Source organism: Paraburkholderia saeva (genome assembly GCF_907164555.1).
GTDB lineage: Bacteria > Pseudomonadota > Gammaproteobacteria > Burkholderiales > Burkholderiaceae > Paraburkholderia > Paraburkholderia saeva.
Genome location: NZ_CAJQZC010000002.1, coordinates 170,118 through 226,265, shown reverse-complemented (window position 1 = coordinate 226,265; position 56,148 = coordinate 170,118). Strand labels below are relative to the sequence as shown.

At 63.0% G+C, this 56,148-nt stretch carries 53 protein-coding genes and 2 tRNA genes (2 of these 55 running past the window's edge); 27 read left to right on the top strand and 28 right to left on the bottom strand.

Going from position 1 to position 56,148, the window contains the following annotated elements; translation table 11 throughout:
- Both ileS and LPA36_RS05205 read right to left on the bottom strand, forming a co-directional pair.
- Window positions 1–2,095 carry the 5' portion of an isoleucine--tRNA ligase gene (ileS, locus tag LPA36_RS05210; RefSeq protein ID WP_228875078.1) on the bottom strand. 743 nt of this gene lie to the left of the window's left edge, so the window shows 2,095 of its 2,838 coding nt (coding positions 1–2,095); its start codon is at window positions 2,093–2,095; its stop codon lies off the left edge, out of view.
- A 144-nt stretch (window positions 2,096–2,239) separates the two neighbouring features.
- Entirely contained in the window at window positions 2,240–3,235 is a 996-nt protein-coding gene (locus tag LPA36_RS05205) for a bifunctional riboflavin kinase/FAD synthetase (RefSeq protein WP_228875077.1), read from the bottom strand.
- A 126-nt stretch (window positions 3,236–3,361) separates the two neighbouring features.
- Between LPA36_RS05205 and purN the strand changes: the two genes are divergently transcribed.
- The 6 genes from purN (at window position 3,362) to nadC (ending at window position 10,338) form a co-directional block, all read left to right on the top strand.
- Window positions 3,362–4,018 (top strand): phosphoribosylglycinamide formyltransferase, encoded by a 657-nt coding sequence (gene purN, locus LPA36_RS05200; protein WP_228875076.1) that lies wholly within the window; start codon window positions 3,362–3,364, stop codon window positions 4,016–4,018.
- A complete protein-coding gene (locus LPA36_RS05195; protein WP_228875075.1) occupies window positions 4,015–5,343 on the top strand; it encodes an RsmB/NOP family class I SAM-dependent RNA methyltransferase in 1,329 nt (442 codons plus the stop codon). The genes purN and LPA36_RS05195 overlap by 4 nt, the downstream gene beginning before the upstream one ends.
- Before the next feature lie 57 nt (window positions 5,344–5,400).
- Window positions 5,401–6,753 (top strand): mechanosensitive ion channel family protein, encoded by a 1,353-nt coding sequence (locus LPA36_RS05190; RefSeq protein ID WP_228875074.1) that lies wholly within the window; start codon window positions 5,401–5,403, stop codon window positions 6,751–6,753.
- A gap of 218 nt (window positions 6,754–6,971) precedes the next feature.
- Window positions 6,972–8,168 (top strand): DesA family fatty acid desaturase, encoded by a 1,197-nt coding sequence (locus LPA36_RS05185; RefSeq protein ID WP_228875073.1) that lies wholly within the window; start codon window positions 6,972–6,974, stop codon window positions 8,166–8,168.
- A gap of 134 nt (window positions 8,169–8,302) precedes the next feature.
- A complete protein-coding gene (nadA, locus tag LPA36_RS05180) occupies window positions 8,303–9,439 on the top strand; it encodes a quinolinate synthase NadA (RefSeq protein ID WP_228875072.1) in 1,137 nt (378 codons plus the stop codon).
- A complete protein-coding gene (gene nadC, locus LPA36_RS05175; RefSeq protein ID WP_228875617.1) occupies window positions 9,439–10,338 on the top strand; it encodes a carboxylating nicotinate-nucleotide diphosphorylase in 900 nt (299 codons plus the stop codon). The genes nadA and nadC overlap by 1 nt, the downstream gene beginning before the upstream one ends.
- A 56-nt stretch (window positions 10,339–10,394) precedes the next feature.
- On the opposite strand, the gene nadB is transcribed toward nadC, so the two are convergent.
- The 4 genes from nadB to radC all read right to left on the bottom strand — a co-directional run bounded on the left by nadB (window position 10,395) and on the right by radC (window position 13,616).
- The gene (nadB, locus tag LPA36_RS05170) at window positions 10,395–11,993 is read right to left on the bottom strand and encodes an L-aspartate oxidase (RefSeq protein WP_228875071.1); all 1,599 of its coding nucleotides are present in this window, start codon (window positions 11,991–11,993) and stop codon (window positions 10,395–10,397) included.
- A gap of 231 nt (window positions 11,994–12,224) precedes the next feature.
- The gene (gene rpmG / locus LPA36_RS05165; protein ID WP_121281636.1) at window positions 12,225–12,392 is read right to left on the bottom strand and encodes a 50S ribosomal protein L33; all 168 of its coding nucleotides are present in this window, start codon (window positions 12,390–12,392) and stop codon (window positions 12,225–12,227) included.
- 10 nt (window positions 12,393–12,402) lie between these two features.
- Window positions 12,403–12,636, bottom strand: a complete 234-nt coding sequence (rpmB, locus tag LPA36_RS05160) for a 50S ribosomal protein L28 (RefSeq protein ID WP_007586227.1) — start codon at window positions 12,634–12,636, stop codon at window positions 12,403–12,405.
- 239 nt (window positions 12,637–12,875) lie between these two features.
- Window positions 12,876–13,616 carry a RadC family protein gene (gene radC / locus LPA36_RS05155; RefSeq protein WP_407674234.1) on the bottom strand — a complete coding sequence of 247 codons (741 nt, stop codon included), beginning with the start codon at window positions 13,614–13,616 and terminating at the stop codon, window positions 12,876–12,878.
- A 176-nt stretch (window positions 13,617–13,792) separates the two neighbouring features.
- On the opposite strand from radC, the gene LPA36_RS05150 reads away from it, so the two are divergent.
- From LPA36_RS05150 to LPA36_RS05120, 7 genes are all read left to right on the top strand, one after another.
- Complete coding sequence (locus tag LPA36_RS05150; protein ID WP_228875069.1) at window positions 13,793–14,248, top strand: FKBP-type peptidyl-prolyl cis-trans isomerase; 456 nt, start codon at window positions 13,793–13,795, stop codon at window positions 14,246–14,248.
- Window positions 14,249–14,250: 2 nt separating this feature from the next.
- Entirely contained in the window at window positions 14,251–15,210 is a 960-nt protein-coding gene (gene ispH, locus LPA36_RS05145; RefSeq protein WP_228875068.1) for a 4-hydroxy-3-methylbut-2-enyl diphosphate reductase, read from the top strand.
- A gap of 549 nt (window positions 15,211–15,759) precedes the next feature.
- Window positions 15,760–16,950 carry a branched-chain amino acid ABC transporter substrate-binding protein gene (locus tag LPA36_RS05140; protein ID WP_228875067.1) on the top strand — a complete coding sequence of 397 codons (1,191 nt, stop codon included), beginning with the start codon at window positions 15,760–15,762 and terminating at the stop codon, window positions 16,948–16,950.
- Window positions 16,951–17,176: 226 nt separating this feature from the next.
- Window positions 17,177–18,127 carry a branched-chain amino acid ABC transporter permease gene (locus LPA36_RS05135; protein ID WP_228875066.1) on the top strand — a complete coding sequence of 317 codons (951 nt, stop codon included), beginning with the start codon at window positions 17,177–17,179 and terminating at the stop codon, window positions 18,125–18,127.
- A gap of 13 nt (window positions 18,128–18,140) precedes the next feature.
- Window positions 18,141–19,310: an ABC transporter permease subunit gene (locus tag LPA36_RS05130; protein ID WP_228875065.1), complete on the top strand. Its 1,170-nt coding sequence runs from the start codon at window positions 18,141–18,143 to the stop codon at window positions 19,308–19,310.
- Window positions 19,311–19,332: 22 nt separating this feature from the next.
- Entirely contained in the window at window positions 19,333–20,109 is a 777-nt protein-coding gene (locus LPA36_RS05125; protein ID WP_228875064.1) for an ABC transporter ATP-binding protein, read from the top strand.
- Window positions 20,109–20,825, top strand: a complete 717-nt coding sequence (locus tag LPA36_RS05120; protein ID WP_228875063.1) for an ABC transporter ATP-binding protein — start codon at window positions 20,109–20,111, stop codon at window positions 20,823–20,825. Before LPA36_RS05125 ends, LPA36_RS05120 begins: the two co-directional genes overlap by 1 nt.
- An 86-nt stretch (window positions 20,826–20,911) precedes the next feature.
- On the opposite strand, the gene LPA36_RS05115 is transcribed toward LPA36_RS05120, so the two are convergent.
- The gene (locus LPA36_RS05115) at window positions 20,912–21,370 is read right to left on the bottom strand and encodes a GNAT family acetyltransferase (protein ID WP_228875062.1); all 459 of its coding nucleotides are present in this window, start codon (window positions 21,368–21,370) and stop codon (window positions 20,912–20,914) included.
- A 20-nt stretch (window positions 21,371–21,390) separates the two neighbouring features.
- A complete protein-coding gene (locus tag LPA36_RS05110; RefSeq protein ID WP_228875061.1) occupies window positions 21,391–22,575 on the bottom strand; it encodes an acetylornithine transaminase in 1,185 nt (394 codons plus the stop codon).
- Window positions 22,576–23,100: 525 nt separating this feature from the next.
- Here LPA36_RS05110 and LPA36_RS05105 point away from each other — a divergent pair.
- The gene (locus tag LPA36_RS05105; RefSeq protein WP_228875060.1) at window positions 23,101–23,961 is read left to right on the top strand and encodes an Abi family protein; all 861 of its coding nucleotides are present in this window, start codon (window positions 23,101–23,103) and stop codon (window positions 23,959–23,961) included.
- On the opposite strand, the gene LPA36_RS05100 is transcribed toward LPA36_RS05105, so the two are convergent.
- Window positions 23,913–24,944 carry a CDP-6-deoxy-delta-3,4-glucoseen reductase gene (locus tag LPA36_RS05100; RefSeq protein ID WP_228875059.1) on the bottom strand — a complete coding sequence of 344 codons (1,032 nt, stop codon included), beginning with the start codon at window positions 24,942–24,944 and terminating at the stop codon, window positions 23,913–23,915. The genes LPA36_RS05105 and LPA36_RS05100 overlap by 49 nt on opposite strands.
- A 67-nt stretch (window positions 24,945–25,011) precedes the next feature.
- On the opposite strand from LPA36_RS05100, the gene LPA36_RS05095 reads away from it, so the two are divergent.
- The gene (locus tag LPA36_RS05095; protein ID WP_228875058.1) at window positions 25,012–26,028 is read left to right on the top strand and encodes an NAD-dependent epimerase/dehydratase family protein; all 1,017 of its coding nucleotides are present in this window, start codon (window positions 25,012–25,014) and stop codon (window positions 26,026–26,028) included.
- 31 nt (window positions 26,029–26,059) lie between these two features.
- Here the strand turns inward: LPA36_RS05095 and LPA36_RS05090 are convergent, their stop codons facing one another.
- From LPA36_RS05090 to LPA36_RS05080, 3 genes are all read right to left on the bottom strand, one after another.
- On the bottom strand, window positions 26,060–26,248 hold the full coding sequence (locus LPA36_RS05090) for a hypothetical protein (RefSeq protein WP_228875057.1): 189 nt from the start codon (window positions 26,246–26,248) through the stop codon (window positions 26,060–26,062).
- 167 nt (window positions 26,249–26,415) lie between these two features.
- Window positions 26,416–27,120 (bottom strand): pseudouridine synthase, encoded by a 705-nt coding sequence (locus LPA36_RS05085; RefSeq protein WP_228875056.1) that lies wholly within the window; start codon window positions 27,118–27,120, stop codon window positions 26,416–26,418.
- Window positions 27,121–27,272: 152 nt separating this feature from the next.
- A complete protein-coding gene (locus LPA36_RS05080; RefSeq protein ID WP_228875055.1) occupies window positions 27,273–28,085 on the bottom strand; it encodes an alpha/beta fold hydrolase in 813 nt (270 codons plus the stop codon).
- Window positions 28,086–28,325: 240 nt separating this feature from the next.
- Here LPA36_RS05080 and LPA36_RS05075 point away from each other — a divergent pair, with 240 nt between their 5' ends.
- A complete protein-coding gene (locus tag LPA36_RS05075) occupies window positions 28,326–29,705 on the top strand; it encodes an amino acid permease (RefSeq protein ID WP_228875054.1) in 1,380 nt (459 codons plus the stop codon).
- Between the two features lie 140 nt (window positions 29,706–29,845).
- Here LPA36_RS05075 and LPA36_RS05070 read toward each other — a convergent pair whose 3' ends face one another.
- Window positions 29,846–30,739, bottom strand: coding sequence for an SDR family oxidoreductase (locus tag LPA36_RS05070; protein ID WP_228875053.1), 894 nt, complete (start codon window positions 30,737–30,739; stop codon window positions 29,846–29,848).
- 92 nt (window positions 30,740–30,831) lie between these two features.
- Complete coding sequence (locus LPA36_RS05065) at window positions 30,832–31,563, bottom strand: SDR family oxidoreductase (protein ID WP_228875052.1); 732 nt, start codon at window positions 31,561–31,563, stop codon at window positions 30,832–30,834.
- Window positions 31,564–31,689: 126 nt separating this feature from the next.
- On the opposite strand from LPA36_RS05065, the gene LPA36_RS05060 reads away from it, so the two are divergent.
- Window positions 31,690–32,616 (top strand): LysR family transcriptional regulator, encoded by a 927-nt coding sequence (locus LPA36_RS05060; protein ID WP_228875051.1) that lies wholly within the window; start codon window positions 31,690–31,692, stop codon window positions 32,614–32,616.
- Between the two features lie 101 nt (window positions 32,617–32,717).
- Here LPA36_RS05060 and LPA36_RS05055 read toward each other — a convergent pair.
- Both LPA36_RS05055 and hemN read right to left on the bottom strand, forming a co-directional pair.
- A tRNA-Leu gene (locus LPA36_RS05055) sits at window positions 32,718–32,802 on the bottom strand.
- Window positions 32,803–32,937: 135 nt separating this feature from the next.
- Window positions 32,938–34,329 (bottom strand): oxygen-independent coproporphyrinogen III oxidase, encoded by a 1,392-nt coding sequence (hemN, locus tag LPA36_RS05050; protein WP_228875050.1) that lies wholly within the window; start codon window positions 34,327–34,329, stop codon window positions 32,938–32,940.
- A 234-nt stretch (window positions 34,330–34,563) separates the two neighbouring features.
- Between hemN and LPA36_RS05045 the strand changes: the two genes are divergently transcribed.
- From LPA36_RS05045 to LPA36_RS05035, 3 genes are all read left to right on the top strand, one after another.
- Entirely contained in the window at window positions 34,564–34,890 is a 327-nt protein-coding gene (locus LPA36_RS05045) for a YkgJ family cysteine cluster protein (RefSeq protein ID WP_228875616.1), read from the top strand.
- Window positions 34,891–34,971: 81 nt separating this feature from the next.
- A complete protein-coding gene (locus LPA36_RS05040) occupies window positions 34,972–35,556 on the top strand; it encodes a DUF1439 domain-containing protein (RefSeq protein ID WP_228875049.1) in 585 nt (194 codons plus the stop codon).
- Window positions 35,557–35,628: 72 nt separating this feature from the next.
- The gene (locus LPA36_RS05035; protein WP_228875048.1) at window positions 35,629–36,462 is read left to right on the top strand and encodes an undecaprenyl-diphosphate phosphatase; all 834 of its coding nucleotides are present in this window, start codon (window positions 35,629–35,631) and stop codon (window positions 36,460–36,462) included.
- A gap of 74 nt (window positions 36,463–36,536) precedes the next feature.
- On the opposite strand, the gene trmB is transcribed toward LPA36_RS05035, so the two are convergent.
- From trmB to LPA36_RS05015, 4 genes are all read right to left on the bottom strand, one after another.
- Entirely contained in the window at window positions 36,537–37,325 is a 789-nt protein-coding gene (trmB, locus tag LPA36_RS05030) for a tRNA (guanosine(46)-N7)-methyltransferase TrmB (protein WP_228875047.1), read from the bottom strand.
- Window positions 37,326–37,492: 167 nt separating this feature from the next.
- A tRNA-Gly gene (locus LPA36_RS05025) sits at window positions 37,493–37,567 on the bottom strand.
- Between the two features lie 73 nt (window positions 37,568–37,640).
- Window positions 37,641–38,204, bottom strand: a complete 564-nt coding sequence (locus tag LPA36_RS05020) for a YggT family protein (protein WP_228875046.1) — start codon at window positions 38,202–38,204, stop codon at window positions 37,641–37,643.
- Window positions 38,205–38,348: 144 nt separating this feature from the next.
- A complete protein-coding gene (locus LPA36_RS05015; protein WP_228875045.1) occupies window positions 38,349–39,296 on the bottom strand; it encodes a Rossmann-like and DUF2520 domain-containing protein in 948 nt (315 codons plus the stop codon).
- Window positions 39,297–40,139: 843 nt separating this feature from the next.
- Here LPA36_RS05015 and LPA36_RS05010 point away from each other — a divergent pair.
- Entirely contained in the window at window positions 40,140–40,430 is a 291-nt protein-coding gene (locus tag LPA36_RS05010; protein ID WP_228875044.1) for a hypothetical protein, read from the top strand.
- A gap of 106 nt (window positions 40,431–40,536) precedes the next feature.
- Here the strand turns inward: LPA36_RS05010 and LPA36_RS05005 are convergent, their stop codons facing one another.
- The gene (locus LPA36_RS05005) at window positions 40,537–41,217 is read right to left on the bottom strand and encodes a LysE family translocator (RefSeq protein WP_228875043.1); all 681 of its coding nucleotides are present in this window, start codon (window positions 41,215–41,217) and stop codon (window positions 40,537–40,539) included.
- Between the two features lie 103 nt (window positions 41,218–41,320).
- Entirely contained in the window at window positions 41,321–42,889 is a 1,569-nt protein-coding gene (locus LPA36_RS05000; RefSeq protein ID WP_228875042.1) for a UbiD family decarboxylase, read from the bottom strand.
- A gap of 574 nt (window positions 42,890–43,463) precedes the next feature.
- On the opposite strand from LPA36_RS05000, the gene LPA36_RS04995 reads away from it, so the two are divergent.
- On the top strand, window positions 43,464–44,639 hold the full coding sequence (locus tag LPA36_RS04995; RefSeq protein WP_228875041.1) for a transglycosylase SLT domain-containing protein: 1,176 nt from the start codon (window positions 43,464–43,466) through the stop codon (window positions 44,637–44,639).
- Window positions 44,640–44,767: 128 nt separating this feature from the next.
- Here LPA36_RS04995 and LPA36_RS04990 read toward each other — a convergent pair whose 3' ends face one another.
- The 6 genes from LPA36_RS04990 to LPA36_RS04965 form a co-directional block, all read right to left on the bottom strand.
- Entirely contained in the window at window positions 44,768–45,961 is a 1,194-nt protein-coding gene (locus LPA36_RS04990) for a pyridoxal phosphate-dependent aminotransferase (protein WP_228875040.1), read from the bottom strand.
- A gap of 83 nt (window positions 45,962–46,044) precedes the next feature.
- Window positions 46,045–46,479 carry a transcription antitermination factor NusB gene (gene nusB / locus LPA36_RS04985; RefSeq protein WP_228875039.1) on the bottom strand — a complete coding sequence of 145 codons (435 nt, stop codon included), beginning with the start codon at window positions 46,477–46,479 and terminating at the stop codon, window positions 46,045–46,047.
- The gene (ribH, locus tag LPA36_RS04980; RefSeq protein ID WP_228875038.1) at window positions 46,476–46,991 is read right to left on the bottom strand and encodes a 6,7-dimethyl-8-ribityllumazine synthase; all 516 of its coding nucleotides are present in this window, start codon (window positions 46,989–46,991) and stop codon (window positions 46,476–46,478) included. Before ribH ends, nusB begins: the two co-directional genes overlap by 4 nt.
- Window positions 46,992–47,043: 52 nt before the next feature.
- The gene (gene ribBA / locus LPA36_RS04975; RefSeq protein ID WP_228875037.1) at window positions 47,044–48,192 is read right to left on the bottom strand and encodes a bifunctional 3,4-dihydroxy-2-butanone-4-phosphate synthase/GTP cyclohydrolase II; all 1,149 of its coding nucleotides are present in this window, start codon (window positions 48,190–48,192) and stop codon (window positions 47,044–47,046) included.
- Window positions 48,193–48,363: 171 nt separating this feature from the next.
- Window positions 48,364–48,978 (bottom strand): hypothetical protein, encoded by a 615-nt coding sequence (locus LPA36_RS04970; protein ID WP_228875036.1) that lies wholly within the window; start codon window positions 48,976–48,978, stop codon window positions 48,364–48,366.
- Between the two features lie 42 nt (window positions 48,979–49,020).
- Window positions 49,021–49,878, bottom strand: a complete 858-nt coding sequence (locus LPA36_RS04965) for a hypothetical protein (RefSeq protein WP_228875035.1) — start codon at window positions 49,876–49,878, stop codon at window positions 49,021–49,023.
- An 86-nt stretch (window positions 49,879–49,964) separates the two neighbouring features.
- On the opposite strand from LPA36_RS04965, the gene LPA36_RS04960 reads away from it, so the two are divergent.
- From LPA36_RS04960 to LPA36_RS04940, 5 genes are all read left to right on the top strand, one after another.
- A complete protein-coding gene (locus LPA36_RS04960; RefSeq protein WP_228875034.1) occupies window positions 49,965–50,963 on the top strand; it encodes a sugar-binding transcriptional regulator in 999 nt (332 codons plus the stop codon).
- Window positions 50,964–51,481: 518 nt separating this feature from the next.
- Window positions 51,482–52,813: an NAD(P)H-dependent oxidoreductase gene (locus tag LPA36_RS04955; protein WP_228875033.1), complete on the top strand. Its 1,332-nt coding sequence runs from the start codon at window positions 51,482–51,484 to the stop codon at window positions 52,811–52,813.
- Window positions 52,814–53,051: 238 nt separating this feature from the next.
- The gene (locus LPA36_RS04950) at window positions 53,052–54,113 is read left to right on the top strand and encodes a thiamine pyrophosphate-dependent dehydrogenase E1 component subunit alpha (RefSeq protein WP_228875032.1); all 1,062 of its coding nucleotides are present in this window, start codon (window positions 53,052–53,054) and stop codon (window positions 54,111–54,113) included.
- Window positions 54,110–55,120, top strand: a complete 1,011-nt coding sequence (locus tag LPA36_RS04945; protein ID WP_324250882.1) for an alpha-ketoacid dehydrogenase subunit beta — start codon at window positions 54,110–54,112, stop codon at window positions 55,118–55,120. The genes LPA36_RS04950 and LPA36_RS04945 overlap by 4 nt, the downstream gene beginning before the upstream one ends.
- A gap of 1 nt (window position 55,121) precedes the next feature.
- Window positions 55,122–56,148: the 5' portion of an acetoin dehydrogenase dihydrolipoyllysine-residue acetyltransferase subunit gene (locus tag LPA36_RS04940; RefSeq protein WP_228875031.1), read on the top strand. 314 nt of this gene lie beyond the right edge of the window; the window shows 1,027 of its 1,341 coding nt (coding positions 1–1,027); its start codon is at window positions 55,122–55,124; the stop codon falls past the right edge of the window.

Sequence of the window (56,148 nt, the reverse complement as noted above, 5' to 3'; positions counted from 1 at the left end):
CGACCGGGCGCGCATCTTTCGCGAAGTCGAAATCCGACAGGTTCGCGAGCAGGAAGCGCAGCGTGTTGCGGATGCGACGATAGCCTTCCGTCACACGCTTCAGGATTTCCTCGGAGATCGCGAGTTCGCCCGAATAGTCGGTCGAGGCGATCCACAGGCGGATGATTTCCGCGCCGAGACGGTTCGCCACTTCGTGCGGATCGATACCGTTGCCGAGCGACTTGCTCATCTTGCGGCCTTCGCCGTCGACGGTGAAGCCATGCGTCAAGAGCGCGTTGTACGGCGGACGGCCGTCGAGCATCGAAGCCGTCAGCAGCGACGAGTGGAACCAGCCGCGATGCTGGTCCGAACCTTCGAGATACAGGTCGGCCGGGAACTGCAGTTCGTCCTTGTGCGAGCCGCGCAGCACATGCCAGTGCGTCGTGCCCGAATCGAACCAGACGTCGAGCGTGTCGCGGTTCTTTTCGTACAGGTTCGCGTCGTCGCCGAGCAGCTCGCGCGGATCGAGCGACTGCCACGTTTCGATGCCGCCCTGCTCGACGCGCTTCGCGACTTCTTCGAGCAGTTCCAGCGTGCGCGGATGCAGTTCGCCCGTTTCCTTGTGCACGAAGAACGCCATCGGCACGCCCCACTGACGTTGACGCGACAGCGTCCAGTCAGGGCGGTTCGCGATCATGCTGAAGAGGCGCTGCTTGCCCCACGAAGGATAAAACGCGGTGTTTTCGATGCCTTCGAGCGCGGTTTCGCGCAGCGTCCTGTCCGTGTCGTTCGGCTTGACGTCCATCCCGGCAAACCACTGTGACGTTGCGCGATAGATGATCGGCGTCTTGTGGCGCCAGCAATGCATGTAGCTGTGCGTGTACTTTTCGGTGCGTAGTAGCGTCCCGGCTGCTTCGAGCGCCTCGACGATCTTCGGATTCGCCGCCCAGATCGACAGCCCGCCGAAGAGCGCGAGCGATTCGATGTAGCGGCCATCGCCCATCACCGGACCGATGATGTCGGAGTCCGCCATGCCATGCGCCTTGCTCGACACGAAGTCTTCCACGCCGTACGCCGGCGACGAGTGCACGATGCCCGTACCCGTTTCGGTCGTCACGTAGTCGCCGAGATAGACCGGCGACGTGCGGCGATAGTCCGGATGGGCGGACGCGAGCGGATGACGGAAACGCACGTTCGCGAGGTTCGCACCCGGTGCGGTCGCGATCACGTGGCCTTCCAGACCGTATTGCTTCAGGCACGCCTCGACGCGCTCCTCAGCGAGAATCAGCAGGCCACGCGGCGTATCGACGAGCGCGTACGTGATCTCCGGATGGACGTTCAGCGCCTGGTTGGCGGGAATCGTCCACGGCGTCGTGGTCCAGATGACGATGCCGCCTTCGCTGCGCGGCAGCGCCGCAAGGCCGAACGCCTGCGCGGTTTTTTCCGGTTCGGCGAAGCTGAACAGCACGTCGATCGTCGGATCGGTCTTGTCCTTGTATTCGACTTCCGCTTCGGCTAGCGCCGAACCGCAGTCGAAGCACCAGTTCACCGGCTTCAGGCCGCGGAACACGTAGCCTTTTTCGATAATCTTCGCGAGCGCGCGGATTTCGCCGGCTTCATTCGCGAAGTTCATCGTCCTGTACGGATTGTCCCAGTCGCCGAGCACACCGAGACGGCGGAACCCGACCTTCTGCTTTTCGATCTGCTCGCTCGCGTAGGCGCGCGCCTTCTGCATCACTTCGATGGCCGGAAGCGACTTGCCGAACTGTTTTTCGATCTGGATTTCGATCGGCATGCCGTGGCAATCCCAGCCCGGCACATAGACCGCGTCGAAGCCCGCGAGATTGCGCGCCTTGACGATCATGTCCTTCAGGATCTTGTTCACCGCGTGGCCGAGGTGGATGTCGCCGTTCGCATACGGCGGGCCGTCGTGCAGGATGAACTTCTTGCGGCCCTTTGAGGCGGCGCGGATCTTTTCGTAGATCTTGCGTTCCTGCCACTCCTTCACCCATTGCGGTTCGCGCTTCGGCAGGTCGCCGCGCATCGGGAACGGGGTGTCGAGCAGGTTGACCGGGTAGCGGGACTGCGGTTTCGAATCGGCTTTCTTGTTGCTCATGATCAGGTCGCGGTGAATGCTGTGTGTCGCGGAGTACGCGGGGCGTGGCGCGCATCAGGCAGGCTGGTCGCGTGGGCGACTGGCGCTGTCCGCTGCGCGCGGCGAGGGTACGTGCTGCGCTTGCAGCCGCACGTACCGCGGCGGTTATCTAATTCGGTCGGTGGCCGAGGTGGCGAAGCCGGTCGAGCGGCTACCCGGCGCATGCGCGCCGACGGCGGCAAACCACGCGCGCGCGTTCGCGACGTCGCGCGAGATTGCGGCGGTCAGCGTTTCGAGGTCGACGTATTTTTCCTCGTCGCGCAGCTTCTTCAGGAATTCGACGCGCACGAGTTTGCCATACGCGTCGCCGTGCCAGTCGAGCAGGTGCACTTCGAGCAGCACACGGCCGGAATCGTCGACGGTCGGACGCAGCCCGAGGCTCGCGACGCCCGGCAGCGGCTCGTCCGCCACGCCGTGCACGCGCACCACGAAAATGCCCGCGAGCGCCGGCCGCTTGTGCGCAATCGGCAGGTTCAGGGTGGGAAAACCGAGATCGCGGCCGAGCTTCATGCCGTGCACGACGTGGCCGCTGATCAGGTAGTCGCGGCCCAGCGCGGCACGTGCCGAATCGAGATCGCCCGCGACCAGCGCCGCACGCACGCCGGAGCTGGAAATCCGCGCGCCCGACGGATCGGCGACGGTCGCCATCTGCTCGACTTCGAAGCCGTGCTGTTCGCCCGCCGCCTTCAGCGAATTGAAGTCGCCGGCGCGCTTCGCGCCGTAGCGGAAGTCGTCGCCAATCATCACCCAGCGCGCGTGCAGGCCGTTCACGATGATCCGCTCGACGAACGAATCCGGTGACTGGCCGGCAAATGTCTGGTTGAAATGCTCGACGACGACCCGGTCGACACCGTTCATGCGTAGCGCTTCGAGCTTGTCGCGCAGCATCGCGATGCGCGGCGGTGCGCCGGCCGGATTGAAGAATTCGCGTGGGTGCGGCTCGAAGGTCATCACGCAGACGGGCAGGCCCCGCGCATCGGCGGCCGCGCGGACGTGCGCGAGCAAAGCCTGATGGCCGCGGTGGACACCGTCGAAGTTGCCGATGGTCAGTGCGCACGGCGCACGGCTTTCAGCATTGGGAAGACCGCGGAAGACTCTCACGATAGCGGGTGTGGCGAGTTTGAGTAGAGTGGGCCAGATGCCGCAAAACACACGATTATAAACGCTCAGGGCTCAGCACGGCGCCGCGGCCCGGTTTGCAGGCCCCCTGAATGTTAAAATCCGCGGATGAAAAAACTCGTCATCCTGATTTCCGGACGGGGAAGCAACATGGAAGCCATTGTCCGCGCCTGTTCGCGCGAGCGCTGGCCGGCCGAGGTCGCCGCCGTGATTGCCAACCGTCCAGACGCCGCGGGTCTTGCTTTCGCGGCGTCGCAAGGCATTGCCACGGTGGTCGTCGACCACCGCCAGTTTCCTGACCGCGAGGCGTTCGACGCCGCGCTCGCTGCTGAAATCGACCGCTTTTCGCCCGATCTGCTGGCGCTTGCCGGCTTCATGCGCGTGCTCACGCCGGGTTTCGTCGACCATTACGCTGGACGGATGCTCAACGTGCATCCGTCGCTGTTGCCGAGCTTTGCCGGCCTGAAAACCCATCAGCAGGCGCTCGACGCAGGCGTACGCCTGCACGGCGCGTCTGTGCATTTTGTCACGTCGCAGCTGGATCATGGGCCGATCGTGATCCAGTCGGCCGTGCCGGTGCTGGCCGGCGACGACGCTACGGCGCTGGCCGCGCGCGTGCTTTCCGCCGAACATGTCATTTATCCGCGTGCCGTGCGCTGGTTCGTCGAAGGGCGTCTTGCGCTCGACGGGCTGCGCGTCACGCTTACGCCGCCGGAAGAGCCCCAATGGCTCTTCGCCGGTCAAACCGCCGGGGAGGGCGTATGAGGCTTCATGGTTTTCTGATTGGACAAACTGAAACACTGCTTGCGGACGTTCTGAAGTTCGCGGGTCCCGCCGACGCCGCCACGAGCCGCTTTTTCCGCGCGCATCCGAAGCTCGGCCATAGCGAGCGCGGTGTGATCGCCGAAGCGGTGTTCGCGGTACTGCGTCGCCGGATGGAGTTCGCGCATCTGGCCGAAAGCGGCACGGGCAGCCCGGCGCGGCGTCTTGCGCTGCTTGGGCTGATGCAGACGGCAGGGCGCTCGGCGATCAGGCCGTTTGTCTCCGAAGCCGAATCGACGTGGCTCGAGCACGTCTCGAAGATCGATCCGGAAAGCCTGCCGCTGCGGATTCGCCTGAATCTGCCCGACTGGATCTATCAGGCGCTGTCGAAGCGCTTCGAACCCGCGGAACTGGCGCAGCTCGCCGCGGCGCTGAACTATCCGGCGCCGCTCGATCTGCGCGCCAACCCGATCAAGGCGAGCCGCGACGACCTCCTCGAAGCGCTCGGCACGGCCGGCATCGAAGCCGGCGGTACGCCGTTCGCGCCGTTCGGCGTGCGCGTGGTCGGCAAGCCGCCGCTTACGAAGCTCGATGCGTTCCAGAACGGCTGGGTCGAAGTGCAGGATGAGGGCAGCCAGCTGCTGTGTTCGCTCGTCGCGCCGAAGCGTGGCGAGATGATCGTCGACTTCTGCGCGGGCGCGGGCGGCAAGACGCTCGCACTCGGCGCCGCGATGCGCTCGACGGGCCGTCTTTACGCGTTCGACATCTCGGAGCGGCGTCTCGCGAAGCTGAAACCGCGCCTTGCACGCAGCGGTCTGTCGAACGTGAATCCGGTGCTGATCGACAGTGAACACGACGCGAAGATCAAGCGCCTCGCGGGCAAGATCGACCGCGTGCTGGTGGACGCGCCGTGCAGCGGCCTTGGCACGCTGCGTCGCAATCCGGACCTGAAGTGGCGCCAGTCGCCGGAGTCGGTCGCCGAACTGGCGCCGAAGCAGGCGTCGATTCTGGCGAGCGCGGCACGTCTCGTGAAGAAGGGCGGCCGGCTCGTGTACGCGACGTGCAGCATTCTCGAAGCCGAGAACGAGGCGGTCGTGAAGCAGTTCCTCGCCGATCATCCGGACTTCGTGCTGATCCCGGCCGGCGAGGTGCTCGCCGAACAGCGTATCGATCTGCCGATGGGCGACTACCTGTCTCTCTGGCCGCATCTGCACGCGACCGACGGGTTCTTTGCCGCCGTGATGGAACGCCGGGCGACGGCTGCTGCTGCCGCACCTGCTGCCCCCGCATCTGTCGAAGCGACCGACGCCACCGACGCGACGGAGTAACCCCGGGAGCGCCCGCCGCGTCACACGCGGCCGGGCGCCGCAAGGGCACGGACAATCATGGAAGAACATCTCTTCTCTCACATGCCCGCCGACATCGTGCGCGACCTGGGTCAGCCGGTGATCCTGTGGCAGGCGGCGATCCTGCTCTCCACGCTGGCCGTTGCGTGGATCGTCTCGCGGCTCCTGCGCCGCACGCTCGACCTGCGGCGCCAGACGCGTTACCAGAAGCTGCATTTCGGCGCGGAAAGCCTCAACAAGGCCTTCTTTCCGCTCGTCGGCGGCGTGTTCGTGTGGCTCGCGAGCACGATCGCCGCGCATTTCATGCACACGTCGCTGCTCGATCTCGCGCTCGTGCCGCTCTTCGGTATCAGCCTGATCTACATCGCGTTCTATTTCGCGCGTCGCGTCTTCAGCACCGACGGCGAGGCGCACGGCCTGCTGTTCCTCGTCGAGAAGGTTGTCTCGGTGGTCGTCTGGATCGGCATGGTGCTGACGGTGATGGGCATCCAGGACAGCGTGCTCGCGTGGATGGGCAGCGTGAAATTCCGCGTCGCGAACGCGCACATGACGCTGTTGTCGCTGTCGACGGGCCTTCTGTGGGTCTGCGTCACGATGATGGTGGCAATGTGGCTCGGCTCGGCGTTCGAAGACCGCGTGACGCGCTCGACCACGCTCGATGCGAACCTCAAGGTCGTGCTCGCGCGCGTCGGACGAGCGCTCCTGATGTTGGCCGCGATCCTCATCAGTCTGTCGCTCGTGGGTATCGACGTAACGGTCCTCGGCGTGTTCGGTGGCGCGCTCGGTGTCGGGCTGGGGTTTGGTCTGCAGAAGATTGCGAGCAATTACGTGTCAGGCTTCATCATCCTGATCGACCGGTCGCTGCGCATCGGCGACACAATCAACGTGACAGGCCTGCAGGGCATGGTGACGCAGATCCGCACACGTTATACGGTCGTGCGCGGACTCGACGGGATCGAAGCGTTGATCCCGAACGAGAAACTCATCACCGACGTCGTGCAGAACCAGTCGTCCTATCTGACGCGCGGTTATGCGAAGGCCGCAGTGCAGATCGCCTACACGTCTGATCTCGATCAGGCGATGGCGCTGCTCGCCGAAGCCGCCAAAGACGTACCGCGCGTGCTGCAGGAGCCGGCACCGACGCCGTACCTGACCGGCTTCGGCCCGGATGGCGTCAACCTCGAACTCGGATACTGGATCGAGAACGCCGCGCAGGGCACTTCAGGCGTGCGCTCGGCAATCAATCTGAATATCTGGCGGCTCTTCGCGGCCAACGGTATCTCCATCCCGTTCGCGCAACGCGAAGTGCGGATCGTTGGGGGCAGCGACATGCTGTCGCAGGCGGTAACTCTGACCGGGCGAGCCGCAGACAATGCGGACAACGGCGCCTGATATGGCGGGGCGGTGTTGCCGCCCCTGATTCACTGCCCGAATTGCCTGGAATCTGGACTTTCGGCATGCATATTTTTTGCCTTGCTACAAAAAAATCCTCATTTGTTACAAACACTTGGAACGGTTCTAGTAAAATGCCGTCGAATCCTGATGCATGCTTTCACTTTCTTGACATCGGCCTTCTCGGTGGATGTCGCACGTCACACAGGTAAACTGACTTGTTGAATTCCCTGCTCGACTTTCTTGCCCACGGCCTGCTTCGCCTCTCGTGGTGGCAACTCGTGCTTTATACGCTGGCGGTGACGCACGTCACGATCGTCGGCGTGACGGTCTATCTGCATCGCTGCCAGGCGCATCGTGCGCTGGATCTGCATCCTGTCGTCAGTCACTTTTTCCGTTTCTGGCTGTGGATGACTACAGGCATGCTGACGGCGCAATGGGCTGCGATTCACCGCAAGCATCACGCGAAGTGCGAGACCGAAGAAGATCCGCACAGCCCGCAGACTCGCGGCATCTGGAAGGTGCTGCTTGAAGGCGCGGAGCTGTATCGCGTTGAAGCGAAGAACGAAGAAACGCTGCGCAAGTTCAGCCACGGCACGCCGAACGACTGGATCGAACGCAACGTCTACACGAAGTATCCGATCCTCGGCATCAGTGTGTTGATGGTGATCGACGTTGCGTTGTTCGGCATCGTCGGCCTGAGCGTGTGGGCCGTGCAAATGATCTGGATTCCGTTCTGGGCGGCTGGCGTCGTGAACGGTCTGGCGCACTGGTGGGGTTACCGTAACTTCAACTCGTCGGATGCGAGCACGAACATCTTCCCGTGGGGCATCCTGATCGGCGGCGAAGAACTGCATAACAACCATCACACGTATGCCACGTCGGCGAAGCTGTCGAACAAATGGTACGAGTTCGACATCGGCTGGATGTATATCCGCATCATGTCGGCGTTCAGGCTGGCCAAGGTGAAGAAGATCGCGCCGACCCCGCGTCTCACGTCGGGCAAGCTGGTGCTCGATCAGGACACGCTGCAGGCTGTGCTCGCGAACCGCTACGAAGTGATGGCACGTTACGGCAAGGCCCTCAAGCGCGCGTATCGGCAGGAACTGGCTCACCTGAAAGAAGTAGGGGCACGCGAGAAGTATCAATTGATGCGCGGTGCACGCAAGTGGGTCCACAAGGAAGAAGACGGCCTCGACGAACCGCAGAAGCGTCAGTTGCCGCAGCTTTTCGCAAACAGCCAGAAACTGCGCACGTACATCGAACTGCGTAGCGAGCTTGCGGCGATGTGGGAGCGCTCCAACGCATCGCGCGAACAGTTGCTGGTGCAGCTGCAGGACTGGTGTCATCGTGCCGAACAAAGCGGTATCAAGGCGCTGCAGGAATTTGCGCTGCGACTTCGTCGTTATGCCTGATCCCGGCTAATCCCGAAATACTTTAAAATTTGGGAACGTCACAAAACCCCGCGTTGGCGGGGTTTTGCTTTTTGGGCTGCGGAAAAGGTGCGCAAAGTGCGTACTCGCAGATCAGCAGGGGTAGAGAGGAGATCATGAATCAGGCGATCAGGAGCGTCGAATACGACCGGCCGCAGACACAGGGTTTGACGTGCGGCGTCGGTCAGGCGTGGGCGAAGGTGCCCGAAGTGCCCTCGGCGCAGGAAAAGGTTGCGTTGAAAGAGCGCATTCGCGCGCTCCTTGCACGCGAGAAGGCGGTGCTTGTCGCGCATTACTACGTGGACGCCGAATTGCAGGAACTGGCCGACGAGACGGGCGGCTGCGTCGCCGATTCGCTGGAAATGGCGCGTTTCGGTCGCGATCACGAGGCGCAGACGCTGGTTGTGGCCGGCGTGCGTTTCATGGGCGAGACGGCGAAGATTCTGAGTCCGGACAAACGCATTCTGATGCCGGATCTCGACGCGACCTGTTCGCTCGACCTCGGCTGCCCCGTCGATGAGTTCTCCGCCTTCTGCGATGCGCATCCGGATCGCACCGTCGTTGTCTACGCGAACACCAGCGCGGCCGTGAAGGCGCGCGCGGACTGGATGGTGACTTCGTCGATCGGGCTCGAGATCGTCGCCGATCTTCACGCGCGCGGCGAGAAGATCATCTGGGCTCCCGATCGCCACCTCGGCGGCTACATTCAGAAGAAGACGGGTGCCGACATGCTGTTGTGGCAGGGCTCGTGTCTCGTGCACGATGAATTCAAGGGCATCGAACTCGATCTGCTGCGTGCGGAATATCCCGGTGCGAAGGTGCTGGTGCATCCGGAATCGCCGGAAGGCGTGGTCGCGCAGGCCGATGTCGTCGGCTCGACGACGCAGTTGATCGACGCCGCCCAGCGTCTCGACGCAACGCACTTCATTGTCGCAACCGATCTCGGGATTCTTCACAAGATGCGTCTGGCCGCGCCCGGCAAGACGTTCATCGAAGCGCCGACTGCCGGCAACAGTGCCACGTGCAAGAGTTGCGCACACTGCCCGTGGATGGCGATGAACGGCCTCGGCAATCTTGCCGGCGTGCTGGAGCACGGACACAACGAAATTTTCGTCGATCGCGCGATTGGTGAGCGCGCGCGTCTGCCGATCGACCGGATGCTCGCATTCGCCGCGGAACACAAGAAGCGCGTCCAGGCGAGCGGCGATCTCGCACGGGATACGACGTTGTTCAAGAACGTGGGGGCGGCATGATGGGGGCGTCCGAAGTTGTCCGCACGGAAGCGGTCTCTCCGCTCTACGTTGAAATCCGCGCGCAATACGGCGACGCCTTCGACGCGGCGATTGCCCGCAACGTTGCGGACGCACTTGCCGAGGATATCGGCAGCGGTGACCTCACCGGTCTGCTGGTGCCCGCGGACGAGCTCCGCGACGCACGGATCATCGTGCGAGAAGAAGCCGTGTTGTGCGGCGTGTCGTGGTTCGATGAAGTCATGCGTCGCCTCGATCCGCGGATTGAGGTGAAGTGGCGTTATCGCGAAGGCGAGCGCATGACGGCTGACACCACGGTGTGCGAAATGCGCGGCCCGGCACGCGCACTGCTGACCGCCGAGCGTAATGCGATGAACTTCCTGCAACTGCTGTCGGGCGTGGCCACCACGACGCGGCGCTACGTCGACGCGATCGCGCATACACAGGCGCGCATTCTCGACACGCGCAAGACGTTGCCGGGCCTGCGGCTTGCGCAGAAATATGCAGTGCGCGTCGGGGGCGGCGTCAATCAGCGGATCGCGTTATACGACGGCATTCTCATCAAGGAAAATCACATCGCGGCCGCTGCCGGCGTTGGGGCGGCGATGGATGCGGCGCTGGCGCTCAACGCGGGTGTGTCGATTCAGATCGAAGTCGAGACACTTGCGCAGCTCGAGACCGCGCTCGCCCATCGCGCGCAGTCGATCCTGCTCGACAACTTCACGTTTGACGCGATGCGCGATGCCGTTCGTGTCACGGCTGGAAGGGCGGTGCTGGAAGTGTCGGGCGGCGTGAACTTCGACACGGTACGGACGATCGCTGAAACGGGCGTCGATCGTATATCGATTGGTGCCCTCACGAAGGACGTGCGCGCGACGGACTATTCGATGCGATTGATCTGATCGCAGCGCGGTTCGGCATGGCAAAAAACCCGCAGTGATGCGGGTTTTTTTGCGCCTCAGATCGTACGGTTGGGCACGCGTTCCGGTGAAAGCACGGTCGGGAGCGCTTTCGGCAGAGCCGCCGGCCAGTCGCGGCTGAAATGCAGGCCGCGGCTTTCGCGGCGCGAGCGGGCGCTTTCGACGATCAACGAAGCCACGTCGACCAGATTGCGTAACTCCAGAAGGTCGCGACTGACCTTGAAGTTCGCGTAGTACTCGTGGATCTCGTCGCGCAACAGGGCAAGCCGATGCTTTGCGCGCGCGAGTCGCTTGTCGGTGCGCACGATGCCGACGTAGTTCCACATGAGTCGGCGCAGTTCGTCCCAGTTATGCGCGACGACTACTTCCTCGTCGGGATCGGACACACGGCTCTCGTCCCAGTCAGGCAATGGCGCATAGACGGCTGCGCCAAATCCTTCTTCCTCGATGGCAGCGGCCGCGGACCTGCCCACAACGAGGCATTCCAGCAATGAATTGCTCGCAAGCCGGTTCGCGCCATGCAGACCCGTACAGGACGTCTCGCCGACCGCGTACAGGCCCGCCAGATCGGTGCGCCCGGCGAGGTCAGTGACGACGCCGCCACAGGTGTAGTGTGCCGCGGGCACAACCGGAATGGGTTCTTTCGTGATGTCGATGCCGAACTCGAGGCATCGCGCGAGGATGGTCGGAAAGTGTTCCTGCAGGAACGCGGCCGGCTGATGGCTGATGTCGAGATAGACGCAATCGATGCCGCGCTTCTTGATTTCGAAGTCGATCGCACGCGCGACGATATCGCGTGGCGCGAGCTCGGCGCGCGGATCGTGATTCGGCATGAAACGGGTGCCGTCGGGCAACCTCAGGACGCCGCCTTCGCCGCGCACGGCCTCGGATATCAGAAATGATTTCGCGTACGGATGGAAAAGGCACGTAGGGTGGAACTGGATGAATTCCATGTTCGACACGCGGCATCCCGCGCGCCAGGCCATCGCTGTGCCGTCTCCCGTCGCCGTGTCGGGGTTCGTTGTGTACAGGTAGACCTTGCCTGCGCCGCCCGTCGCGAGGACCGTGTGGGGCGCCTCAATGGTCACAGTGCGACCACTGGCGATATCGAGGGCATAGAGGCCGTGACAGCGCCGGCCGGGCAGGCCGAGCCGGTCCGATGTGATCAGGTCGATCGCGCAATGGTCTTCGAACAGCGTGATGTTCGGATGGAGGCGCAAGCGTTCGCTGAGGGTCGTGACGACCGCGTGGCCGGTGGCATCGGCGGCGTGAATGATGCGACGATGACTATGGCCGCCTTCGCGCGTGAGGTGAAAGCCCAGTTCCGCTGCGTCGTCTTTGGTGAACGGCACGCCCTGGGCAATCAGCCACTCGATGGCGGCGCGCCCGTGTTCGACGATATGTCGCGTAGCCGCTTCGTCGCACAGGCCGCCGCCGGCAATCAGCGTGTCGCTGACGTGATTCTCGATGCTATCCGCAGAATCGAGCACTGCGGCGATGCCGCCTTGCGCCCAGTCGCTGGCTCCCTCGGTCATCGAGCGTTTGGCGATGACCGCAACGCGCCGCGTCTCCGCCAGATTCAGCGCGACGCTCAAACCGGCCAGCCCGCTGCCGACAATCGCTACATCGAAATTCATGTCCCTGCCTCTCCGTGTTTCTCTGTCTCTGGCTTCTATTAACTGGACGCACTGTGTACGTCGATCAGGCCGTAGAGGATACCGCGCTCGTGACAGGAGCGAAACCTGGCCGGAAAGCTAATGAAGATCGCGGCAGGGCGGGGCCGAACCCGGGCCGCGAAAAACAAAAAGCCCCGCACGAATGCGGGGCTTTTTGTCGTCAAACTTTTCGTCGAACAACGGAAATCAAGATTACTTGATCTTGGTTTCCTTGTACTCAACGTGCTTGCGGACGACGGGATCGAACTTCATGATCGCCATCTTTTCCGGCATGTTGCGCTTGTTCTTCGTGGTGGTGTAGAAGTGACCCGTACCAGCGGTCGATTCCAGCTTGATTTTGTCGCGTGCGCCCTTTGCCATGATCTACTCCTTAGGCTTCGCCGCGTGCGCGCAGATCTGCGAGCACGGTGTCGATACCGTTCTTGTCAATCAGGCGCAGACCGGCGTTCGAGACGCGCAGACGCACCCAACGGTTTTCGCTTTCGACCCAGAAACGGCGGTTTTGCAGATTCGGGAGAAAACGACGCTTGGTCTTGTTGTTCGCGTGGGAAACGTTGTTGCCGCTCATCGGCGCTTTCCCAGTTACTTGGCATACGCGTGCCATGAGAGCACTCCTAATACGCTAATTCTGAGTTCGAACGCCGTGAAAGAATCCAGGAAAGAAGAGCGATGCTTGAGATCGTTCAATATTTCCCTGAAGGCCTTGGTGGCTTCGGAACAGGGTTGGAAACAGGCAAACCGTGATTCTAGCAGGAAAAAACCCGATAAATCAAACGTTATTTGCGTCTGGCGAAGGGGCGTGATGCCTGTCCGCGACGCCTGAGGCGCGTCGCAAACTGGCCCTCAGGCCCACCCGGCGCGGGCGAACGAGAACGTTTCGTGCGCGCCGATCACGAGGTGATCGATCAGTTGCACGTCGACGAGAGCCAGCGTGTTGCGTAGCACCCGTGTGAGGCGGCGGTCGCTGGCGCTCGGGTTGACGGCGCCGGACGGGTGATTATGCGCCACGATCAGGCTCGCCGCATTCAAAATCAGCGCCCGCCGCACAATTTCTCGCGGATAGACCGCCATGCGGGTGAGCGTGCCGCGCGAGTTCTCCTCAGAGCGGATCAGCCGGTGTCGCGCGTCCAGGAAGAGGCAAACGAACACTTCGTACGGGCGCGCGCCGATCAGGAGGCGCAGGTAATCCTCGACCGCCCCGGGTGAATCGATCAGCGGCCGCTCGCGCATCTTTTCCGCCAGCCCGCGGCGCGCCATTTCGACGATGGCGAGCAGCTGCGCTGTCCGCGCCGGGCCGATGCCGCGCAGCCCGTCGAAATCGTCGGGTGTGGCGTCGAGCATCGCCCGTATCGAGCCGAAGCGGGCGAGGAGCGCCCGCGCCACGTCGAAAACGTTGTGGCCAGGGAGCCCGGAGCCGAGCATCAGCACAATCAGTTCCGTATCGGATAGCGCGCCGGGGCCTGCTTCCAGAAGACGTTCCCGGGGCATGTCGTGCGCCGGCCAGTCGCGGCAACGCCCGGGTGAGCCGCGTAAAGTGTCGATCGCGATGTCGTCGGGCAGCGCGGGGCAATCGGTGTCATGCATGATCTCGTCCTTCACGAAAGGTTGCCGCTATGCGACTGGCGCAGGCGCGCGGGGAAGCGCGCCACCGCGACTGGATATGTGGCTTACAATAGAGCCTTTGCGCACGGCACTTCCGTTGCCACCGCGCGCATCGCGCCCCGGGCGCACGCGCAGCGCTTCGACCGAACGAGTACTGCATGAGCATCATCGACATTTCCGAAGTGAAGCCGGGTTCGCACGTCACGCTTCACTACCGGCTTTCGCTCGCCGATGGCGCCGATATCATCAATACCTTTACCGAGAAGCCCGCCACGCTGCTGCTGGGCGCCGGCCAGCTGGCGCCGCCACTGGAAGATATTCTGCTGGGATTGAAGGTCGGCCACCATTCGACCTTTCAGCTAGCGGCCGGCCAGGCCTTTGGGCCGCGCAACCCGGAGTTGATCCAGCGCGTGTCGCTTGCCACGCTGCGCGAAAACAGCATGATCGGCGAGGATTTTTCACCCGGCGATCTCGTCGAATTCAATGCACCTGGCGGCGGACGCTACGCGGGCGTGCTGAAGGAAGTTGGCGAAACGTCCGCCCTGTTCGATTTCAATCACCCGCTCGCCGGCCAGCCGCTGGCGTTCGAAGTGAAAATCATCGGAATCCTGTAAACATGAGCATCACGGATACGACTCTGGCCGAAGCCGAAATCCTGCTGGCGCAGCCGCGCGGGTTTTGCGCAGGCGTCGATCGTGCGATCGAGATCGTCGAACGCGCTATCAAGCTGCATGGCTCGCCGATCTACGTGCGTCACGAAATTGTCCACAACGCCTATGTCGTCGAGGATCTGCGCAAGAAAGGCGCAATCTTTATCGAGCAGCTCGAGGAAGTGCCGGCCGGCAATACGGTGATCTTCAGTGCACACGGCGTCTCGAAGGCGGTGCGCACTGAAGCCGAATCGCGCGGGCTACGCGTGTACGACGCAACCTGTCCGCTCGTCACCAAGGTGCATATCGAAGTCGCGAAGATGCGCGCCGACGGCTTCGACATCGTGATGATCGGCCACAAGGGCCATCCGGAAGTCGAGGGCACGATGGGGCAGGCCGGCGAAGGCATGCATCTCGTCGAAGACATCGAAGACGTGCAGGCACTGACGCTGCCGGATGCTGAACGTATTGCGTTCGTCACGCAAACCACGCTGTCGGTCGACGATGCAGCCGAAATCATCGCCGCGTTGAAGGCGAAATACCCGGCGATCCGAGAGCCGAAGAAGCAGGACATCTGCTATGCGACACAGAACCGTCAGGACGCGGTCAAGTTCATGGCGCCGCAGTGCGATGTGGTGATCGTGGTCGGCAGCCCGAACAGCTCGAACTCGAACCGGTTGCGCGAAGTCGCGGAAAAGCGCGGCATCCCTTCCTATATGGTGGATTCGCCCACGCAGATCGACCCGGCCTGGATCGAAGGCAAGCGCCGCATTGGCGTGACCGCGGGCGCGTCGGCGCCCGAGGCGCTGGCGCAGGCTGTCATCGCCCGTCTGCATGAACTGGGCGTGCGCAACGTGCGCGCACTCGAAGGCATCGAGGAAAACATCGCGTTTCCGTTGCCGCGCGGGTTGGGGCTGCCCGCCTGACGCGATTTTCAGACGGCAGCACGCATAGGAGACGCGCCCGCCTGGGCGCGTTTTTTTTCGTCCGTCGCGTGTCTGCCGCGCACCTTGAATAAGTGCCACATCGTGTGAAATGGCGTCTTCCAGTGCGCTCGCACTCAAATTTGCGCATAATTTTCGATAAATTTTTTAACTCCTTTTATTGATCGAGCCCCTTTATTTCCCGCAGACTCAATAAAACGTCAGATTATTCGCACCAAAAAAGTGCATCAGCAATTGCCTTACAGGTAAATCACACAATCAGGAGAAGGGCGCTCCCATCGGGCGTCAGAAAAGATTGCTGCAACACTTGATGCCCGGGGCGGCGATGGTGGTGCAACTGATGCACGTATAACGAGCGCAACCAGGTTGCGCCGATTCACCGGGATTGATCTCAATATACGGTTGCAATGCAGGAAAACCCTGCCGGTTCAACAATATTGCCTATCGCATAATTGGAGTTACAATGCGCGCGTTCTCAGGGCCAGAGGGTCTTGAGACATCGGATTTTGCAAGGCGCAGGAGACCTGTTTAATGCGAGTCAAGTTTGCTCACGCCGTGACCATCGCGGCCGCGGTTGCGCTGCTGGCCGCGTGCAGCAAGAAGAGTGATGGTGAGGCGGGCAACGGTGCTCCGGCAGCGGCTGCGCCGGCCAGCAACGCGACAGTCGTCCGGATCGGTCATGCCGCGCCGTTGACGGGGGGCATTGCGCACCTCGGCAAGGACAATGAGAACGGCGCGCGCCTCGCCGTCGAAGAGATCAACGCGCAGGGTCTGACCATCGACGGCCGTCGTATCCAGCTCGAACTCGACGCGCAGGACGACGCCGCCGACCCGAAAACGGGCACGCAGGTCGCGCAGAAACTGGTCGATGACCATGTGGTGGGTGTGGTCGGTCACCTGAATTCAGGCGTGTCGATTCCGGCATCGAAGATTTATAGCGACGCGGGGATCGTGCAGATTTCGCCGTCCTCGACGAATCCGTCGTATACGCAGCAAGGTTTCAAGACGACGTATCGCGTCGTCGCGACCGACGCCCAGCAGGGCCCGGCGCTCGCCAACTATGCGACCGGCGCGCTTCATGCGAAGCGCATCGCCGTAGTGGACGACGCGACGGCCTACGGCAAGGGTCTCGCCGACGAGTTCGCGAAGACGGTCGAGGCAAGCGGTGCAAAGGTCGTGGCGCGTGAGGCGACGACCGACAAGGCTACGGATTTCCGGGCCATTCTCACGAAGATCAAGAGTGTTCAGCCGGACGTGATCATGTACGGCGGCATGGACGCAACGGGCGGGCCGTTCACGAAGCAGGCGGCGGCGCTCGGAATCCGGGCAAAAATCCTTGGCGGCGACGGTGTGTGTACCGACAAGGTAGGGGAGCTGGCGGGAGCCGCCGTGCAGAACCTGGTCTGTTCGGAAGCGGGACTGGCGCTTTCGAAGATGGACAAGGGAGCGGACTTCGAAAAGAAGTACGACGACCGTTTCCACACACCGGTGCAGATTTACGCACCGTTCACGTATGACGCTGTATACGTGATCGTCGATGCAATGAAGCGCGCCAATTCGATCGACGCGCCCAAGGTGCTGGCTGCGATGCCCTCTACCGATTACAACGGTGTAATTGGCCACATCGCATTCGACGACAAGGGTGATTTGAAAGAGGGCGCCATTACGCTGTACGACTTCAAGGACGGCAAGAAAGCAGTTCTCGACGTCGTAAAGATGTGATGACGGGATAGTCTGGCCTGACGGCACCGAACCACCTGACGGTGCCGTTTTTGCATCCGCATCGGACAAGCCGGCTGCTGCAACACAGCAGCCACGCGAATCCGGAGCGGATAACCCTTACCGGTCTTTTATCAGTACCCGCAGTGCCGTTGCGATTCCGTGATTCATCCCGGCTACCCGCCGGATGACGAGCGCGAATCCAGTCGCACGGGCTAAGGAGCATTAAATGGATATCTTCATCCAGCAGATCCTCAACGGACTGGTGCTTGGCAGCGTCTACGCCATCATCGCACTGGGCTATACGATGGTTTACGGCATTCTGGGCATCATCAACTTCGCGCACGGCGATGTGTTGATGGTGGGCGCGATGGTTGCGCTCTCAGCCATTGGCGTGCTGCAGAACCACTTCCCCGGCCTCGGCAACGTGGCCACGCTTTGTATCGCGCTGATCATTGCCGCCGTCGTGTGCGCGGTCGTCGGCTACACGATCGAGCGGGTCGCTTACCGGCCGTTGCGCCGCGCACCGCGCCTCGCACCGCTGATCACCGCGATCGGCGTGTCGATCCTGCTGCAGACGCTGGCCATGATGATCTGGTCGCGTAACCCGCTGCCGTTCCCGCAACTGCTGCCGACCGACCCGATCAACGTGATCAAGGCCACCGATACGACGCCTGGCGCCGTGATTTCGGTGACTGAAATCGTGATCATCGTCGTCGCGTTCCTCGTGATGGGCGGCCTGCTGTTGCTCGTGCACAAGACGAAGCTTGGCCGCGCCATGCGCTCGATCGCTGAAAACCCGGGCGTCGCAAGCCTGATGGGCGTGAACCCGAACTTCGTGATTTCGGCGACGTTCATGATCGGTTCGGCACTGGCTGCGCTGGCCGGCGTGATGATCGCGTCCGAATATGGCAACGCGCACTTCTACATGGGCTTCATCCCCGGCCTGAAGGCCTTTACCGCGGCGGTGCTGGGCGGTATCGGGAACCTCGGCGGCGCGATGGTCGGTGGCGTGCTGCTCGGGCTGATCGAACAGCTCGGCGCGGGCTATATCGGCAACCTGACCGGTGGTGTATTCGGCAGTAACTACCAGGACGTGTTCGCATTCATCGTGCTGATCATCGTGCTGGTGTTCCGTCCGTCGGGCCTGCTGGGCGAACGTGTCGCGGATCGAGCATAAGGAGTAGAAGAACATGACCTCAATTCAACCGATCGAGCCGTCGACGACGCTCATCCCCGAGAAGAACCTGACGAAGACGCTGACCGTCGGCATCATCACCGCGATCTTCGTGATCGCGGCACCGATGATCATCGGCGCGGCCGGCGGCAACTACTGGGTTCGCGTGCTCGACTTCGCGATGCTGTACGTGATGCTCGCGCTGGGCCTTAACGTGGTGGTCGGCTTCGCCGGCCTGCTTGACCTGGGCTACATCGCGTTCTACGCGATCGGCGCCTACGTCGCGGCGCTCTTGAGTTCGCCGCACCTGACCTCGCAGTTCGAGTGGATCGCGCATCTGTTCCCGAACGGCCTGCATACGCCGATCTGGATCATCGTGCCGCTCGCGATGGCGCTCGCCGCGATCTTCGGGATTCTGCTCGGTGCACCGACGCTGCGTCTGCGGGGCGATTACCTCGCCATCGTGACGTTGGGCTTCGGGGAAATCGTGCGGATCTTCATGAACAACCTCGACCGTCCGGTGAACATCACGAACGGCCCGAAGGGGATCACGGGGATCGATCCGGTGTCGGTAGGCGGCTTCAGTCTGGCGCAGACGCACACGTTCTTCGGGTTCTCGTTTCCAAGCGTGTACATGTACTACTACCTGTTCGTGCTGTGTTCGCTGCTCGTGATCTGGGTGTGTACGCGCCTGCAGCATTCGCGTATCGGCCGCGCGTGGGCCGCAATCCGTGAAGACGAAATCGCCGCCAAGGCAATGGGCATCAACACCCGCAACGTAAAGCTGCTGGCTTTCGCGATGGGCGCGTCGTTCGGCGGCCTGTCGGGCGCGATGTTCGGTTCGTTCCAGGGCTTCGTTTCGCCGGAATCGTTCACGTTCTGGGAATCGGTGGTCGTGCTGGCGTGCGTGGTGCTGGGCGGCATGGGCCACATCCCGGGCGTGATTCTCGGCGCGGTGCTTCTCGCCGTGTTCCCGGAATTCCTGCGCTCGACGATGGGTCCGCTGCAGAACTGGATCTTCGGTCACGAAATCGTCGACACGGAAGTGATCCGTCAGCTGCTGTACGGTCTCGCGATGGTGCTCATCATGCTGTACCGCTCGGAAGGCTTGTGGCCGTCGCCGAAGCACGAGGACAAGATTGCGAAACTGGCAAAGCGTAACGGCAAGAAGCCGGTGCGCGCGTAACGGACCAACGGAGAAACCCAACATGAGCGATAAAAAAATCCGTTTGTCCGTCAAGGGCGTGAACAAGCGCTTTGGCGGCCTGCAGGCCCTCTCGGACGTCGGTCTGCAGATCGAGGAAGGCACGATCTATGGCCTGATCGGCCCGAACGGCGCCGGCAAGACAACGTTCTTCAACGTGATCACGGGCCTGTACACGCCGGATTCGGGCGACTTCAAGCTCGACGGCACGAACTACACGCCGACCGCGGTGTATCAGGTTGCGAAGGCGGGCATTGCACGTACGTTCCAGAACATTCGTCTGTTCGGCGGCATGACCGCGCTGGAAAACGTGATGGTCGGGCGCCACGTGCGCACGAAGCACGGCCTGATCGGCGCGGTGCTGCAAACGCCCGCGGAGCGCAAGGAAGAGCGCGAGATCAAGGAACGTGCGCTGGAACTGCTGGAGTACGTGGGCGTGCTGCAGTACGCGGACTACACGTCGCGCAATCTGTCGTACGGTCACCAGCGACGTCTGGAAATCGCCCGCGCGCTCGCGACCGATCCAAAGTTGCTCGCGCTCGACGAGCCGGCGGCCGGCATGAATGCAACGGAAAAGGTCGAGCTGACGAAGCTGCTCGACAAGATCCGCGCGGACGGCAAGACGATCCTCCTGATCGAACACGATGTGAAGCTGGTGATGGGCCTGTGCAATCGCATGACAGTGCTCGATTACGGCAAGGTGATTGCTGAGGGTCTGCCGCAGGACGTGCAGAAAGACCCGAAGGTGATCGAGGCTTATCTCGGTGCGGGGGTCCACTGATGGCTACGGCAATGTTGAAAATCAAGGGCCTTCAGGTCAATTACGGCGGCATTCAGGCAGTCAAGGGCATCGATCTCGAAGTCGCGCAGGGCGAGCTGGTCACGCTGATCGGCGCGAACGGCGCGGGCAAGACGACGACGATGAAGGCGATCACCGGCCTGAAAGCGTATTCGGCCGGCGACATCGAGTACATGGGGCAGTCGATCAAGGGCTTGCCGGCGCATGAGCTGCTTAAGCGCGGCCTCGCGATGGTGCCGGAAGGCCGGGGCATTTTCGCGCGCATGTCGATCATCGAAAACATGCAGATGGGCGCGTATCTGCGCAACGACAAGGACGGCATCGCGAAGGACGTCGAACGTATGTTCGGCTTCTTCCCGCGCCTGAAGGAACGTGCGACGCAGTATGCGGGCACGCTCTCGGGCGGCGAGCAGCAGATGCTGGCGATGGCGCGCGCGATCATCAGCAAGCCGAAGCTGCTGTTGCTCGACGAACCGTCGATGGGTCTGTCGCCGATCATGGTCGAGAAGATCTTCGAAGTGGTGCGCGAAATCTCGAAGGAAGGCATCACGGTGATGCTGGTCGAGCAGAACGCGCGTCTCGCGTTGCAGGCTGCGAATCGCGGCTATGTGATGGACTCAGGTCTTGTCACGATGTCGGGCGACGCGAAGCAGATGCTGGATGATCCGAAGGTGCGTGCAGCGTATCTCGGCGAGTAAGCTGGCCGCGTCATCTGGCGCGGTATGAAAAAGCCGCATGCGTGAGAGCGCATGCGGCTTTTTTGTTGGGCGATTGCCTGGCCTGCCTATGCCTGCGCGGTTTCGCCCAGACGCTTGCCGAGACTGACTACCTCGTCCATGCGATAACCCAGCGCTTCATAGAAGCCGCGCACGTCGGCTTTCGCTGACAGCACCTGCAGGTTCACCTTCGGACAGCCAAGCGCAGTCAACGCGCGCTCCGCATGCGCGACGAGTTGCGTGCCGATGCCGCGCCGTCGCAGCGACGTATCGACGGCAAGCGAGTACAGCCATCCGCGATGCCCGTCGTATCCGGCCATGATCGTGCCGACGATCCCGTCGTCAGCTTCCGCGACGAAGAACAGTTCAGGCTGCGTCGCGAGCTTGTTCGCGATCGACAGACGCGGATTGCGCTGCGGCCGGGTGACGTCCCGATACTCCGGGAACGCATCCTGCCACAGCGCGACGACGGCATCGGTATCGGCCGCATCGAAGCAGCGGATCGACGGCGTGGCGTGCGATGTCATGTAACGGCGCGTGTCGGCGCTTACAGCGAATCGAGAATCGAACGCAGCATCGACATCATCTGGTCGATCTCTTCGTTCGTGACGTTGAGCGCCGGCATGAAGCGCAGCAGGTTCGGGCGCGCGGCGTTCAGCAGCAGGCCGTCGGGTTGCATCAGACGCGCCTTCTCGACGATCTGGTTGCCGATGTCCTTGCCGAGCAGCAGCGCGCGCAGCAGTCCCTCGCCGCGTTCGCCGAGAAAGCCGCGCTCTTCCGACAGCGCCAGCAGTTGCGCGCGCAGATATTCACCGCGTGCCCGGACGCCTTCGAGAAAACCCGGCGCGGTCAGCTGCGAGATCACCGAATAGCCGACAGCCGTCATCAGCGGATTGCCGTTGTACGTGCCGCCCTGATCGCCTGCTTCGAACACCTGGACTTCGGCTTTTGCGAGCAGCGCAGCGAGCGGTACGCCGCCGCCGATGCCTTTGCCGAGCGTCATCACGTCCGGCTCGATGCCTGCGAGTTCATAGGCGAAGAGCGTCCCGGCGCGGCCGCAGCCGCTTTGCACTTCGTCGACGATCAGAAGCAGGTTGTGCTGTTTTGTGAGCGCACGCAGTTGCTGCATGAATTCGCGCGTGGCCGGAATCACGCCGCCTTCGCCCTGGATCGGCTCGAGCATCACGGCGACGGTCTTTTTCGTGATCAGCTTTTCGACCGAAGCAATGTCGTTCAGATCGGCCTTCGGGAAACCCGGCACCTGCGGCGCGTAGATCGTGTCCCAGCCGGGCTTGCCGCTCGCGGACATCGTCGCGAGCGTGCGGCCGTGGAAGCTGTGATCGAACGTGATGATTTCGTAGGCGCCGTCCTTGTGTTTCCTGCCCCATTTGCGCGCGAGCTTGATCGCGCCTTCGTTCGCTTCGGCGCCGCTGTTCGCGAAGAAGACCTTGTCGAAGCAGCTGTGTTGCGTGAGCAGACCCGCGAGCTTCGCCATCGGCTCGTTATAGAACGCCGGCGACGGATTGATCAGCGTGCGCGCCTGCTTTTCGAGCGCCTCGATCATGCCCTCGTTGCAGTGACCGAGACTGTTGACCGCCCAGCCCTGGATGAAGTCGAGGTAACGCTTGCCTTCGTTGTCGTAGATCCACGAACCCTTGCCGTGCGTGAAAACGATTTCGGGCCGGTTGGTGATGTACATCAGCGACTCGATCGGATACTCAGTGAATTTCATGACGGCGGGCTCCATCCGAAGCAGGGGGTTAAAGAAGGGACCGGAAAAACAAAAAGCCACGGAGGTCCGTGGCTTTCATGATTCGAACAGCGTGCACCCTGTTGAGGCGCGAATCCGTGACGAAGCCAGCGGCGCCCCTAAGGGAGCGACGAGCGGCGACGTCGAAGTTCGGACTGGATGCGGTTCATGCGCGAAAGAATACGACAACGGAGAGGGCGGTGTAAACCGGGAATTTTGAGGCAGCGAGATTTTTTGCTGGATGAGTCCGAGGATGGGCAGGCCTGGATTTGTCATTTTTGATTGCAGCACGGTTTGTGATGCGTCCAGTGACGCGCGCGCGAATAGACTGGGTTCCCATGCAAAAACGTCGCGTGAAATCTGGAAACGTGAGTCGCAAAAGGAAAGGGGCGCTCGATTGAGCGCCCCTTTGTGCAGGAAGCCGGGGGTCCGCCCATCCGAAGATAGCTGCCGACGCTGATCCCGACTTTTCGCTGCTGATTCTAAAAGAAGGGGAAGTTACGGTCAATGGATCATCTCGACGACAAAGAACTCGAAACAATCGCGCTGTTGCTTTCAGGCGACCGCCTGCACAGGTTCCTTGCATTGACCGGGTCGACACGCGCGGCCATTGCGCTTCATCAGCAGACGTTGCGACTGGGCGGGAGTTTAATGAGCGTCACGGCGGTACTGGAAATCGCACTGCGCAACGCGGTGTGTGATCGACTCGCCTTGTATTTTCAGACCGAAAACTGGCTCCTGAAACCTCCGACCGTTTTCGCATGGCGCGACGAGGAGCGCGGAAGAATTGAGATGGCCATACGTGCCGCGCAGCGTGCGCATTACGCAAAGCTGGACGCGTCGCAGAAGCGCCAGCTTGACGAAGTCGCCTTCCGGCGCGGTGCGCCCGCGGGCATCAGTCACGAGCATCGTAGCAACGCCCGGCAGAAGGCGATCCGTGTTCCGGCCGGACAGGTAATCGCGCAACTTACCCTGTACTTCTGGAAGCGTCTTTTTTCACCGGATTACGATCACACACTGTGGAAACCAGCGTTAAAACGTCTGTTCCCAGGGAAGGAGGTGACACGCGCGGCGGTCGCGTCAAACCTCGAAAGCATTTATCAAACGCGTAACCGTATCGCGCACCATGAGCCTGTCTACGGAAACAGGCTTGACGATGCGCTCGGCGCGATTGATTTTATCGCGGCACAACTCGGCACTGCTCGAAGCGACGGACGTACGCCGCTTGGCAAGATGCTGGAGAAGGAACGAAGCGTGCTGGGTGATCAGGCGGCAGCATTGCGTGGCCGTATCGACGCGCTTCGTTCGTCAGGCGGGACTCAAACCGGATTGGCCAGATCCGCCGCGCTGGTGAACGAATCCGCATAGAACTCGTCTTCCGGCAGCTTGTGATGCGCGGTGAAATCGCGCTGCGCCGATTCGACCATCACCGGCGCCCCACATGCGTACACCTGATAACCCGACAGGTCCGGCAGATCCTCGATCACCGCGCGGTGCACGAAGCCCGTGCGGCCCGTCCACGCATCGTCGGCGTCGGGCTCGGAAAGCACCGGCACGAACTTGAAGTTCGGCACGTCTTGCGCCCATTGCTCGGCGAGTTCCAGCAGGTACAGATCCTTCTTGCGACGCGCGCCCCAGTAGAGCGTCATCGGCCGTTCGATGTTCTTGAAGATTGCGTGCTCGACAATGGCCTTCAACGGCGCGAAGCCCGTGCCCGATGCCAGCAATACGATCGGCTTGTCGGAATCTTCGCGCAGGAAGAACGTGCCGAGCGGCGCTTCGAAGCGCAGGATGTCGCGCTCCTTCAACGTGTTGAACACGTGATCCGTGAACACGCCACCGGGCATGTGACGGATATGCAGCTCGATCGGGCCTTCGGCATGCGGCGCGCTCGCCATCGAATAGCTGCGGCGCTTGCCGTCTTTCAGAATGAATTCGAGGTACTGGCCAGCGAGATACTGCAGGCGTTCGTTGGCCGGCAGCTGAAGCTTCAGCACGACCACGTCGTCGGCCTTGCGCTCGACCGCGTTGACGCGGCACGGCAGCTTCTTGACCTGCACGTCGCCGACGCCCGCCACTTCGCGGATATCGACTTCGAGATCGGAGCACGCCGTTGCGCAGCAGAGCAGCGCCATGCCGCGCGTTTTTTCATCGTTCGACAGAGCCGACGACGAATGGGGCCGCTGTTCGACTTCGCCGGCGAGGACCGTGCCCTTGCACGAGCCACACGCGCCGTTCTTGCAGCCATACGGCAGACCCACGCCCTGGCGCAGGGCCGCGATCAGCACGGGTTCATCGGGTTCTACCTGAAACTGCCGGCCGCTTTGCCGGAGCGTTACGTTAAATGCCATATATCGATCGAAAACGAAAAGTCGGGAATCGGTGCCTGCCGCGCTTGACGGCTACAATGCGTCCACCATGAAAGCGACACGAAATCTGCGCCGGCCGCGCGTGCTGATCGTCGGTTGCGGCGATGTCGGCATGCGCTGCGTCGAGCTTCTGCATCCGCGTGCCCACATCTTTGCCCTGACGAGCCATGAAGCGCGCCGCGCTGAATTGCGCGCGGCAGGTACGTCGCCACTCGTCGGCGACCTGGACGTGCGCAGCAGCCTGAGGCGTCTGGCGGGCCTTGCGCCTGTGGTGCTGCATCTGGCGCCACCGCAGAAGACCGGCGACGACGATCGCCGTACACGTGCGCTCGTCGCCGCGCTCACTTCGCGCCGCATGCAGCCGGCGCGCGCCGCGGTTACGCCGGTCGCGCGGATGCGGCGTTCGCGCCCCGCATGGATGGATCGCGAAACAGCCAATATTGTACCTGACCGGGGTGTCTGGCTCGCGCGGTCAGCCGCGCCGCTGCGCCTCGTCTACGCGAGTACGACGGGCGTGTATGGCGACTGCGGCGGCGCGCTGATCGACGAAACGCGTTGTGTACAGCCGGCCAACGAGCGCGCGAAGCGCCGGGTCTCGGCGGAGCAGCAGTTGCGCCGGGCCACGGCGCGCGGGACGGTCGCGGCCACCGTCGCACGGATTCCGGGTATCTACGCCGGTAACCGCCTGCCGCTTGCGCGCCTTGCAAAGGGCACGCCCGCGCTGACCGAGGCCGACGATGTGTACACCAGTCATATCCACGCGGACGATCTGGCGGCGATCCTCGTGCGGATGTCGACGCATGGCAAGCCGGGACGTGTCGTTCACGCCTCGGACGATTCGACGCTGAAAATGGCGGCCTGGTTCGATGCGGTTGCCGATGCGTATGGTCTGCCGCGTCCTCCGCGCGTCACGCGCGAAGAGGCGGAGACCCAGATCGAGCCGATGCTGTTGTCGTTCATGCGCGAATCGCGCCGGCTCCTGAATACGAGGATGAAGCGGGAACTGCGCATGCGCCTTCGTTATCCGACGGTGCAGGATTTCCTGCAGGCAGACGCGGACAAGTAGTCGTTCATCACACGCGTGATGCGATCCAGACTCACGTGATCGAAGGGAGCGCCTCGAGCAGCACGAAGCACAGAAGTGCGCCGACCAGCGCACCGATGAGGCTCGGAGGATAGCGGTGCCGCAGACGCATCATCGTGAGCGCACCGACAACGAGGACGATCCCGACACACACGAGCGCGATCGTCAAAGTTGAAATTTCATAACCATCGTTGATGATCATGGCGTCCTCCTTGCTTACTTTTTAATCATTGTTTAATTGAGTATAGGGCGAGATGTAAGGAAGGGCATGCTGCGGCGCAGCGCAACGGGCCCCTTTTTGTGCGGCAGTGTGAGATGGCTAACGCATGCGCCCCGCGACCACGGGATGTGCGCCGCGATTTTCGGTGTTTACCCCGCCCGCAGCGCCGCGAGACCGGCTTCGTCGAGCCATTGCCATTCGCCTTCAGCGAGGTTCGCGGGCAATTCGAGGCCGCCAATGCGCTCCCGGTGCAGCGCCTCGACGCGGTTCCCTGCCGCCGCGACCATCCGCTTCACCTGGTGATACTTGCCTTCCAGCACAGTGAGTTCGAGCGCATGCGTGTCGCGTGCGCGGGCTGCGACCGCAGCGATCGGTGCCGGCTCGCCATGCAGGAGCACGCCGGCGCGCAATGCGTCGAGCTGCGCATCGTCGAGCGGGTGACGCGTGGTGGCGAGATAGACCTTCGGCACCTTGCGTTTCGGCGACGTGAACGCGTGGACGAACTGCCCGTCGTCGGAGAGGAGCAGCAGGCCTGTCGTGTCCTGATCGAGGCGTCCGACGCATTGCACGCCACGCGTCGCGAACTGCGGCGGCAGCAGGTTGAACACGCTCAAGTGATGTTGCGGATCGCGCGAGCACTCGTAACCCGCGGGCTTGTTCAGCAGGATGTACGCGTGCTCGTGATAACGCCACGCGATTTCATCGACGACGAACGTCAGCGTGTGGGTGGGGAAGTCGGCATCGGCATTGGCGCAGACCACACCATCGATCGAGACGTGCCCGCCCGTGACGAGCGCGCGGCACTGGCGTCGTGAGCCGAAACCCTGGGAAAACAACACGCGTTCGAGATTCATGGACGAGCAGAAAGGCGCAAAGGCAGAAGGCGGCGGTGTCGCACGCGGTGAAGGGCTGCGGACGAATCCGCGTGCATCCCGCGACGGGCCGCAGCCCGTCGCATCGCGTGCATTTTACCCGGCAGCCCGGCGCCCCGGTTTCGCCGCTCGCGCTACTTGCTCTGTGCCTTCGCGGCCCGCTCGATCAGCGCGGCGACTTCAGCGGGATGCGACACCGGCGCGAGATGGCTCGACGCCACCGGGACCATCGTCGCGCCCATGCGTTTTGCCATCCATTGCTGCACCTCGGGCGCCACGGCGCGATCCTTCGTCGTCACCATGTACCAGGACGGTTTTGTCTTCCACGCCGCTTGTGTCACGGCTTCGCCAAACGCCTTGCCGGAGATGGGCTGCTCGGCGGCAGCGAGGATGCGCGTCTGGGTTTCGGGGACGTCGGCGGCGAAGTCCGCGTGGTATTTCGCTGGATCGAACCACAGAAAGCCCGTGTCGTCGGGCTTGATGCTTTCGCCGGCGGGTGCAGCGGGGCCATGCCTGAACATGTCCATCGTCGATTCGCCCACGTCCGGCGCAATCGCCGTGATGTAGACGAGGCCGACGACGTTCGGCGCGTCGGCACCCGCTTCGGTGATGACGGTGCCGCCCCACGAATGGCCGACAAGAATCGTCGGGCCGTTCTGCCGTGCGAGTACGCGCTTTGTGGCGGCGACGTCGTCGGCGAGCGAACTCAGCGGATTCTGCACTGCCGAGACGTGATAACCCCGTCGTTGCAGCAGATCGATGACGCGGTTCCAGCTCGAACCGTCGACGAACGCGCCATGCACCAGCACGACGTTGCGCACCGGACCGGAAGCGACCGCGGAAGGCGCAGCGGAGGCGCCGGCTGGCGCTTCGGTCTGCGCGCCGACGCCCGTGCAGACACAGAACGCGGACAACACGACAAGGCGAATCAGGTGTTTCGGCGACATGGCATCCCTCACGCTGAACCGGAATGACGACCTTAGCGAACAGTTCAGACGGACGCAAGGGGCGTCTTCCGGCACACGCGGAAATCGCGGCGAACGACGCGCGCTGGCTATCGCCGCCCGCAAGGCGCAGGACGCGGCCGCGTTAGAATCGAGGGCTTGGCCGGGCACGCACAGAGAATCTGCCGCAATGCATGGCGACGCCGCCCGGCATCCGGTTTTCTGACAGGAAGGCGCAACACCTTGAATAGTCCACAACATCACGACGGCCTGAAACGCGGGCTGAAGAATCGTCATATCCAGCTGATCGCGCTGGGCGGCGCGATTGGCACCGGCCTTTTTCTCGGCTCGGCGAGCGTATTGCAGGCGGCGGGTCCGTCGATGATTCTCGGTTACGCGATCGGCGGCATCATCGCGTTTTTCATCATGCGCCAACTGGGCGAAATGGTCGCGCAGGAACCCGTCGCGGGATCGTTCAGCCACTTCGCCTACAAGTACTGGGGCGACTTCCCGGGCTTCCTGTCAGGCTGGAATTACTGGGTGCTGTACGTGCTCGTGAGCATGGCTGAGTTGACGGCGGTCGGAACGTATGTGCATTACTGGTGGCCCGGCGTGCCGACGTGGGTGTCGGCGCTCGTGTGTTTTGTCGTCATCAATGCCATCAATCTGGCGAACGTGAAGGCGTATGGCGAGACCGAGTTCTGGTTTGCGATCATCAAGGTCGTCGCGGTGATCGGCATGATCCTGTTTGGCGGCTGGTTGCTCGTGAGTGGGCATGGCGGACCGCAGGCGTCGGTCACGAACCTGTGGCGCGAAGGCGGTTTCTTCCCGCATGGCGTTCGTGGGCTCTTCATGATGCTCGCGGTCATCATGTTTTCGTTCGGCGGGCTGGAGCTGATCGGCATCACTGCCGCCGAGGCCGATAACCCGCAAAAAAGCATTCCCAAAGCCGTGAATCAGGTCATCTACCGGATCCTGATTTTTTACATCTGCTCGCTGGCGGTGCTGCTTTCGCTGTATCCGTGGAATCAGGTCGCGTCGGGCGGCAGCCCGTTCGTGATGATCTTCTCGCAGATCGGCGCGGGCCTGACGGCACACATTCTTAACATCGTCGTGCTGACGGCGGCGCTCTCGGTCTACAACAGCGGCGTGTATGCGAACAGCCGCATGCTGTACGGTCTCGCGGAGCAGGGCAACGCGCCGCGCGCGCTGCTGAAGGTCGATCGCCGTGGCGTGCCGTATATGGCGATCGGACTTTCCGCGCTCGCGACGTTCGCCTGCGTGATCATCAATTATCTGATTCCGGCGGAAGCGCTCGGCGTGTTGATGGCGCTCGTCGTCGCAGCGCTCGTGATCAACTGGTCGCTGATCAGTCTCACGCATCTGAAGTCGCGCAAGGCGATGGTGCAGGCAGGCGAAACGCTGGTCTTCAAATCGCTGCTGTATCCGCTCAGCAACTGGATCTGCCTTGCGTTCATGGCGATGATCCTCGTGATTCTCGTGATGACGCCCGGGCTCGCCGTCTCCGTTCTGCTCGTGCCCGTGTGGTTGATCCTGATGTGGGGGGGTTACGTCGCGAAACGCCGCTCGGCTGCGAAGCTGGCGCGGACCCGTAACGCCTGAGCGTGTCATCGTGCAGGCGTGCGATGACGTCACGGTTTTCGGACTCGATGCGGCCATTGCCGCGCGGGGACTGAAAGCCGTTTCGGCGAGAAAGCGCGAGCGTGCTTCGGCCGTGACGTCGCCTTCGGCAACAATGAAACTCACGCCCGCACGTTCGGCGTCAGCAGATCCGCGATGCCGATGCGGCCCGCGAACTCGATGCGCTTTGTTTCACCGAGCGCGATGACATCGGCGGCGCCGTCGTCGATAAAGTCGATCACGGTGCGTGCGGGGCGTGTGCCCGCCGGCAGATCGACGACGCGGGCAATTTCGTCGGCGACCGCAACGGGGTCCGCATCTGCAGGCGACAACGCCGCGAGCCGTACGCCCACCTGGTCGAGCAGGCCGTCGTAGCGCGCGTATTGCGCGGCGGTCGCCGCATCGGCCGGTTTGCCGGCGTTCGGGAAGTGCGCCGTGCCACTCGTGAATGCGCCGGGTACGACGATCGATGTCTCCACGCCGAAGCGCGCGAGTTCATACGACATTGTCACGGCGAATGAATCCATCGCGGCCTTCGCGGCGGCGTACGGGCCCATGAACGGCGGGTAGCCGCCGCGCGTCGTCGTACTGCTTACCCACACCAGCAAACCCGACTGCTGTGCCCGAAGATGCGGCAGGGCGGCACGGTTGACACGTTGCGCGCCAAGCACGTTGGTATCGAACACACGGACGATCTCTTCCGGCGAGAACGCCTCGGTCGGGCCGATCACGAGATGGCCGGCGTTATGCACGATCACGTCGAGCCGGCCGCTGGCCTGCATGATGTCAGCAATCGCGCTATCGGCCGATTCCTGCGACAGCACATCGAGTTCCAAAGCGCGGATATCGAAGCCGCCGGCGAATGCGTAATCGCGCAATTCGCGCACGCGGCTGGCGTTGCGGCCAGTGATGTCGCGCATGCTGGCGTACACCGTGTGACCGTGCGCGGCGAGCGCGCGAACGGTGAGGTTGCCGATGCCGGTCGACGCGCCGGTGACGAGAATGATCTGTTTCACGTTTCTGCTCCTGTTCCTTTGGCTGCGTAGGGGTTGGGCGCGGCGTTGAACCGCGGGTCCTTCGATCCGCCCGCGGCTCGCGCACGTTCGCGTCAAACGATTCCGCCATTGGCGCGCAGCGTCTGGCCGTTGATCCAGGCGCCATCCGGGCCCGCGAGGAAGGCGACGGCGGCCGCGATATCGTCCGGCGTGCCGAGGCGTTCGAGCGGTGCGGCCTTCGCGAGCTTGTCGATGGTTTCCGGCGACTTGCCCGTGAGGAACAGGTCGGTGGCCGTCGGTCCCGGCGCGACGGCGTTGACCGTGATGTTGCGGCCGCGCATTTCCTTCGCGAGGATGTTCGTCATTGTTTCGATCGCTGCCTTCGTCGCGCCGTAGACCGCGTAGCCCGGAAAGCCAAGACCGATCACGCTGGTCGAAAAGTTGACGATCCGCCCGCCATCGTTCAGGCGTGTTGCGGCTTCGCGCATCGTGTTGAAGCTGCCCTTCAGGTTGATCGCGAAAACGCGGTCGAATGTGTCGTCGTCGTGTTCGGCGAGCGGCTTCACCGCGGGCATGATGCCGGCGTTGTTCACGAGCACGTCGATCTTGCCGAGTTGCGCTTCGATCGCGTCGAACATCTCGCGCACCGACTTCGCGCTCGACACATCTGCCTTCATCGCGAGCGCCTTGCCGCCGACAGCGGCGATTTCAGCGACGACCGCGTCGGCTTCCTCGACGCGATTCGAGTAGTTCACGACGACGGTCATGCCGTCGCGGGCCAGACGTTTCGCGATGCTGGCGCCGATGCCGCGGGATGCGCCGGTAACGAGTGCGATTTTGCTCATGGTGCTGCTCCTTGAAGAGGTTCGAAAGGGTGGTTCAGTGATGCCGTGAACGCATTCTGTTCCCTCTTTCCAGTTGAATAAATACGGTAGGATTGCCATAACTATGCAATCTGGATCAACAATCGTATGGACCGTTTTCGTTCGATGCAGGTGTTCACGCGGATCGTCGAGCTGGGCAGCTTCACGGGCGCGGCCGACGCGCTGGGCCTGCCGCGCGCCACCGTGACGCACACGATCAAGCAGCTGGAAGCGCGACTCGGCGTGCGTCTGCTCCAGCGCACGACGCGCAGCGTCAGCGCGACGCTCGACGGCGACGCCTACTACCGGCGCTGCGTGCGGCTGCTGGCCGATCTGGAGGAAACGGAGTCGGTATTCACGGAGGCTTCGGTAAAGCCGAAAGGCAAGCTGCGGGTGGACATGCAGGCTACGCTCGCGCATGAAATCGTGCTGCCCGAACTGGCCGCATTCTGCGAACGGTATCCGGAGCTGGATCTGGACATCGGCTTTGGCGATCGCACCGTCGACATGGTGCGTGAGGGGTTCGACTGTGTGCTGCGCGCCGGCACGCAGAAGGATTCGACGATGGTGGCGCGCCGGCTCGCCGAAATGGCGCAGGTGACGTGCGCGAGCACCGCGTATCTCGAGCGTCACGGTGAACCGCAGACACTCGACGATCTGAAAGACCACTGGGCGGTGAATTACACGCTGGCCGCGACAGGGCGCGCGTGGCCGTTCGAATTCGTGATTGACGGCGCGAGGCGCGAGATCGACGTGCCGGGGCGTGTCTCGGTATCGAACGCGGATGCGTACTTCTCGTGCTGTGTCGCGGGAATGGGGCTCGTGCAGGTGCCGCGCTATCACGCGATGCGGGCCATCGCGAACGGCACGGTGCGCGAAGTCCTGAAGGACTACCCGTTGCCGACGATGCCCGTATCGGTGATGTATCCGCATCACCGGCAGTTGTCGCCGCGTGTGCGGGTGTTCGTCGACTGGCTGGCGGGGCTTTTCAGCCGGTGGGACGCGGGCGTGGCGGGCGGCGGGCGCGTGGGCTGAGCGGCGACAGCCGGAGGGGTTTGCAGGCGTCAAGAAAACAAAACCCGCGACATCGTCATGATGGGCGCGGGTTTTTCGTTGCTGCTTTTGTTGCAATGTTCTGGTGCCCAGGGCCGGACTCGAACCGGCACGCCTTGCGGCGGGGGATTTTGAGTCCCCTGCGTCTACCTGTTTCACCACCTGGGCTTGTGGGTATTGCCTTAGTGCTGCCTTGAACTTCCCTCGCGAGCAGGCGAACCAGCGCTGCGGGAAACGCGGATTATGGCTGAAAACGCGTCTCCGGGCAAGTTGCGGGCGGCTCTGCTGTCGGCGCGACGGCGCTCAAAGCGTGCGCGAAAACCGCTCCAGCGTCTGCTGGCCGAGGTAGCGGTCGAACACCATGGCGATATTGCGCACCAGCATCCGGCCGGCGGCCAGCACGCCCAGACGTCGCGCGCCGATCGACACCAGCCCGTCGTCGGCGAACGATTGCAGTCGCGCGAGTTCCGGCGCGAATACTTCGGTGAAGGCGATGCCGTACGTCGCGTCGAATTCGTCGAAACGCAGTTCGAGATTGCACATCAACTGCGTGATGACGTCGCGACGCAACCGGTCGTCATGTGTCAGGCGCACGCCGCGCGTGATCGCGAGGCGACCCGCATCGATTGCGTCGCTCCATGCGGGAAGGTCTTTTTCGTTCTGCGCGTAGACATCGCCGACCTTGCCGATCGACGACGCGCCGAAGCCGATCAGATCGCATTCCGCCCGTGTGCTGTAGCCCTGGAAATTGCGATGCAGCGTGCGCTGCGCCTGGGCGCGTGCGAGTTCGTCGGTGGGCAGCGCGAAGTGATCCATGCCGATGTACACGTAACCCGCGTCGGTCAGACGCTCGATCACACGACGCAGGATTGCGAGGCGCACTTCCGGCGAGGGCAGCGTTGCCGGATCCATCTGGCGCTGCATCTTGAAGAGGCGCGGCATGTGCGCATAGCCGAATACCGACAGACGGTCGGGCGCGAGCGCGAGCATCGTGTCGAGCGTGCGGCTGAAGCTCTCGACGGTTTGATGTGGCAGACCGTAGATGAGATCGACGCCGATCGAATGAAAACCATGCGCGCGCGCCGCGCGCATGACGCTGCGAGTCATTTCCAGCGGCTGGATGCGGTTGATTGCCTGCTGCACGCGCGGGTCGAAATCCTGCACACCGAGACTCAGACGGTTAAAGCCCAGCGCCCGCAGATGTGCGATGGTTTCCGGTGAAGCTTCACGCGGGTCGACCTCGATCGAATATTCACCGTATGAGTCGGGCGCGAGCCGGAAGTGTTCGCGCGTGGCTGCCATCAGTTCGCCTATCTCATCGTGCGAGAGGAACGTCGGTGTGCCGCCGCCCCAATGTAGTTGCGACACCACGCGCGTCGTATCGAACAATGCTGCCTGCAACGCGATCTCGCCTTTCAACCGGTCGAGATAGGGACGCGCATGCGCACGGTTCTTCGTCACGACCTTGTTGCAGCCGCAATAGAAGCAGACGGTGTCGCAAAAGGGAATGTGGAAATACAGCGAGAGGTCGGTGCGTGCCGCGCGAGGATCGGCGGCGGCACGCGTGTAATCGGCCAGATCGAAATCGTCGCGGAACTGAAGTGCGGTTGGATAGGACGTATACCGAGGGCCGTTTGCGTTGTATTTCGCGAGGAGGTCGGGGCGAAAGAGCGTGTCGGTGTCGGTAGTGTTCATGGCGTTGTGTGCCGGCGCGGCGCTGAACGAACCACGAGCCATCGGCATCCGGTGATCGAGGCGCGTCGGGCCGTGCGGGCGCCTTGTGGGCGAGGGGTTTCGAACCCGACGAGTGTACGTGAGCGCTTTGGGCGAACATTGTGTAAAAAGGTCGCACGCGCGGCAATGGCACAATGCGGGACGGGCGGATGCTCGCCCTTGTCAGATGGTTGCGTTTCAGGAATTTTCGCTTTGATGGTTGCTTCCCTGCAGGTTTCTCCGTTTGCTGTGCCGGATCACGCGTGCCGCCCCGATTGCGGCGCGTGCTGCATCGCGCCTTCGATTTCGAGCCCGATTCCCGGCATGCCGGACGGCAAGCCCGCAGGCGTGCGATGCGTGCAGCTCGGCGCCGATCTGCGCTGCGCGATTTTCGGTGCGCCGGAGCGTCCCGCGTGCTGTTCCGGGCTGCAACCGCAAACGGACATGTGCGGTACGACGCGCACTGAAGCCCTTGCGTGGCTCACGCAGCTCGAAGCCGATACCGAGCCTTCGCGGCCAGTCCATTCGTTATCGTTATCGTGAGCGTGTGCGAGGCATGATGGTCGCGATGTCGTTCATCCCGGCGTATTGCACGTTCGACGTGGTTTCAACAGGAGGTTTCGCATGACTCAAGCCGCTGCGCCAGCGAGGCGCCGGTTCCTGCTTGCCGCGTGCGCTGCGGCTGGCGTCAGCGTTTCGCTGGCGGCGTGTGCCGCTTCGACGTTTCCGTTCATTCCGGACCACTACACGTTCTCTCCACAGCAGGTGCAGGAGGCGGTGCAGCGCAAGTTTCCGTATCAGCGGACGGTCTCGCAGGTGTTCGACGTCGCGTTGACGAATCCCGTCGTCGGCTTCCTGCCGGATACAAACCGCGTGTCCGTGAAGCTCGATGCCCGGCTGGCGAGTCCGTTCATGCCGCAACCGGTGAACGGCGTCTTCACGCTCTCGAGCCAGCTTGCGTATGACGCGACCACGCGGGCTGTCGTGCTGAAGCAGCCTACCGTCGATAACGTGGCGGTCAGCGGCGATGTGCAGGCCTACACACAGCAGATCAATGCGGCCGCGGCAGTGCTCGCGACGCAGTTGCTGACCAACTATCCGATCTACACCTTCAAGCCCGAGCAGCTTCAATTTGCCGGAGTTAACTACGAACCCGGTACAATCACCATTCTTACAAACGGCATACGTGTGCAGATCGTCGAGAAATGACGGATGCGCGGCCGGCTGGGCCGCGCGATTCCGGCTGGCCCAATCAGAACACTTTCAGAAAAAAGGCCCCGGATGGACTGGATATTGATCTGCAAGGCGCTGATTCTCGGCGTCGTCGAAGGCTTGACGGAGTTTTTGCCGGTGTCGAGCACCGGACATCTGATCGTTGCGGGCAGTCTGCTCAACTTCAATCCCCCCCACGCGAAGACGTTCGACGTCGTGATCCAGCTCGGCGCGATTTTCGCCGTGTGCTGGGAGTACCGTCGCAAGATCGGCAGCGTGGTGACCGGCTTGCCGACGCAACCTGCGGCGCGCCGTTTCACGCTGAACGTGATCATCGCGACGATTCCCGCGATCGTGCTCGGTCTGCTGTTCGAAAAAGCGATCAAGGCCGTGCTGTTCTCGCCGGTGCCGGTTGCGCTGGCGCTCGTGATCGGCGGCCTCGTGATCCTGTGGGTCGAAGCGCGTCAGCGTGACCGGGGCGCGGCACCGCGCGTGCATTCAGTCGACGATCTCACGCCGCTCGACGCGCTCAAGGTCGGTGTCGCGCAGTGCTTCGCGCTGGTGCCCGGCATGTCGCGCTCGGGCTCGACGATCATCGGCGGGATGCTGTTTGGTCTTGACCGGCGCGTTGCCACCGAGTTCTCGTTTTTCCTCGCGATTCCGATCATCTTCGGCGCAACGCTCTATGAGATGGTCAAAAGCTGGCACACGCTGACCACCGACGCACTGGGCCTCTTTGCGATCGGCCTGATCGCCGCGTTCGTGAGCGCGTTTGCGTGCGTACGCTGGTTGTTGCGGTACATCGCCGCGCACGATTTCACGGCGTTCGCCTGGTACCGGATCGGATTTGGCCTGCTGATCCTGCTGATCGGTTATAGCGGCGGGTTGAGCTGGGCCGATTGAAAGCGCGCAGTCGACGTCGAATGAAAAAAGGACCGTGCGGTCCTTTTTTCTTGTTCACGGAAATGTGGCTGCGTTCAGCTAACCGCGCGGCGGCGAAAAACGAGATCCCACACGCCGTGTCCGAGTCGCAACCCGCGACGTTCGAATTTGGTCACAGGACGATATTCCGGACGCGGCGCGTATCCGTCTGCGGTGTTCTCGAGCGCGGGTTCGGCACCGAGCACTTCGAGCATCTGTTCGGCGTAGTTCTGCCAGTCGGTCGCGCAGTGCAGATAGGCGCCCGGCTTGAGTCGCGACACGAGCAGCGCGACGAACTTCGGCTGGATCAGGCGGCGCTTGTGATGGCGCGCCTTGTGCCATGGATCGGGGAAGAAGATGTGCACGCCGTCGAGGCTTTCCGGCGCGATCATCTGTTCGAGCACTTCGACCGCATCGTGCTGGATGATGCGGATATTCGTGAGCGACTGTTCGCCCATCAGCTTTAGCAGCGCACCGACGCCAGGCTCATGCACTTCGACGCCGAGGAAGTCGTCGCCGGCGCGATGCGCGGCAATTTCCGCGGTCGTCGCGCCCATGCCGAATCCGATCTCCAGCACGCGCGGCGCCTCGCGACCGAACACGGCACTCCAGTCGAGCGCTTCGCCGGAAAACGGCACGACGAAGCGCGGACCGAGTTCGTCCATCGCGCGACGCTGTCCCGTCGACACGCGCCCCGCACGGGTGACGAAGCTGCGGATGCGGCGCAGATGCAGCGCTTCGGGCGCCTGTTGGCCGCCAGTTGCGCTGGCTTCGCCGGTTTCGCTGGAGAGGTCGTCGGCGGCTTCGGAGGCGGGCGGACGGGATTCGTTTGGGTCGTGGATCATCGTCGATGACTGCAAGGGTGAGGGCGCCGGGCGCAATGTCAGCAAACGCCGCGCCCTGATACGTCAGCGGGAATAGTGACGGCGGCGCGATTGCCGTCGCCCTGACGAAAAAGCCGCCTTCGATGAGGCGGCCTCGTGCTGGATTTCCGCTGGAGATCAGCTGAATGTGGAGCGGGCGATGGGAATCGAACCCACGTCTTCAGCTTGGGAAGCTGAGGTAATGGCCATTATACGACGCCCGCAGAGCGCGCCATTTTACGCGGTTTCGCGCGATTTGCGCAAACGGCGCGCCGCAAGTGCGCGCCGCTATTGCAATCAGATCCCGAACAGCGTCAACGAAACGGCCGCGCGCGTGACCACCATCAACAACACCTGCACGATCACGAACAGCAGGATCGGCGAGAGATCGATGCCGCCGAGTTGCGGCACGAAGCGGCGCAGCGGATTCAGAAACGGCGCGGTCAGCTGATACAGGATCGGCATGGCCGGCGAACGTGGATTGAGCCACGACAGCAGCGCCATCAGGATCGTCAGCCAGATAATCAGGTTGAGCGCCCACTTGATCACCGTGAGTAACGCGACGATCAGTAGCGTCGGCATCAGGCTGAGCGGATCGACGCCAGCGAGCCACACCATCGCGACAACGTAGATGACCGCCGCGATGATGGCCGCGACGATGCTGGCCCAGTCGATGTTGCGTGTGCTGGGAAGAATCCGCCGCAACGGCAGCACGATCCAGTTCGTGGCCTGCAGCACGGCGTTCGACACCGGGTTGTACGGCGGCATGCGGACGACCTGCAGCCAGGCGCGCAACAGCAGCGCCGCGCCGAACAGGGTGAAAACCGTATTGAGCAGAAAACGGGCGATATCGCCGACCATCTCGTGTCCTTTCCTTCTTTAGTTATTCGTAGCGGCCGCGCGTGGCGAGCCGGCTTCGTCAGGCAAGCGGTACAACCGGTGCGTGCAGAGGGTGCGCCTTGACGCGCACCTCGTCCCGCTGCGTTCGCGCCGGTCGTCACATTATCACGGCTTACGGGCCGCCTGCGATCCCTCGCCTGTCAGCCGGTCGAGCGAGCGGGCGAGCGCGTCTTCGACGACTGTATCGATCGCGTCGATCGCGGCTGGCGGCACCGGCCGACGCCGCGCCAGCGCGACCGCGCGGCGCGTCATCAGCGCGTAGAGCGCGGCGTGGTCGCCGCCCATCCCTTCGAGGAGCGCAAGCTGCTTTTCGACGACCCCGGCATCGCCTCGCGAAACCGGTCCGGCCAGCGCACCCGGCAAGCCTTTGTCGCCGGCAGTCTGGATCGTGCCGGCGAGCATCGGCAGCACTGCACGCAACGCGTCGTCTTCGTCGAAACCGAGCGTGCGCCAGAGTCCGACGCACTCCGCGAGGCCACACAGCGCGAAACTCGCCGCGTAGTGCGCGGCCGCGTGATAGAGCATGCGGCCGCCCGGCGGAATCGACAGTGGATGGCAGCGCAGTGCGCCCGCCAGCGCGACGAGCGCATCCTTCAGCGCGCCGTCGGCCTCGATCGAGACGGAGCAACCCGCGATGCGTTCGATATCTGCGAGATTCCCGCCGAACAGGTAGAGTGGATGAAAGCCACCGATCGAGGCGCCCTGGTCACGCGCCGGCGCGAGCAGATCCACCGGCGACGCGCCACTGCAATGCACGAGCGCCCATGCACCGGAGCCCCGCGCGCCGGAATCGAAGCGCACTGTGTGGGCTGTCGTACCGATACTGTCATCGGGGACGGCTAAAAAGACGATATCGGCTGCGTCGACAACCTGTTGCGGGAGGTCGTACGCGGTGCAATGCCCGATCTGACCTGCGAGCGCCTGCGCGGATTCCCGCGAGCGGCTCGCAATCGCTGTGACCGGATAGCCGGCGCGCGAGAAGCCGTGCGCGAGACAGTGGGCGAGCCGGCCCGCGCCGACGAAACCCAGACGCGGCATTGGGGACAGGGACATGGTTTTCAGCTCCGGGCAGAACAATGACGGAACGGCGAGTATCGCGCATTCAAATTAACGCCGGTTGGTGTCGGCGCCTTGCCAGCAAAGGAGGTGAACCGGTTTCAGAGGCATCGGGGCATTCTTCAGAAGGTTACGTGACGGATATGACGGGCCGTCGTATGTATCTGACAGGGGATTGCCCCCGGGTCCGAAAACTGCTCACAATGAATCCCCACTTCAGATTTCCGGCAGTCCCAGTTGTTGTTTCTTCTGTAGCGCAGCCAGATTTTCGGGAGGTACACGATGAGCATTTTTTCTTACCGAAAGCACTTGCGGTTTCTGACACACTCACAGCGGCGCCGCTGGTGGGATCAAAAGAAGCGGCTGTCTCCACGCGTACAGATTAGCGGTGCCTATGTGCCACCCAGCGTCTCTCGGGAATTTACGTATGTGAAGGTCGGGTGACGTAAGCTGACCTCCAGAAGTGCCCGGCGGTTTCGCCGGGCACTTTGCGTTTACGGCTGCCGTAAGCGGATAAATCGACGTGTGGAGACAACGAAATCGCGTGGACCCTGCAGCGAATTTGTAATGAAACATTACCGATGTGACCGGTAATCATGCGGTGCAACCGGTAAAAATGTCATCGATCGCGAATGACCTGCCGCAAACCCTTGATTTTCGAAAGGGAAGCGGCCACTTGAGAGACGTGAGGCGCGTACGCGTTTTCCGCGTTTGAAGCAGTCATTGCAATTTGCAACAAATGCCATCGACGCTGCGAAGTCTTTTTCGATACATTGGATCGTAAGGGCTTGGCCCGTCATGCGACCTCGCCATCGGGGCGGGCCGCCAGGAGAAATAGAAGTGAAAAAGATCGTCCCGTTTATCGCTGCTGCCGCGCTTGGCGCGGGGCTTACCACTGCCGCTCAGGCGCACGTGTCGATCGGTGTCGGTATCGGCATTCCAGTTGCCCCGGCGTATCCGGTCTACGCTGCGCCGCCGCCTGCGTACTATGCGCCGCCGCCGGTCGTGTACGCAGCGCCGCCTGTGGTCTACGCGCCGCCGCCGGTGGTCGTCGGCGGCTACTACGGATATGGTCGGCCGTACTACCATCACGGCTATTACGGTCGCGGTTACTACGGTCCGCGTTACTGATCCTGTAGCAAGCCGCGTGTTCGCGAATGATGTGAGCGCGGCTCGGCCTTGAGAATTTGTAAACGGCGCAACGCCGGCTTGAACGCCGCGTTGCGCCGTTTTTCTATTAGCCAGCTACCACGCTGCTCGTGTGTACGATCAGGTCGCGATAGCCGTCAACGATCACGCTGTACGAGAAGTACGCGAACAGCAGCGCCGACAGCACATGACACGCGCGCAGCAGACCTGTGCCTGCGCGTTTGCGTCCGTGACTTGCCAGTCCGCAGATGAACACGTTCCAGCACAGTCCGCCGAGAAAGAACCCGCCAAGAAAAACCGGCGCCGTCGTCACCGTCGTTGCACCGGCTTTGGCAATGAGCGCGCCACCGACAGCCGCAAACCACAGGATCGCCGATGGCGACGAGATTGCGAGCAACGTGCCGCGCATGAATCCGCGCCACGCGCTGAGATGCGGTGCGTTCGCATCCGCCTCGCCTTCAACGGGAGGCGCCGAAGCAGGGAAGAGTGCCTCGCGCGCCATCTTCCACGTGAGGAGCAGCAGGATGGCCGCGCCGCCGATCCACACGATCCATCGTACCGGTTCGAATTGAAGCAGCGCGGCCATGCCGGCAAGCGCAAGCGCTGCATAGATCAGATCACCGAAACACGAGCCGAGACCGAGCCAGAAGCCGGGTTTGAATCCGTGCGACAACGTCAGCGAAATGATCGCGACGTTGACGAGACCGATATCGAGGCACAGCGAAAGCGACAGAAAGAAACCATCCGACAACATTGATAAACCGTGCATCCCAGCCCATTCCCCGTTTTGTTCTTCATGCTCCAGCGGCGCTTGCCATACATCGCGTCCGCCGCAGGAAAAATCATGTCCTGTTGCTCGCCACGCGACGGCTTTAAAGGCCGAGTTCCTGCCACATCGCGTCGATGCGCTTTTTGACTGCTTCATCCATCACGATGGGGCGGCCCCATTCGCGACCGGTTTCGCCGGGCCATTTGTTGGTCGCGTCGAGTCCCATCTTGGAGCCGAGCCCTGCAACCGGCGAGGCAAAATCCAGATAGTCGATCGGCGTGCGGTCGACGAGCACCGTATCGCGTGAAGGGTCGATGCGCGTGGTGATCGCCCAGATCACTTCTTTCCAGTCGCGAATGTTCACGTCTTCATCCACCACCACGATGAACTTCGTATACATGAACTGTCGCAGGAAGCTCCACACACCGAACATCACCCGTTTGGCATGTCCCGGATAGCTCTTCTTCATCTGGACGATGGCCATCCGGTAGCTGCATCCTTCGGGCGGCAGATAGAAGTCGGTGATCTCGGTGAACTGCTTCTGCAGCAGCGGCACGAACACTTCGTTGAGCGCGACGCCGAGCACAGCGGGCTCGTCGGGCGGCTTGCCGGTATAGGTCGAATGGTAGATGGCGTCGCGCCGCATCGTGATGCGCTCGACAGTGAATACGGGGAACCACTCCTGTTCGTTGTAGTAGCCCGTGTGATCGCCGTACGGACCTTCAAGCGCATGTTCGTATGCCGCCGAAGCACCCTTCGACGGACGCGGCGGCGCGCCGGCCGGCGCCGCTTCGGGCGTGCCGGACTGCGGGTAGATAAACCCTTCGAGCACGATCTCGGCGCGTGCCGGCACCTGCAGCGTATCGACGCCCGGCGTGATGCACTTCGCGAGTTCCGTGCGACCGCCGCGCAACAGGCCGGCAAACTGGTATTCGGAGAGCGTGTCCGGTACCGGCGTCACCGCGCCGAGCACCGTCGCCGGGTCGGCGCCGAGCACGACCGCGACCGGATACGGCTTGCCCGGGTTCTGCAGCGCGAACTCGCGGAAATCGAGCGCGCCGCCCCGGTGCGCAAGCCAGCGCATGATGAGCCTGTTGCGGCCGATCAACTGCTGCCGGTAAATGCCAAGGTTCTGCCGGGTCTTGTTCGGGCCCCGCGTGACGGTCAGTCCCCACGTGATGAGCGGACCGGCGTCGCCGGGCCAGCAGGTCTGGATCGGCAGCTTCGCCAGATCGACGTCGTCGCCTTCCCAGACGATTTCCTGGCAGGGCGGCGAACTCACGGTCTTCGGCGACATGTCCCAGACGGCCTTCGCGAGCGAAAACAGCTTGCCGGCGTCTTTCAGGCCCTTGGGCGGCTCCGGCTCCTTGAGGGCGGACAGAAGGCGTCCGACGTCGCGCAATGACTCCAGGGCGGCGCTATCGCCGTTTTCCGCGCCTGCATCGATACCCATGCCGAGCGCCACGCGTCGCGGCGTGCCGAACAGGTTGCCGAGAACCGGGAACGCGTGCTGCTGTGTGCTTTCAAACAGCAACGCAGGCCCGCCGGCGCGCAGCACGCGATCGCAGATTTCCGTCATTTCGAGGACAGGTGAGACGTGTTGCGGAACGCGGCGAAGCTCGCCCAGCGTCTCGAGGCGACCGACGAAGTCGCGCAGGTCTTTGTATTTCATCGGGTCCTGATCGGGGCGGCAGCACGCCGCAAAGTGAGGGCGCGGTAGACAATCGCCGCGCCAGATCGATTGTCGATTTTACCTGCGTTGGCTAGCGCACGTTAAAGGGCAAAAGTGTGACTGCCCGGAAACGCGCGCAGTGCGCGGTTTAGAGGTCGCTGAACACTGTTCATTATTACAATTAGTTATAGATTTGCTTATTCATAGTGTTGACGATCTATAAAACCCTGCTAGAATCCGTCCACATTGGTTGCAGGGTTTGCACGTTTTAACCACTACCCCCGGTCTTCTGACGCAACGCGTCGCCGTTTGCCGATCCCTGCTCGGTACTTCACGGTCTTGCCTGTTTTCCTCGCCGGCGCCTTTTTCGCGCTGGTTTTTTCGTGTGGGAGCCTCCGCCCGCGTGCTGCAAACAGCATGCCGCCGGAACTTTAGATGGGCTCCCCGAACGGTGTATGCCGTTTTCCCGACGCCGCTGTCGCCCCGACCAGAGCGCGCGACGTCTTGATTCTGCGAATGGCTGTACGTCGGCTTGCCGACGCGTTCGCCGCTTCATGCAAATTGGGAGATCTGAATGAACGCCTGGTTATCGTGGCGTCCCGACGAGCGTCTCGCGCAGGTTATGCGCGGTGCATTGCGACGTGGGACCCGTATGAGTCATCACCTGTTCAGCATCGTCGGCGGTTTTGCCGTCGTGCTGGCCCTTGCCCTGTGGCTGATGCCCACCTGGCGCGGCACCCTCGCCGCAAAGCTGATGCCGGTTATCTCGGCCGCAGTGAAGGCGGGTCCGGCCCGTCTGCTGCAAGGCAACCCGCTGCCGTCGTTCGGGCCTGCAACGGCCCAGCCTGACGACACGTTGTCGTCGAATCAGGCAGTCAGCGTCGATACCGGCAGCAACGGTACGACCGCCAATACCAGCTATGACGGCGCCTTCGATGGCAGCGGCACGGCTGGCCTCGGCGCCGTGGCGCTGAACGGCCTCGATCCGCGCACGCTGCCGACGGTCGGCTCGCTCGCCCGCATGATTCCGGCGCAGCGCGTTTCCGCCGATGCACGCGACGACCGCGTACTGATCTCGACCCGCGAGCAGGATCTTGTCGCTTCGTATCTGTCGCGCCGTTATCGCGTCGCTCAGGAGCCCGTCAGCGAGCTCGTGAAGGCCGCGTTCGACACCGGCCGCGAAGTCGGTCTCGATCCGTTGTTGCTGCTCGCCGTGATGGCAATCGAATCCGGTTTCAATCCGTATGCAGAAAGCGGCGTTGGTGCTCAAGGTTTGATGCAGGTCATGTCGAAGGTGCACTCGGACAAGTTCGAGTACTTCGGTGGCCAGAGCGCTGCGCTTGAGCCGCTGACCAACATCAAGGTCGGCGCACTCGTGCTGAAGGATTGCGTGGCGCGTGGCGGGTCGCTTCCGGGCGGTCTGCGTCTGTATGTGGGCTCGACGTCGCAGGACGACGGCGGTTACGGCGCGAAGGTGATGGCCGAGCGTGGACGCCTGCGCGACGTGGCGCGTGGCCGCAAGGTGCCGGTCAACGCACCGCAGGCTCCGACCACGACCACCGCGTCGACTGCGGCGGCTGCGGCCACCACGAACGCTTCCACGAAGCGTGTGCAGGTGACGCTCGACAGCGCGCATCCGATGACGACGGCGAAGGCTGCGACGTCAGCGTCGCACGACAAGTCGTCGGTGCAGGATGACGCAAGCTCCAGCGCGACGAAGCATGTTGCTTCGTCGGAACTGGGTGCCTGATACGTCGCATTGATATGCATTAGCGTCACCGACGCAGGCTGGAACGGGTAAAGAAAAGGGCACTTCGGTGCCCTTTTTCGTTGCTGTGCGCTTCCGGAAAAAGCGCGTGAGGTCAGCCTGTCTCCAAGTCAGCGGCCGAACAGCCCGCCGAGTCGCTCCACGGCTTCTTCGAGCTTCGCGTACGCCGTCGCGTAGGAAAGCCGGATATAGGTGTGCGGCGCGTGCGATCCGAAGTCCATCCCCGGGACCAGCACGACGCCCGCGTCGTGCAGCATCGCGCGGGTGAGTGCGGCGCTATCGCCAGCGGCAGGGTGCGCGACGTGCGTGCAGTCGGCGTACACATAGAACGCGCCATCCGGCATCACCGGCACCGAAAAGCCGAGCGATTCGAGCGCAGGCGCGATGAAATCGCGGCGGCGCTTGAATTCGAGGCGACGACCTTCGTAGATGCTGATCGTGTCCGGCTCGAAACAGGCGAGCGCCGCATGCTGCGCCAGCGCCGAGGCGCAGATGAACAGATTCTGTGCGAGTTTCTCGAACGCGCCGACCATCGCGGGTGGCACGACGAGCCAGCCCAGGCGCCAGCCGGTCATGTTGAAATACTTCGAGAAGCTGTTGACCGTGATGACATCGTCACCGAACGAAAGCGCGGACACGGGCGGCGCGTCGTAGCTCAAGCCCTGATAGATCTCATCGACGATCGTAAAGCCGCCGCGCGCGCGGACCGTCTTCACGATGCGTTCGAGTTCGGCAGGTTCGATCGACGTGCCGGTCGGGTTCGACGGCGACGCGAGCAGCACGCCGCGCGTACGGTCGTTCCACAGGCGCTCGACGTCCGCCGCAGTCAGCTGGAAGCGCTCTGCGGGACCGCTCGGCACGAGCACCGCCTTGCCTTCCGCCGCGGCGACAAAGTGCCGGTTGCACGGGTAGGACGGATCGGGCATCAGCACTTCGTCATCGCGATCGACGAGCGCGGCGCACGCCAGCAGCAACGCCGCCGAAGCACCTGCAGTGACGACGATGCGGGCAGGATCGACGGTGATGCCGTACATGCGCTGGTAGTGCGCCGCGATCGCTTCGCGCAATGCAGGCAGGCCAAGCGCGTTCGTGTATTGCGTGACACCCCGGCGCAGCGCGCGGGTGGCGGCCTCGATGACGGGTTCTGGGGCCGTGAAATCGGGCTCGCCGATTCCCATGTGAATGATGTCGCGCCCCTGGCGCTCCAGCAATGCGGCCTCTTTGGCCAGCTCCATCACGTAAAACGGCTGGATGGCGTCGACGCGGGCGGCAAGCCGCACCAGCGGTTCAGACACAGTGCTCATGCGGATACTTCCAGTTTCCCAGTGGCGCGACCGGCCGGCGCGGCCCGGTTGAACCGGGCTGCACGCTTTCCGGCCCCGCTGGATCAGTGCTTGCGGGCGGCCTGTGTTTCGGCGGCGCGCAGTTGTACCGACAGCTTGTCCAGCACGCCATTGACGTACTTGTAGCCGTCCGCGCCACCGAACGTTTTGGCGAGTTCGACGGCTTCGTTGATCACGACGCGATACGGAATATCGACGTGATTCTTCAGTTCGAACGCAGCGACCAGCAGGACCGCGCGTTCGACCGGCGAGAGCTGGTCGATCGGACGGTCGAGGCACGGCATCAGGTCGATCGACAGGGCTTCCGACTCGCGGATGACACCGTGCAGCAGCGCGTCCAGATGCTCGTGGTCGGCCTTGTCGTAACCTTGCGCGCCGCGCAGTTGCGCGTCGATTTCACCGGTAGGCGAGCCCGACAGCAGCCACTGGTAGAGACCTTGCGTGGCCAGTTCGCGGGAACGTCGGCGAGCGCTCTTCATGCCCGTTCCTCTTCGTCTTCCTCGTCTTCATCTTCGTCGTCATCGCCGCCGAGCTGCTCGAGTGCAACCGAGAGGTTCGCCATTTCGACGGCGACGCGCGCCGCGTCGCGACCCTTTTCGGTCATGCGTACGACGGCCTGTTCGTCCGTTTCGGTCGTGAGGACCGCGTTGGCGACGGGAATGCCGAAGTCGAGGCCGATGCGCGTGATGCCGGCACCGCTTTCGTTCGACACGAGTTCGAAGTGATACGTCTCGCCACGCACGACGGCGCCGAGCGCGATCAGTGCATCGAACTGGCCGCTTTCAGCCAGCTTTTGCAGCGCGAGCGGGATTTCCAGTGCGCCCGGCACGGTAACGAGCAGCACGTCTTCACCCGTGACGCCGAGGCGTTCGAGTTCTTCGATGCAGGCGTCAGCGAGGCCGTTGCAGACAGGTTCGTTAAAGCGCGATTGCACGATGCCGACGCGCAGGCCGTCACCGTCGAGATTCGGTTGATATTGTCCGATTTCCATTTGAGGTCCGTAGTGTTTGGGATGAACGCGTGTGAGCGGTGAGTTTCCGGTGTCAGGCCTGCGTGGCCGCGCCCGGCGGGCAGGCCGCGAGAGCACCAGGCATCGGTACGAAACCCGTGACTTCGAGGCCATAACCCGACATCGTGCCCAGCTTGCGCGGGTTCGATAGCACCTGCATCCTGCCGACACCCAGTTCGCGCAGGATCTGCGCGCCGATGCCGTAGGTCTTGAAGTCGACCGGACGGCGCTTGAGTGCCTCAGCACGTTCCTTTTCATCGAACGCCTTGAAGACGTCGATCAGGTGATCCTTCGAGTCGCCGCAGTTGAGCAGCACCACCACGCCCAGATCGCGTTCGGCGATTTCCTTCATGGCTGCATCGAGCGTCCATGAGTGCGTGGAGGCACCCACTTCCAGCAGATCCAGCACCGACAGCGGCTCGTGAACGCGCACGGGCGTTTCGCGATCCGGCGTGGGCGTGCCGCGCACCAGCGCGATATGCGGCGAACCGCTCGGCTGGTCGAGATACATCACCGCGCGGAACGGACCGTGCGCGGTTTGCATCGTGCGCTCGCAGATGCGCTCGACGATCGACTCGGTGCGGCTGCGGTAATGGATCAGATCGGCAATCGTGCCGATCTTCAGATTGTGCTCCTGCGCGAACTCGATCAGATCGGGCAGGCGCGCCATCGTGCCGTCGTCCTTGATGATCTCGCAGATCACCGCAGCCGGCGTGAGCCCCGCGAGCGCCGTGAAATCGCAACCGGCTTCAGTGTGACCGGCGCGCACCAGCACACCGCCAGGCTGCGCCATGATCGGAAACACGTGCCCCGGCTGCACGATGTGCTCGGCGCGGGCGTCGTGCGCGACGGCTGTCGCGATGGTGCGCGCGCGGTCGGCGGCGGAAATACCGGTTGTCACGCCTTCGGCGGCTTCGATACTGACCGTGAACGCCGTGCCGTACTGCGTGCCGTTGCGATACGTCATAAGCGGCAGGTTGAGCTGCTTGCAGCGCTCCTGCGTGAGTGTCAGGCAGATCAGGCCACGGCCGTAGCGGGCCATGAAATTGATCGCTTCCGGCGTGATGAATTCGGCGGCGATCACGAGATCGCCTTCGTTTTCGCGGTCTTCTTCGTCGACGAGAATCACCATCCGGCCGGCCTTCAGCTCGGCGATGATCTCAAGGGTGGAGGCGAGCGTCATGTTGGCGAGATTGTCGGGAAAGCGCGTATTTTACGCCACGCGAGCCCCCGCGTCGCTTCGTCCGGACGGGCGAGGCCAGATGGCCGGGTTTACACGGGCAACCTGCGTGTCACCTGGCCATCCGGCTGACTGCCGCCGGCGTGCGGGCGGCCTTATGCTCGAACCCGGAAATCAGGAAGGGGACGACCCATGCGCGCCGGAATTGACAGCGCCTGGCCGGTTGAGCACCTGGCCGGGTTCGCGCCAGTTGGGCTCGACGCCCATGAAGCGGTCGAAGTAGGCAATGGCGAGGCTCGGCTCCTCGACGACGTTTTCGCGAAACGACTGCCAGACGTCGCGGTGCGAGAGAGCCTCGGCCGGCTGGACCACCAGCGCACACTCTTCACGCATGACATGTTTGAGCGTGCCGATGCCAAACCAGGTGAGCAGATAACCCACCGGCCACCAGCCGGCGATATCGTCCGTCGCGGGCTGCAGGTGTGGCGAAGGCTCCGTAGTCACGTGAACGGCCTTGTCGCGTAGCAGGTCGCGCAGCAGCACGCCAAACGCAAACTGGAAGTAGTCGGGCGCGTTGCGCTTCCTGTAGCCCGCGTTGCGCGAGACCACATCGAGCCACGCGAAAAACGCGCGGGTGAACTGGCGGTCGTCGATTTCGATGCGCACACCGTGCCGCTCGCGGTATTCGTCGCAGCATCGCTGCAACAACTGGCGGCAGAGCGTGAGTTTCTGCACGTGGTCCCACGTGCCGGATTCCCGCGTGTGGATGCTGCTGAGCGGCTGGCCCATCAATGCTCCCGTGCACGCGCGCAGGGTTTGCGCGCGCGGGTTTCAGCAAAGGTGCGTGACGACATGTTCGATTTCGTCGCTCAATGCCCGCAGCGGCTCGCGCTCTTTCAGCGCGCGTCGGAACGCGGCTTCGCGGGCACCGGTCACATCGGCGAAAAATCGCATCACGGCGTCCGGTTCAGTTACGAGCCCGGAGGGGCAGATGTCTTTCGCGAGCGAGGCGATGGTGAGCATCAGGAACACATAGGCGTTCGGTTCGGTCACGAGCCACCACGGCGCGCTCGCATCGGGAAGAACATCGAAGCGCGTGCTGCGGATCGGCTGCTGGTCGATCAGCGAAAGCACGAGGTGCGCGCCCGTGCGGCACAGCGCGCTACACGACGTCGCGGTATCGGCGGAAACCTGGGTCAGTTGCGTACCCGGCGCATGACGGGACTCGTTCATCAACTCGAACGCACTGCTGATGCGATGCTCGAAGATCAGCACGTCATTGGCGCCGCTCTGCATGATCATGCGTTTGGCTGCGGCGTAATACGTGGTCGAAAACCTGCGCAACGTTTTCGCCTGATTGCCCGACTGGCTGAGATAGCTCGTCAACGCATCGAGGGGAACCGGCGATTTCCAGTGATCCTGGAGCGGTGGCACGGCGTGGCCGGCAAACGACTCGGCGGTTTCGATCAGGCCATCCGCGAGTTGCGCGACGGATTCCAGCGACAGATGCGAAGGCGCCCTGGAAGTTTGCGTGGCAGGTGAGCGTGTCGTGACGGGCCGGTCGCTCTTGATCGGGCCGGGCACATTGCGTGCCGCATAACGAAGCTGACGCGCACAGTCTCTCAGTGCGAGCCCCAGTTGGCTGATGTCGCGGCCGAGGTGCTGCGGCAAGGGCGATTTCGACTCCATGGGCGTCTCTGGGTTGCAACATTTGAAGTTAAGATAGCACAAGTGTTCAGCCGCAAGACTGACTTTATTCATCATAGGAGCCGAGCTTGGCGAAAGCGAGTGTTGCCCCTGAGCCGATCGAAAACGACGAGCAGAATCCGGCGCGCCGGCTGCGTCTGCGTGCGGCGTGGATGTACTTCGTCGAGGAAATGACGCAGAACGAAATCGCCCTGAAACTCGGTATCGGGCGGGTGACGGTCGTGCGTCTGCTCGCGGCTGCGCGCGAGCGCAACGAGGTGAAGATTTCGATCGGCGACCGTCTCGCCGAATGCGTCGAGGCGGAGCGGCTGCTTGAAAAGCGCTTCGGCGTCGAGGAGGCCATCGTCGTGCCGTTGTCTTCGCGCGGCGCGGATGCCACCGGACCGGTGAGCGCGGCAACCGGCGCCTATGTGTCGTCGCTCGTGCGGCCCAATATGCGTATCGGCGTGGGCTGGGGACGCACGCTCGTCAGTTCGCTCGCGTTCATGAACGAGCGCACGGTCGACGACGTCTCGGTGGTGTCGCTGCTCGGCGGCATCATGAAGGCGCGCAAGTTCAATCCGGCGGAATTCGCGTGGCGCTTTGCTTCGCTGTATCAGGCGGACTGCTATCTCATGACCGCGCCGCTGGTCGTCGACAGTGCGGCCACACGTGAGACGCTGATCGAGCGATGTGGGCTCGGCGATATCTTCGAACTCGCGAAATCGCTGGATGCCGTCGTGCTCAGCGCGGCGGGAACGGGGCCGGATGCGACTTCGCATCTGTCGAAGTTCATCAGCAACGCGGATCGCGCGTCGGTCATCAAGGCGGGTGCTGTCGGAGACATGCTGTTCAATTTTTTCGACGCGAATGGCGAACTCGTCGACCATCCGATCAACGAGCGCGTGATGTCGGTCCCGCTCGACATCATCAGGAAAGTGCCGGTGCGCGTGCTGGCCGCGGGCGGCGCGAGCAAGGTGCAGGCGCTGGGCGGTGCCCTCAAGCTGCTGAAGCCCACGGTCCTCATCACCGATGAGTACACCGCAAAAGATGTCCTCAAGCTCGCCGGCCCGCCTGGGATGAACTAGCTCGCGCTTTCTGCGGCCTGGATCTGGCCGCAGAAACCGGGCGTGCCCGCCAGTCCGTTTTCGCGAACGTGAGCAGTGAGCGGGCGGCGCAACCGGACGGCGCCGCGCTTTCTTTCCGCTCCGGCCGGTCGCGCCATTCTCCTGTTTTCCGCGGCACAGAATTCATCAAAACGCGTTCCGCGCGTCACGGCGCATTCCGTCTCAATTCCCCTTTCGCACCTCCGCGGACCCCATCGCCTGATGCGCCATTCCGCTCGGGTGAACTACAGCCAGGCCACCACCCGCGGTCCTCGCGCTGCCTTCAGGTCGCCATAGGACCTGATTTCATCGCGACTCCTTCCGCATCCATCCAGGGTAAGTCCCACCCCAAAAACCTGCATTTCCGTCTGGTCCCACCTTGGCCTTTTTGTGAACATACTGCTATTCTGAAATACATAAGTTCTCTCGTGGCCGTCACAGACGAAAGTCCTCGAACACTTCCCGCGCGTTTCGCGCGCCGCATTTGTGGAGACATGCTCATGCACAACATCACCCCCAGCGGCCTCGCCGCCGACCTCGAAAAGCGCGCCGCGTCCGGCCGCCCGATCCGCATCGGTCTGATCGGCAGCGGCGAGATGGGCACGGACATCGTCACGCAGGTCCGGCAGATGCACGGTCTGGAAATCGGCGCGATCGCCGAGCTGCGCACTGAGGCGGCGTGCGCGGCGGTGAAGGTGGCGAACGGCGCCGACGAGGGCTACCGCGTCGTCGACACACAAAGCGCGATGTCGGAGGCGATCGAAGCCGGCCACATCGCGATCACGCAGGACGTGAACGCCGTATGCACGAGCGGGCAGATCGACGTCGTCATCGACGCGACCGGCAAGCCCGCGGTCGGCGCGCAGATCGGCCTCGTCGCGATGGAGCACGGCAAGCATCTGGTGATGATGAACGTCGAAGCCGACGTGACGATCGGCGCGTATCTGCGTCGCGAGGCGGAGCGGCTTGGCGTCGTGTACTCGCTTGGCGCCGGCGACGAACCCAGTTCGACCATCGAGCTGATCCAGTTCGTGAGCGCGCTCGGCTATCCGATCGTCGCGGCGGGCAAGGGCAAGAACAATCCGCTCAATATCGAAGCGACGCCGGACGTCTACATGGAAGAAGCGCGTCGCCGCAACATGAACCCGCGCATGCTCGTGGAGTTCGTCGACGGCTCGAAGACGGCTGTCGAGATGGCCGCGATCGGCAACGCAACCGGGCTCACGCCGGACGTGCCGGGCATGCACGGACCGTCCGCGACGCTCGACCAGTTGCACAGGGTGCTGTGTCCGGTGGAAGACGGCGGCATTCTTTCGCGCAAGGGCGTGGTCGATTACACGATCGGCAAGGGCGTGGCGCCGGGCGTTTTCGTCGTCGCCGAGCTGGCGCATCCGCGGCTGCGCGAACGCATGGAAGACCTGCGGCTCGGTGAAGGTCCTTACTACACGTTCTATCGCCCGTATCACCTGACAAGCCTCGAAGTGCCGCTGACGTGCGCGCGTGTGGTGCTCTACGGCCGCGCCGACATGGAGCCGCTGCCGGTGCCGGTCGTCGAGGTCTGCGCGGTTGCGAAGAAGGACCTGCAGCCCGGCGAGCGGCTGGATGCGATTGGCGAGTACACGTATCGCGCGTGGGCGATGACGGTCGGCGATGCGCGCGCGCAGGATGCCGTGCCGTGCGGGCTGATCGAGAACGGTCGCGTGACTCAGCCGATCCGTCGCGGTGAGTTGCTCACGTATCGCAACTGTGCGGTCGATGCCGCTTCGCCGATTGTTGAGTTGCGTCGTCGTCAGGATGAGATGGTGTTCGGCAAAGCCGCCGCCGCGGCTTGAGCTTCGAGCGCAGATAACGCGCATGGGACCAGAGTAAGCGCTAAAGCGCTAACTCTGGTCGACCGCAGCAACCTGCATGGGACCAGAGTAAGCGCTAAAGCGCCAACTCTGGTCGACCGCAGCAACCTGCATGGGACCAGAGTAAGCGCTAAAGCGCCAACTCTGGTCGACCGCAGCAACCTGCATGGGACCAGAGTAAGCGCTAAAGCGCTAACTCTGGTCGACAGGAGAAAGAGATATGAATGAGGTCGCAGAATCACCCGCCCGTCCATCTGCCGCAATGCCGTCCGTATTGCGCCGTCACGCGCCCGAAGTGCTACGCGAGGCCTTGCGCAAGATGATCCTCGTGCGGCGCTTCGAGGAAAGCGCCGAGCAGGCGTATATGCGCGGGCTGATCCACGGCACGATGCATCTGTCGATCGGCCAGGAAGCCAGCGCGATTGGCGCGACGTTGCCGCTCACCGACGCGGACTACATCACGTCCACGCATCGCGGTCACGGGCACTGCATCGGCAAGGGCGCCGATCCCAAGCGGATGTTCGCCGAGTTCTTCGGCAAGGAAACCGGCTACTGCAGAGGCCGCGGCGGCTCGATGCACATCGCCGACGTGACGCGCGGCAACCTCGGCGCGAACGGCATCGTCGGCGGCGGCATGCCGATCGCGGTCGGCGCGGCGCTGTCGGTGAAAAAGCAGCGCAAGGATTCCGTCGTGATGTGCTTCTTTGGCGACGGTGCGAACAACGAAGGTGCGTTCCACGAATCGCTGAACTTCGCGGCGATCTGGAAGCTGCCTGTGATCTTCGTCTGCGAGAACAACAAATACGGCATGTCGATGTCGGTCGAACGCTCGACGGCGGTGCCGCACATCGCGCAACGCGCACTCGCCTACGACATTCCCGGTGTCACGGTCGACGGCAACAGCTTCGTCGACGTCCTCGAAGCGAGCGAGCAGGCGGTGGCCCGCGCGCGACGCGGCGAAGGTCCGACGCTGCTGGAATGCGAAACGTACCGGCTGCGCGGCCACTCGAAGAGCGACCGTAACCGCTACCGCACGCGCGCGGAAATCGACGCGTGGAGCGAACGCGATCCGATTGCGCGGTTCCAGCAGACGCTGCTGCAACACGGCATATCGGACGAAGCGACGCTCGCCGCCATCTACGACGAAGTGGAGGCGCAGATCCAGGAAGGCCTTGATTTTGCACAGGCGAGCCCTTCGCCGAAGCTGTCCGAACTGACCCGCTACGTCTACTCCGAAGCAGTTCCGCAAAACCGCACGGCCGAAGCCAGGAGCCAGCCATGAGCACTGAAGTGCGCGAAGAAATCCGTGAGATCACCTATGCGCAGGCCATCCAGGAAGGCATGGCGATCGCGATGGAGCGCGACGAGCGCGTATTCCTGATGGGCGAGGACATCGGCGTCTATGGCGGTGCGTTTCAGGTCACAGGCGATCTCTATCAGCGCTTTGGCGCGGACCGCGTGATGGATACGCCGATCTCGGAGCTGGGCGGCGCGGGCATCGCGGTCGGCGCTGCGATGACAGGTTCGCGCCCGATCTACGAATTCCAGTTCTCCGATTTCTCGACGCTCGCGATGGAGCAGATCGTCAATCAGGCCGCGAAGATGCGCTTCATGCTCGGTGGCGAAGTCTCAGTGCCGCTCGTGATGCGTTTTCCGGCGGGCTCGGGCACGGGCGCGGCGGCGCAGCACAGCCAGAGTCTCGAAGCGTGGTTCGCCCACGTGCCGGGTTTGAAGGTGGTCCAGCCGAGCACGCCGCACGACGCCAAAGGACTGCTGCTCGCCGCGCTGGAAGATCCGGACCCGGTGATGATCTTCGAGCACAAGCTGCTCTACAAGAGCAAAGGACCCGTCCCCGAAGGTTACTACACCGAGCCGATCGGCAAGGCGGCGATCCGCCGCGCGGGCCGCGATGTGACAATCGTCGCGACTTCGATGATGGCGATTCGCTCGCTGGAAGCGGCCGCGACGCTCGAACAGGAAGGCATCGATGCGGAAGTGATCGACCTGCGCAGCGTGCGGCCGATCGACCGTGACGCGATCATCACGAGTATCCGCAAGACGTCGCGGCTCATCTGCGTGTACGAGGGCGTGCAGCAACTGGGCGTCGGTGCCGAGGTGGCTTCGATTGCGTGCGAGAGCGAGGCGTTCGACTATCTCGATGCACCGGTGATCCGGCTTGGCGGCGCGGATTGTCCGTTGCCGTACAACCCCGAGCTGGAAAAGGCGGCGGTGCCGCAGGTCGGTGACATCGTCGCGGCGGCGCGGCGCGCGGTCAGCGGGAGGGCATGAGATGCCGACAGAAGTCATCCTGCCGCGCGTCGACATGGACATGACCGAAGGAATGATCGCGGCGTGGCATGTGAGCGAAGGCGACGCGGTGCGCGAAGGCACGCTGATCTTCGAGATCGAAACCAGCAAGGCGACGATGGAAATCGACGCGCCCGCGAGCGGCGTGATCCGCCAGATCAGTGCGCCGGTCGGCAAGACGGTGCCGGTCGGTACGGCCGTCGCATGGATCTACGCGAACGGGGAAGCACTTCAGGCGCATGGCGGGACGGAAGATTCATCGTCCACGCAAAGTGAAGCGGAAGTTTTGTCGGAACACGTGCCCGCGATTGCATCGGCCACAGCCGCCAGTCCCGGTGGTCCGTTGCGCGCCACGCCGGCGGCGCGACGGGTTGCACGCGAACGTGGCCTGCAGCTGGTCGCCATCGCGGGCTCGGGTCCCCACGGAAGAATCGGCGCACAGGATGTGCTGCGCGCGCCAGCGGACAGGACAGCCACCCGCAGCGACGCCACAACGCAAGCCGCGCATGCGCTTCACACACTATGGCTGCGCAAGGACACATCTCGCACGCCGCTCGTGCTGCTTCACGGTTTCGCGGCGGAGTTGAACAGCTGGCGTCCGTTCAGCCGCAGCCTCGGCGGCATTGTCGATCCAGGTATTGGGATGCTGGCGATCGATCTTCCCGCGCACGGCAAATCCTCCTGCGAAGCGACAGGCTCGCTCGCCGCTATCGTGTCGGCCGTCGAAGAGACGCTGCTTGCTGAGGGCGTGGGCGATTGTCATCTCGTCGGCCATTCGTTTGGCGGCGCGATCGCGCTGGCCGTCGCTGCATCGCAGGCGCGCGTGCGCGCAAAATCGCTGACACTCATCGCGCCCGCCGGACTCGGGCCGGAGTGCAATGGCGCGTTCATTCGCGGTGTGACGCAGTCGACGCAGCGCGCAAGTCTCGCCGCGTGGCTCAAACAGCTTTTCGCGGACCCTTCGCTGATGGACGAAGCATTCGTCGCCACCGCGCAGCAGCAGCTCGAAA

Coding starts and splice junctions, on each gene's coding strand:
- LPA36_RS04965 (WP_228875035.1), bottom strand. CDS start 49,878: ATGGAGTCGAAATCGCCCTTGCCGCAGCACCTCGGCCGCGACATCAGC.
- ispH (WP_228875068.1), top strand. CDS start 14,251: ATGAGCATCACGGATACGACTCTGGCCGAAGCCGAAATCCTGCTGGCG.
- LPA36_RS05125 (WP_228875064.1), top strand. CDS start 19,333: ATGAGCGATAAAAAAATCCGTTTGTCCGTCAAGGGCGTGAACAAGCGC.
- LPA36_RS04990 (WP_228875040.1), bottom strand. CDS start 45,961: ATGAGCACTGTGTCTGAACCGCTGGTGCGGCTTGCCGCCCGCGTCGAC.
- rpmG (WP_121281636.1), bottom strand. CDS start 12,392: ATGGCAAAGGGCGCACGCGACAAAATCAAGCTGGAATCGACCGCTGGT.
- LPA36_RS05195 (WP_228875075.1), top strand. CDS start 4,015: ATGAGGCTTCATGGTTTTCTGATTGGACAAACTGAAACACTGCTTGCG.
- LPA36_RS05105 (WP_228875060.1), top strand. CDS start 23,101: ATGGATCATCTCGACGACAAAGAACTCGAAACAATCGCGCTGTTGCTT.
- LPA36_RS05060 (WP_228875051.1), top strand. CDS start 31,690: ATGGACCGTTTTCGTTCGATGCAGGTGTTCACGCGGATCGTCGAGCTG.
- ribH (WP_228875038.1), bottom strand. CDS start 46,991: ATGGAAATCGGACAATATCAACCGAATCTCGACGGTGACGGCCTGCGC.
- nusB (WP_228875039.1), bottom strand. CDS start 46,479: ATGAAGAGCGCTCGCCGACGTTCCCGCGAACTGGCCACGCAAGGTCTC.
- LPA36_RS05120 (WP_228875063.1), top strand. CDS start 20,109: ATGGCTACGGCAATGTTGAAAATCAAGGGCCTTCAGGTCAATTACGGC.
- nadC (WP_228875617.1), top strand. CDS start 9,439: ATGGGGGCGTCCGAAGTTGTCCGCACGGAAGCGGTCTCTCCGCTCTAC.
- LPA36_RS05015 (WP_228875045.1), bottom strand. CDS start 39,296: ATGTCCCTGTCCCCAATGCCGCGTCTGGGTTTCGTCGGCGCGGGCCGG.
- ribBA (WP_228875037.1), bottom strand. CDS start 48,192: ATGACGCTCGCCTCCACCCTTGAGATCATCGCCGAGCTGAAGGCCGGC.
- LPA36_RS05115 (WP_228875062.1), bottom strand. CDS start 21,370: ATGACATCGCACGCCACGCCGTCGATCCGCTGCTTCGATGCGGCCGAT.
- rpmB (WP_007586227.1), bottom strand. CDS start 12,636: ATGGCACGCGTATGCCAAGTAACTGGGAAAGCGCCGATGAGCGGCAAC.
- LPA36_RS04950 (WP_228875032.1), top strand. CDS start 53,052: ATGAATGAGGTCGCAGAATCACCCGCCCGTCCATCTGCCGCAATGCCG.
- LPA36_RS05140 (WP_228875067.1), top strand. CDS start 15,760: ATGCGAGTCAAGTTTGCTCACGCCGTGACCATCGCGGCCGCGGTTGCG.
- LPA36_RS05100 (WP_228875059.1), bottom strand. CDS start 24,944: ATGGCATTTAACGTAACGCTCCGGCAAAGCGGCCGGCAGTTTCAGGTA.
- LPA36_RS05020 (WP_228875046.1), bottom strand. CDS start 38,204: ATGGTCGGCGATATCGCCCGTTTTCTGCTCAATACGGTTTTCACCCTG.
- LPA36_RS04955 (WP_228875033.1), top strand. CDS start 51,482: ATGCACAACATCACCCCCAGCGGCCTCGCCGCCGACCTCGAAAAGCGC.
- LPA36_RS05150 (WP_228875069.1), top strand. CDS start 13,793: ATGAGCATCATCGACATTTCCGAAGTGAAGCCGGGTTCGCACGTCACG.
- LPA36_RS05040 (WP_228875049.1), top strand. CDS start 34,972: ATGACTCAAGCCGCTGCGCCAGCGAGGCGCCGGTTCCTGCTTGCCGCG.
- LPA36_RS04945 (WP_324250882.1), top strand. CDS start 54,110: ATGAGCACTGAAGTGCGCGAAGAAATCCGTGAGATCACCTATGCGCAG.
- LPA36_RS05090 (WP_228875057.1), bottom strand. CDS start 26,248: ATGATCATCAACGATGGTTATGAAATTTCAACTTTGACGATCGCGCTC.
- LPA36_RS05035 (WP_228875048.1), top strand. CDS start 35,629: ATGGACTGGATATTGATCTGCAAGGCGCTGATTCTCGGCGTCGTCGAA.
- LPA36_RS05190 (WP_228875074.1), top strand. CDS start 5,401: ATGGAAGAACATCTCTTCTCTCACATGCCCGCCGACATCGTGCGCGAC.
- LPA36_RS05135 (WP_228875066.1), top strand. CDS start 17,177: ATGGATATCTTCATCCAGCAGATCCTCAACGGACTGGTGCTTGGCAGC.
- LPA36_RS05080 (WP_228875055.1), bottom strand. CDS start 28,085: ATGTCGCCGAAACACCTGATTCGCCTTGTCGTGTTGTCCGCGTTCTGT.
- LPA36_RS04970 (WP_228875036.1), bottom strand. CDS start 48,978: ATGGGCCAGCCGCTCAGCAGCATCCACACGCGGGAATCCGGCACGTGG.
- LPA36_RS05000 (WP_228875042.1), bottom strand. CDS start 42,889: ATGAAATACAAAGACCTGCGCGACTTCGTCGGTCGCCTCGAGACGCTG.
- LPA36_RS05095 (WP_228875058.1), top strand. CDS start 25,012: ATGAAAGCGACACGAAATCTGCGCCGGCCGCGCGTGCTGATCGTCGGT.
- purN (WP_228875076.1), top strand. CDS start 3,362: ATGAAAAAACTCGTCATCCTGATTTCCGGACGGGGAAGCAACATGGAA.
- LPA36_RS05065 (WP_228875052.1), bottom strand. CDS start 31,563: ATGAGCAAAATCGCACTCGTTACCGGCGCATCCCGCGGCATCGGCGCC.
- LPA36_RS05085 (WP_228875056.1), bottom strand. CDS start 27,120: ATGAATCTCGAACGCGTGTTGTTTTCCCAGGGTTTCGGCTCACGACGC.
- nadA (WP_228875072.1), top strand. CDS start 8,303: ATGAATCAGGCGATCAGGAGCGTCGAATACGACCGGCCGCAGACACAG.
- LPA36_RS05005 (WP_228875043.1), bottom strand. CDS start 41,217: ATGCACGGTTTATCAATGTTGTCGGATGGTTTCTTTCTGTCGCTTTCG.
- LPA36_RS05110 (WP_228875061.1), bottom strand. CDS start 22,575: ATGAAATTCACTGAGTATCCGATCGAGTCGCTGATGTACATCACCAAC.
- nadB (WP_228875071.1), bottom strand. CDS start 11,993: ATGAATTTCGATGTAGCGATTGTCGGCAGCGGGCTGGCCGGTTTGAGC.
- LPA36_RS04995 (WP_228875041.1), top strand. CDS start 43,464: ATGAACGCCTGGTTATCGTGGCGTCCCGACGAGCGTCTCGCGCAGGTT.
- trmB (WP_228875047.1), bottom strand. CDS start 37,325: ATGATCCACGACCCAAACGAATCCCGTCCGCCCGCCTCCGAAGCCGCC.
- LPA36_RS05045 (WP_228875616.1), top strand. CDS start 34,564: ATGGTTGCTTCCCTGCAGGTTTCTCCGTTTGCTGTGCCGGATCACGCG.
- hemN (WP_228875050.1), bottom strand. CDS start 34,329: ATGAACACTACCGACACCGACACGCTCTTTCGCCCCGACCTCCTCGCG.
- LPA36_RS05130 (WP_228875065.1), top strand. CDS start 18,141: ATGACCTCAATTCAACCGATCGAGCCGTCGACGACGCTCATCCCCGAG.
- radC (WP_407674234.1), bottom strand. CDS start 13,616: ATGCATGACACCGATTGCCCCGCGCTGCCCGACGACATCGCGATCGAC.